Origin of the sequence: Halobacillus alkaliphilus (genome assembly GCF_900113125.1) — a bacterium.
Classification (GTDB): Bacteria; Bacillota; Bacilli; order Bacillales; family Halobacillaceae; genus Halobacillus; species Halobacillus alkaliphilus.
The window spans coordinates 1-57,671 of record NZ_FOOG01000006.1 but is presented as its reverse complement, the minus strand read 5'-3'; the positions used below and the strand labels follow the sequence as shown (position 1 = coordinate 57,671).

Annotated in this window: 58 protein-coding genes and 1 pseudogene (1 of these 59 running past the window's edge); 3 read left to right on the top strand and 56 right to left on the bottom strand. The window is 41.1% G+C overall.

Going from position 1 to position 57,671, the window contains the following annotated elements; translation table 11 throughout:
• The 40 genes from fliY to smc form a co-directional block, all read right to left on the bottom strand.
• On the bottom strand, positions 1 to 717 hold the 5' portion of the coding sequence (fliY, locus tag BMZ06_RS05495) for a flagellar motor switch phosphatase FliY (RefSeq protein ID WP_089750910.1). Its footprint begins 465 nt before the window's first position; the window shows 717 of its 1,182 coding nt (coding positions 1-717); it begins with the start codon at positions 715 to 717; its stop codon lies off the left edge, out of view.
• Positions 710 to 1,711 carry a flagellar motor switch protein FliM gene (fliM, locus tag BMZ06_RS05490; protein ID WP_089750908.1) on the bottom strand — a complete coding sequence of 334 codons (1,002 nt, stop codon included), beginning with the start codon at positions 1,709 to 1,711 and terminating at the stop codon, positions 710 to 712. Before fliM ends, fliY begins: the two co-directional genes overlap by 8 nt.
• Before the next feature lie 28 nt (positions 1,712 to 1,739).
• Positions 1,740 to 2,168 carry a flagellar basal body-associated protein FliL gene (fliL, locus tag BMZ06_RS05485; protein ID WP_089750906.1) on the bottom strand — a complete coding sequence of 143 codons (429 nt, stop codon included), beginning with the start codon at positions 2,166 to 2,168 and terminating at the stop codon, positions 1,740 to 1,742.
• Positions 2,158 to 2,400, bottom strand: a complete 243-nt coding sequence (locus BMZ06_RS05480) for a flagellar FlbD family protein (protein WP_342708529.1) — start codon at positions 2,398 to 2,400, stop codon at positions 2,158 to 2,160. Before BMZ06_RS05480 ends, fliL begins: the two co-directional genes overlap by 11 nt.
• A gap of 20 nt (positions 2,401 to 2,420) precedes the next feature.
• Positions 2,421 to 3,332, bottom strand: coding sequence for a flagellar basal body rod protein FlgG (flgG, locus tag BMZ06_RS05475; RefSeq protein WP_089750904.1), 912 nt, complete (start codon positions 3,330 to 3,332; stop codon positions 2,421 to 2,423).
• A gap of 81 nt (positions 3,333 to 3,413) precedes the next feature.
• Positions 3,414 to 3,779 carry a TIGR02530 family flagellar biosynthesis protein gene (locus BMZ06_RS05470; RefSeq protein ID WP_089751058.1) on the bottom strand — a complete coding sequence of 122 codons (366 nt, stop codon included), beginning with the start codon at positions 3,777 to 3,779 and terminating at the stop codon, positions 3,414 to 3,416.
• Between the two features lies 1 nt (position 3,780).
• Positions 3,781 to 4,236, bottom strand: coding sequence for a flagellar hook assembly protein FlgD (gene flgD, locus BMZ06_RS05465; RefSeq protein ID WP_089750903.1), 456 nt, complete (start codon positions 4,234 to 4,236; stop codon positions 3,781 to 3,783).
• A gap of 8 nt (positions 4,237 to 4,244) precedes the next feature.
• The gene (locus BMZ06_RS05460) at positions 4,245 to 5,747 is read right to left on the bottom strand and encodes a flagellar hook-length control protein FliK (RefSeq protein ID WP_089750901.1); all 1,503 of its coding nucleotides are present in this window, start codon (positions 5,745 to 5,747) and stop codon (positions 4,245 to 4,247) included.
• Between the two features lie 30 nt (positions 5,748 to 5,777).
• Positions 5,778 to 6,365 carry a MotE family protein gene (locus BMZ06_RS05455; RefSeq protein ID WP_089750898.1) on the bottom strand — a complete coding sequence of 196 codons (588 nt, stop codon included), beginning with the start codon at positions 6,363 to 6,365 and terminating at the stop codon, positions 5,778 to 5,780.
• 4 nt (positions 6,366 to 6,369) lie between these two features.
• Positions 6,370 to 6,819 carry a flagellar export protein FliJ gene (gene fliJ, locus BMZ06_RS05450; protein ID WP_089750896.1) on the bottom strand — a complete coding sequence of 150 codons (450 nt, stop codon included), beginning with the start codon at positions 6,817 to 6,819 and terminating at the stop codon, positions 6,370 to 6,372.
• A 13-nt stretch (positions 6,820 to 6,832) separates the two neighbouring features.
• Complete coding sequence (gene fliI, locus BMZ06_RS05445; protein WP_089750895.1) at positions 6,833 to 8,140, bottom strand: flagellar protein export ATPase FliI; 1,308 nt, start codon at positions 8,138 to 8,140, stop codon at positions 6,833 to 6,835.
• Positions 8,133 to 8,873 (bottom strand): flagellar assembly protein FliH, encoded by a 741-nt coding sequence (gene fliH / locus BMZ06_RS05440; RefSeq protein WP_175477804.1) that lies wholly within the window; start codon positions 8,871 to 8,873, stop codon positions 8,133 to 8,135. Before fliH ends, fliI begins: the two co-directional genes overlap by 8 nt.
• Positions 8,866 to 9,879, bottom strand: a complete 1,014-nt coding sequence (fliG, locus tag BMZ06_RS05435; protein ID WP_089750891.1) for a flagellar motor switch protein FliG — start codon at positions 9,877 to 9,879, stop codon at positions 8,866 to 8,868. The genes fliH and fliG overlap by 8 nt, the downstream gene beginning before the upstream one ends.
• Before the next feature lie 14 nt (positions 9,880 to 9,893).
• On the bottom strand, positions 9,894 to 11,489 hold the full coding sequence (gene fliF, locus BMZ06_RS05430; protein ID WP_089750889.1) for a flagellar basal-body MS-ring/collar protein FliF: 1,596 nt from the start codon (positions 11,487 to 11,489) through the stop codon (positions 9,894 to 9,896).
• 59 nt (positions 11,490 to 11,548) lie between these two features.
• Entirely contained in the window at positions 11,549 to 11,863 is a 315-nt protein-coding gene (gene fliE / locus BMZ06_RS05425) for a flagellar hook-basal body complex protein FliE (RefSeq protein WP_089750887.1), read from the bottom strand.
• Positions 11,864 to 11,880: 17 nt separating this feature from the next.
• Positions 11,881 to 12,342 carry a flagellar basal body rod protein FlgC gene (flgC, locus tag BMZ06_RS05420; RefSeq protein WP_089750885.1) on the bottom strand — a complete coding sequence of 154 codons (462 nt, stop codon included), beginning with the start codon at positions 12,340 to 12,342 and terminating at the stop codon, positions 11,881 to 11,883.
• Between the two features lie 2 nt (positions 12,343 to 12,344).
• Positions 12,345 to 12,737, bottom strand: a complete 393-nt coding sequence (flgB, locus tag BMZ06_RS05415) for a flagellar basal body rod protein FlgB (protein WP_089751056.1) — start codon at positions 12,735 to 12,737, stop codon at positions 12,345 to 12,347.
• Between the two features lie 330 nt (positions 12,738 to 13,067).
• The gene (gene codY / locus BMZ06_RS05410; protein ID WP_014643267.1) at positions 13,068 to 13,847 is read right to left on the bottom strand and encodes a GTP-sensing pleiotropic transcriptional regulator CodY; all 780 of its coding nucleotides are present in this window, start codon (positions 13,845 to 13,847) and stop codon (positions 13,068 to 13,070) included.
• Positions 13,848 to 13,871: 24 nt separating this feature from the next.
• Entirely contained in the window at positions 13,872 to 15,272 is a 1,401-nt protein-coding gene (hslU, locus tag BMZ06_RS05405) for an ATP-dependent protease ATPase subunit HslU (RefSeq protein ID WP_089750883.1), read from the bottom strand.
• Between the two features lie 14 nt (positions 15,273 to 15,286).
• Complete coding sequence (gene hslV, locus BMZ06_RS05400) at positions 15,287 to 15,832, bottom strand: ATP-dependent protease subunit HslV (protein WP_014643265.1); 546 nt, start codon at positions 15,830 to 15,832, stop codon at positions 15,287 to 15,289.
• A gap of 9 nt (positions 15,833 to 15,841) precedes the next feature.
• Positions 15,842 to 16,747 (bottom strand): tyrosine recombinase XerC, encoded by a 906-nt coding sequence (xerC, locus tag BMZ06_RS05395; RefSeq protein ID WP_089750882.1) that lies wholly within the window; start codon positions 16,745 to 16,747, stop codon positions 15,842 to 15,844.
• Positions 16,748 to 17,805: 1,058 nt separating this feature from the next.
• A complete protein-coding gene (topA, locus tag BMZ06_RS05390) occupies positions 17,806 to 19,881 on the bottom strand; it encodes a type I DNA topoisomerase (RefSeq protein ID WP_089750880.1) in 2,076 nt (691 codons plus the stop codon).
• Positions 19,882 to 20,042: 161 nt separating this feature from the next.
• Positions 20,043 to 20,921 (bottom strand): DNA-processing protein DprA, encoded by an 879-nt coding sequence (gene dprA, locus BMZ06_RS05385; protein ID WP_089750878.1) that lies wholly within the window; start codon positions 20,919 to 20,921, stop codon positions 20,043 to 20,045.
• Between the two features lie 160 nt (positions 20,922 to 21,081).
• Positions 21,082 to 21,984, bottom strand: a complete 903-nt coding sequence (sucD, locus tag BMZ06_RS05380) for a succinate--CoA ligase subunit alpha (RefSeq protein WP_089750876.1) — start codon at positions 21,982 to 21,984, stop codon at positions 21,082 to 21,084.
• A gap of 19 nt (positions 21,985 to 22,003) precedes the next feature.
• Positions 22,004 to 23,164, bottom strand: coding sequence for an ADP-forming succinate--CoA ligase subunit beta (gene sucC, locus BMZ06_RS05375; RefSeq protein WP_089750874.1), 1,161 nt, complete (start codon positions 23,162 to 23,164; stop codon positions 22,004 to 22,006).
• A gap of 166 nt (positions 23,165 to 23,330) precedes the next feature.
• Positions 23,331 to 23,600, bottom strand: coding sequence for an EscU/YscU/HrcU family type III secretion system export apparatus switch protein (locus BMZ06_RS05370; protein ID WP_089750872.1), 270 nt, complete (start codon positions 23,598 to 23,600; stop codon positions 23,331 to 23,333).
• Positions 23,597 to 25,522: a hypothetical protein gene (locus BMZ06_RS05365; protein WP_089750870.1), complete on the bottom strand. Its 1,926-nt coding sequence runs from the start codon at positions 25,520 to 25,522 to the stop codon at positions 23,597 to 23,599. The genes BMZ06_RS05370 and BMZ06_RS05365 overlap by 4 nt, the downstream gene beginning before the upstream one ends.
• A gap of 24 nt (positions 25,523 to 25,546) precedes the next feature.
• Positions 25,547 to 26,311, bottom strand: coding sequence for a ribonuclease HII (locus BMZ06_RS05360; protein ID WP_089750869.1), 765 nt, complete (start codon positions 26,309 to 26,311; stop codon positions 25,547 to 25,549).
• 101 nt (positions 26,312 to 26,412) lie between these two features.
• Complete coding sequence (gene ylqF, locus BMZ06_RS05355) at positions 26,413 to 27,255, bottom strand: ribosome biogenesis GTPase YlqF (protein WP_089750867.1); 843 nt, start codon at positions 27,253 to 27,255, stop codon at positions 26,413 to 26,415.
• 10 nt (positions 27,256 to 27,265) lie between these two features.
• Positions 27,266 to 27,814 carry a signal peptidase I gene (gene lepB, locus BMZ06_RS05350; protein WP_089750865.1) on the bottom strand — a complete coding sequence of 183 codons (549 nt, stop codon included), beginning with the start codon at positions 27,812 to 27,814 and terminating at the stop codon, positions 27,266 to 27,268.
• A 68-nt stretch (positions 27,815 to 27,882) separates the two neighbouring features.
• On the bottom strand, positions 27,883 to 28,227 hold the full coding sequence (rplS, locus tag BMZ06_RS05345; protein ID WP_014643254.1) for a 50S ribosomal protein L19: 345 nt from the start codon (positions 28,225 to 28,227) through the stop codon (positions 27,883 to 27,885).
• Positions 28,228 to 28,355: 128 nt separating this feature from the next.
• Complete coding sequence (gene trmD, locus BMZ06_RS05340) at positions 28,356 to 29,087, bottom strand: tRNA (guanosine(37)-N1)-methyltransferase TrmD (RefSeq protein ID WP_089750863.1); 732 nt, start codon at positions 29,085 to 29,087, stop codon at positions 28,356 to 28,358.
• On the bottom strand, positions 29,087 to 29,602 hold the full coding sequence (gene rimM / locus BMZ06_RS05335) for a ribosome maturation factor RimM (RefSeq protein ID WP_089750861.1): 516 nt from the start codon (positions 29,600 to 29,602) through the stop codon (positions 29,087 to 29,089). Before rimM ends, trmD begins: the two co-directional genes overlap by 1 nt.
• 8 nt (positions 29,603 to 29,610) lie before the next feature.
• Positions 29,611 to 29,997 (bottom strand): YlqD family protein, encoded by a 387-nt coding sequence (locus BMZ06_RS05330; protein WP_089750859.1) that lies wholly within the window; start codon positions 29,995 to 29,997, stop codon positions 29,611 to 29,613.
• 130 nt (positions 29,998 to 30,127) lie between these two features.
• Positions 30,128 to 30,355 carry a KH domain-containing protein gene (locus BMZ06_RS05325; protein WP_014643250.1) on the bottom strand — a complete coding sequence of 76 codons (228 nt, stop codon included), beginning with the start codon at positions 30,353 to 30,355 and terminating at the stop codon, positions 30,128 to 30,130.
• Between the two features lie 15 nt (positions 30,356 to 30,370).
• Complete coding sequence (gene rpsP / locus BMZ06_RS05320) at positions 30,371 to 30,643, bottom strand: 30S ribosomal protein S16 (protein ID WP_089750856.1); 273 nt, start codon at positions 30,641 to 30,643, stop codon at positions 30,371 to 30,373.
• A gap of 85 nt (positions 30,644 to 30,728) precedes the next feature.
• Complete coding sequence (gene ffh, locus BMZ06_RS05315) at positions 30,729 to 32,069, bottom strand: signal recognition particle protein (RefSeq protein WP_089750854.1); 1,341 nt, start codon at positions 32,067 to 32,069, stop codon at positions 30,729 to 30,731.
• A 13-nt stretch (positions 32,070 to 32,082) separates the two neighbouring features.
• The gene (locus BMZ06_RS05310) at positions 32,083 to 32,412 is read right to left on the bottom strand and encodes a putative DNA-binding protein (protein ID WP_089750852.1); all 330 of its coding nucleotides are present in this window, start codon (positions 32,410 to 32,412) and stop codon (positions 32,083 to 32,085) included.
• A 75-nt stretch (positions 32,413 to 32,487) separates the two neighbouring features.
• Positions 32,488 to 33,750: a signal recognition particle-docking protein FtsY gene (ftsY, locus tag BMZ06_RS05305; protein ID WP_089750851.1), complete on the bottom strand. Its 1,263-nt coding sequence runs from the start codon at positions 33,748 to 33,750 to the stop codon at positions 32,488 to 32,490.
• 13 nt (positions 33,751 to 33,763) lie between these two features.
• Complete coding sequence (smc, locus tag BMZ06_RS05300) at positions 33,764 to 37,330, bottom strand: chromosome segregation protein SMC (RefSeq protein ID WP_089750849.1); 3,567 nt, start codon at positions 37,328 to 37,330, stop codon at positions 33,764 to 33,766.
• Positions 37,331 to 37,522: 192 nt separating this feature from the next.
• Between smc and BMZ06_RS05295 the strand changes: the two genes are divergently transcribed.
• On the top strand, positions 37,523 to 37,750 hold the full coding sequence (locus tag BMZ06_RS05295; RefSeq protein WP_089750847.1) for a DUF1128 domain-containing protein: 228 nt from the start codon (positions 37,523 to 37,525) through the stop codon (positions 37,748 to 37,750).
• Positions 37,751 to 37,811: 61 nt separating this feature from the next.
• Here the strand turns inward: BMZ06_RS05295 and rnc are convergent, their stop codons facing one another.
• From rnc to sdaAB, 10 genes are all read right to left on the bottom strand, one after another.
• Positions 37,812 to 38,504, bottom strand: a complete 693-nt coding sequence (rnc, locus tag BMZ06_RS05290) for a ribonuclease III (RefSeq protein ID WP_089750845.1) — start codon at positions 38,502 to 38,504, stop codon at positions 37,812 to 37,814.
• 80 nt (positions 38,505 to 38,584) lie between these two features.
• Positions 38,585 to 38,818, bottom strand: coding sequence for an acyl carrier protein (gene acpP / locus BMZ06_RS05285; RefSeq protein WP_089750844.1), 234 nt, complete (start codon positions 38,816 to 38,818; stop codon positions 38,585 to 38,587).
• A gap of 59 nt (positions 38,819 to 38,877) precedes the next feature.
• Positions 38,878 to 39,618 (bottom strand): 3-oxoacyl-[acyl-carrier-protein] reductase, encoded by a 741-nt coding sequence (gene fabG, locus BMZ06_RS05280; protein WP_089750842.1) that lies wholly within the window; start codon positions 39,616 to 39,618, stop codon positions 38,878 to 38,880.
• Entirely contained in the window at positions 39,618 to 40,559 is a 942-nt protein-coding gene (gene fabD / locus BMZ06_RS05275; protein WP_089750840.1) for an ACP S-malonyltransferase, read from the bottom strand. The genes fabG and fabD overlap by 1 nt, the downstream gene beginning before the upstream one ends.
• The gene (plsX, locus tag BMZ06_RS05270) at positions 40,556 to 41,560 is read right to left on the bottom strand and encodes a phosphate acyltransferase PlsX (protein WP_089750837.1); all 1,005 of its coding nucleotides are present in this window, start codon (positions 41,558 to 41,560) and stop codon (positions 40,556 to 40,558) included. Before plsX ends, fabD begins: the two co-directional genes overlap by 4 nt.
• A gap of 15 nt (positions 41,561 to 41,575) precedes the next feature.
• On the bottom strand, positions 41,576 to 42,136 hold the full coding sequence (gene fapR, locus BMZ06_RS05265; protein WP_089750835.1) for a transcription factor FapR: 561 nt from the start codon (positions 42,134 to 42,136) through the stop codon (positions 41,576 to 41,578).
• Positions 42,137 to 42,248: 112 nt separating this feature from the next.
• Positions 42,249 to 43,166, bottom strand: coding sequence for a S66 peptidase family protein (locus BMZ06_RS05260; RefSeq protein ID WP_089750833.1), 918 nt, complete (start codon positions 43,164 to 43,166; stop codon positions 42,249 to 42,251).
• 86 nt (positions 43,167 to 43,252) lie between these two features.
• Positions 43,253 to 45,289: an ATP-dependent DNA helicase RecG gene (gene recG / locus BMZ06_RS05255; RefSeq protein ID WP_089750831.1), complete on the bottom strand. Its 2,037-nt coding sequence runs from the start codon at positions 45,287 to 45,289 to the stop codon at positions 43,253 to 43,255.
• 5 nt (positions 45,290 to 45,294) lie between these two features.
• On the bottom strand, positions 45,295 to 46,179 hold the full coding sequence (gene sdaAA / locus BMZ06_RS05250) for an L-serine ammonia-lyase, iron-sulfur-dependent, subunit alpha (RefSeq protein ID WP_089750829.1): 885 nt from the start codon (positions 46,177 to 46,179) through the stop codon (positions 45,295 to 45,297).
• 25 nt (positions 46,180 to 46,204) lie between these two features.
• Positions 46,205 to 46,867, bottom strand: coding sequence for an L-serine ammonia-lyase, iron-sulfur-dependent subunit beta (gene sdaAB, locus BMZ06_RS05245; protein WP_089751054.1), 663 nt, complete (start codon positions 46,865 to 46,867; stop codon positions 46,205 to 46,207).
• A gap of 222 nt (positions 46,868 to 47,089) precedes the next feature.
• On the opposite strand from sdaAB, the gene BMZ06_RS05240 reads away from it, so the two are divergent.
• A complete protein-coding gene (locus BMZ06_RS05240) occupies positions 47,090 to 48,358 on the top strand; it encodes an NCS2 family permease (RefSeq protein WP_089750827.1) in 1,269 nt (422 codons plus the stop codon).
• A gap of 97 nt (positions 48,359 to 48,455) precedes the next feature.
• On the opposite strand, the gene BMZ06_RS05235 is transcribed toward BMZ06_RS05240, so the two are convergent.
• The 3 genes from BMZ06_RS05235 to BMZ06_RS05225 form a co-directional block, all read right to left on the bottom strand.
• Positions 48,456 to 48,839: a YuzC family spore coat inner layer protein gene (locus BMZ06_RS05235; protein ID WP_089750825.1), complete on the bottom strand. Its 384-nt coding sequence runs from the start codon at positions 48,837 to 48,839 to the stop codon at positions 48,456 to 48,458.
• Between the two features lie 287 nt (positions 48,840 to 49,126).
• Positions 49,127 to 51,649 (bottom strand): bifunctional 2',3'-cyclic-nucleotide 2'-phosphodiesterase/3'-nucleotidase, encoded by a 2,523-nt coding sequence (locus tag BMZ06_RS05230; RefSeq protein WP_089750823.1) that lies wholly within the window; start codon positions 51,647 to 51,649, stop codon positions 49,127 to 49,129.
• Between the two features lie 258 nt (positions 51,650 to 51,907).
• Positions 51,908 to 53,419, bottom strand: a complete 1,512-nt coding sequence (locus tag BMZ06_RS05225; protein WP_089750821.1) for a UDP-N-acetylmuramoyl-L-alanyl-D-glutamate--2,6-diaminopimelate ligase — start codon at positions 53,417 to 53,419, stop codon at positions 51,908 to 51,910.
• A 417-nt stretch (positions 53,420 to 53,836) separates the two neighbouring features.
• On the opposite strand from BMZ06_RS05225, the gene BMZ06_RS20590 reads away from it, so the two are divergent.
• Positions 53,837 to 53,992, top strand: a complete 156-nt coding sequence (locus BMZ06_RS20590; protein WP_175477803.1) for a hypothetical protein — start codon at positions 53,837 to 53,839, stop codon at positions 53,990 to 53,992.
• 542 nt (positions 53,993 to 54,534) lie between these two features.
• Here BMZ06_RS20590 and BMZ06_RS05220 read toward each other — a convergent pair.
• The 3 genes and pseudogenes from BMZ06_RS05220 to BMZ06_RS05210 form a co-directional block, all read right to left on the bottom strand.
• Positions 54,535 to 54,885, bottom strand: coding sequence for a carboxymuconolactone decarboxylase family protein (locus BMZ06_RS05220; protein WP_089750820.1), 351 nt, complete (start codon positions 54,883 to 54,885; stop codon positions 54,535 to 54,537).
• A 174-nt stretch (positions 54,886 to 55,059) separates the two neighbouring features.
• Entirely contained in the window at positions 55,060 to 55,803 is a 744-nt protein-coding gene (locus BMZ06_RS05215) for an SDR family oxidoreductase (protein ID WP_089750818.1), read from the bottom strand.
• 146 nt (positions 55,804 to 55,949) lie between these two features.
• Positions 55,950 to 57,542, bottom strand: a pseudogene (locus BMZ06_RS05210) (solute:sodium symporter family transporter); the annotation flags it as partial.
• Between the last annotated feature and the right edge of the window lie 129 nt (positions 57,543 to 57,671).

Here is a 57,671-nt window from a genome sequence, read left to right as displayed (position 1 = left end):
TCTTTCGGTTGATTTGCGAGACGGATCTTTGTCCTCAGGATTCATTAACTGGTCCACTAACTCTCTAGCAAAATCTACTGGAAGCAGCTGCATAATACTAGAATCGATCAATGTCCCCACTTTAAGCTGGAAAGAAACTTTCACAAGAGTTTCATCATTTGGAATCTGATCCGTACCCCTGTCTTCCTCAAGGTTTAGCACATCAATAGTGGGTGGAGAGATATCCACTTTTTTATTAAATATAGTTGACATGCTGGTCGCTGCTGACCCCATCATTTGGTTCATAGCTTCCTGAACAGCGCTTAAAGAAATTTCATTTAATTGATCATCAGGAGATCTGCCATCTCCACCCAGCATAAGATCTGCTATAATAGCCGCATCTTTAGTATTAATAACTAGAACATTTTCACCTGAAAATCCATCCGTGTAAGTAACACCGACTGCAACATAAGGTTTCGGAAATTCATCAGGCAGACGATTACGTTTTACCATTGTGATTTTCGGTGTTGTAATTTGTACTTTTTGGTTTAACAAGGAAGACAAAGCTGTAGCAGAACTTCCAAAAGATATATTGCCGATTTCGCCAAGTGCATCTTCTTCAAGTGTTGATAACTCTTCTGCCGAACTTTGATCAGAAGATGAACGATTAAGATCTTCACCGGTACTTCCGTTCAGAAGGGCATCTATTTCATCCTGGGATAACATATCGTCACTCATTGCTTTCGGCCTCCCCTCGATATTCTTCTAGTACTTGCACAGCGAGATGATTTTTAAAGGTACCCGGCTGTACATGAAACTTTTGTTCGTTATCTACTTTTAAAGTCATAGGTCTGTCAATTTGCTGACTTAGTCGAATCACATCATTTTCCTTCAACCCTAAAAACTGCTGAATCGACATCTTGGACTCTCCGAGCAGAGCTTTCATATCTACTTCTGCCCCTTTGATGGTTTTCGTTAAAGCTTCATATTCTTTAGGATCTCTATCTTTTGGCTGTTGCTTTTGCATCCAATAATGTACGGAGAGCTTTGGAATGATGGGTTCTAACACTACGTGAGGAATGCATATATTTATCATACCGCTCGATTCTCCAATAGTTGTATTTAAGGAAACAACTACCACCGTCTCATTAGGCGATACCATTTGGAGGAATTGAGGATTCACTTCAAATTCTTCCAGTATTGGATCAATCTCCACTATAGAACCCCAGGCTTCCTGATAGTTATCGAGGGCTTTCTCAAATAAGTGAGACATAATAGTAGTTTCAATTTCTGTTAAGTTGTCCACTTTGCTTACACCGCTTCCTCTGCCTCCCAGGACTCGGTCCATCATGGCATATGCCACATTAGGATTGGTTTCAAGCAGAATTCTTCCCTCTAATGGGGATACACTAAATATATTCAGTATGGTCATCGTAGGAATAGATCTAATAAATTCTTCATAAGGCAGCTGATCTACTGAAGCGACTTCAATATTTACATATGTTCGCAGATGTGCTGAAAAATAAGTAGTAAGTAGTCTGGAGAAATTTTCATGTATTCTTGAAAGACTTCTTATTTGATCTTTTGAGAATCGAAGTGCTCTTTTAAAATCGTAGGATCGAACTTTTCTCTCTTTTTCTTCATTCTTTAATTCTTCGGCATCCATTTCACCCGTGGATAAAGCGGATAGCAAGGAATCTATTTCATTCTGAGAAAGGACCTCTTCTGCCACACTCTCACCCCCTCATCCGGATTGTTACTTATTGTAGAACCTTGTCTACTGTATAAACATCAGTAACGGTCCCCTGGCTCATTACCTCATTCAATTTTGTTTTTAACTGATCCTCAAGGTCACCCAGACCCGATTGAAACGATTCCGAATCCATAACCGCAAGTTCTTTAATCAATATGTTCTGCATCTGGAAATCTCTCTTTTGTAATTCTTCTAAAGATTTCTTGCTGTCTGTTACAACACGAAAGCGGATGCGGACAAAGTCCCCATTTTTTAGATCCGTTGTAATATCCTCAGTCAGCATGGAAGACTCACGAATTTCATCAATGGACCTTTTTCCACTTACTTCATCTGTACCATTCAGATTTATGACGATAATAAGGGCGGCTGCACCGAGAAGAGTAAGTGCACTTAGAATAATAATCATCGTCTTAAAGACACGATTTTTAATCGTCATCACCTGCCTGCCCAGCTATTCTAAAAAGCCCTACTTCTCTATAAAACCTTTTTATTTTCTTTACAACAATTTCTTCCTGTTCTTTAACCAGAAGCTTTTTTCCTTGAGTTGTAGTTATCATAGTGTCCGGATTGGATTGAATTTGCTCTATGTAGATTGCATTTAAGGTAAACGAATCTCCGTTTAATTTCGTTAAAGCTATCATAATGTTAAGGGAGGCTTTATAGTGCACCTCCCCGCCCTCCTCTCCGGTTATCGTTTCAAGTTGACTAGTTCCTGAAGAATTTCATCTGAAGTAGTAATAATCCTCGTATTAGCCTGAAATCCCCTTTGTGCTGTAATCATTTCAGTAAATGATTCAGCTAAATCTACATTGGACATCTCAAGAGCCCCTGCGACCATTTGCCCTGTTCCATCGCTTCCTGCAATCGACAGATCGCCTAATCCCTCAATCTGTTCTCCAGCGTTAGCGGTGTACCGATAGGAATTGCCGCCAAGCTTTTCAAGACCGCTCGGGTTAGCAAAGTTGGCCAGCCTGATTTGCCCTGCTACTTTAGGTGTACCATCAACATCTACATAACTTACAGCACCGTCCGGCTGGATACTAAAACTCTGGGCGTCTTCAGGAATGGTAATAATTCCAACATTGTTTTGTGCGGTATTAGAACCGTTCTGGTTTATGGTATAAGGTTCACCAACTAAGTATTTTCCTTCATTGTTCACGATTGCCCCTTCAGAATCCAAATAGAAATTTCCTGCTCTGGTAAAGCTCGTATTCACGTTGTCAAGGTTGAATGCTTTCCCGTCAGTATCAATGTCCCCCGTTCCACCCTCGGCAAGCATAAACATCCCGTCTCCTTCAAGAGACAAATCCAAGGGGCGATTCGTGGTCTGGCGATTGCCTTGAGTATGGATTGTATCAATGGATCCTGTTTGAGAGCCCAGCCCTACTTGAGAAGGGTTCAAACCTCCTCGCGTGTTGCCATTTGCTCCCTCAGTAGGCCCCTGAGCTCCTGTCATCGTTTGACTCATCATATCCTGAAATGTAACGCGCCCTTTTTTGTATCCGTACGTATTTACATTGGCAATGTTATTTCCAATCGTATCTAACTGTGTTTGAAAGCCTTTCATTCCGGAAATACCCGCATACATTGAACGTAGCATGTTGCAACATTCCTCTCATTTTTAATTTGATCAGCCGCTTCCATCAGTCAGCGGTCATACGGCCTCCCTTGAGGGTCCAGCCTAATCTTCTAAAACAATGGTGCCATTAATGTTTGTAAATATTTGAGACGCAGCTTCTTCTCTTCCAAGAGCTGTAACTACGGTGTTATTTTTAGTACTTACTACAAAAGCTGCCTGGTTAGTAATGACTAAACTGTCCGTTACGCCTTTAGATTTGGCTTCCGCCATCTTATTTGAAATCTCATTCCATTTGGTCTCATCAATTTCTATATTCCGTTGTTTTAACCGCTTTTCTGCATGTTTACTTATTTTTAATGTTTGAGCCTCATGAAAGACCTTTTGAAAGGAGGTATCAGTTTTTGTCTTCGCTTTATTCTTTTGAGGCGTCTGCAGTGGTTGGTGAAATTGATGAATGCGGGGATCCAATCTATTCACCGGAACTCTCTTCACCTGTTTCACTAACAGATGTAATTTGGTTGACGGGCAGTTTAAGGCCTGAATTCAACTCAAGGGAGGTATTTCCGTCTTTTTGAACGACGGATGTAACTACTCCTTTTTCCTGACGCTCCTCAATCCCCGTTTCTTCATTAATCAACGGATAGGTGACCTCCTTACCTATCAAGCTGCTATATTGGATCAGGGGCGGTAGACTTTGAGTTTCTAAAAATTGCTCCATAGACTGAGACATATTCGTCATTTGTTCCAAGTTAGAAAACTGGGTCATCTGGGATATAAACTCTTTATCTTTCATCGGGTCAAGAGGATTTTGATTTTGAATTTGCGCCATTAAAATCTTTAAAAAATCATCTTTTCCGAGTGAGGAATTTGTGCTCCCAGCAGCTGGCTGATTTTTTAAATAGTAGGACGGATCAATCGTATTCATGTCATCACCTAAACTTTCTCATTCATTAAAATATCGTAAAAAGACATTTCATCCTCAGACTTATCTTCACTATTCGAATTTACCTGATTTGATTGTTTATCTTTTTGTTCTTCGTGTCCGTCTTGCTCCTCATCAAAGGAATAGAATGATTGCTGATCAGATAATCCTTCATTCTTTTCAACTACGACCTGCTGAGGAGAGAACATATGACGCAACTGCCCCATATTACTTTCCAGCATTTCTTTCGCTGCTTGACTGCTAGCAATAATCTTTACGGTTAGTTCACCATTTATCTGTGCAAATTTCACCATCATCTCCCCAAGATTGTTAGGCTTAAGTCTTAACTGCATTTCCATGCTGCCCGGCTTGCTGGTAAACCACCGACTGGACTGGAGAATACGTTCCAGTTCTTTCATAAACTGGTTTGGGACAGAAGAAGACGACTGGTTCTGATGGACCTGAATGACATGTTGCTCTACTCTCGAAATCGGCATGGTCTGAAGAGAAGATATCGATGTTCCAGAATGGTCCGTATGCTTTTCTATATACTGCGAAATCCACTTCCCCATTTCCTTTCCATTAATAGGCGACAACCTTTGATAACCAGGCGGAACAGTTTGTCTATTCTGATAGGTATGCCATAAACCTCTAAACAGCTTGTTTTCAAATTCAGTTCCTTGCTCTGTTAGCTTGCTCAGCATGGATGTCCATTTTTCCTCAGGTACTTGATTGGATATTTGGGAGATCGATTGAATGACATCTTTAATAACTAATACTCTGGTTGAATAACCATTAGCTCGAGAGTGAGCACCCCTATTATAGTTTTCCAGACTATGAATGTTTTGCCGGAACTTAATCCATAATTTTTGGAGATCAATTTCCTTTTGCTCAAAGTTATTAAATAATCGGCTTTTTTCCAATTGTGTCATGTTCGAAGAAATAGGGGTGGCAAAAAATTGGGTGTTATTCGACATTTTCTTTTTTTGCTCCTCAGTGCCTTTAAGTACTTTCTGAATCAAGTTTATGGTTTGATTGATGGTTTGAAAGAGATCTAAAACCTTTTGGTCTTCCACCATACTAGTCTCTTCTTTCGAATTATCTCCTTCTGCTTCACCCGTTTTAATGACTCCTTGAAGCATTTTAAGGGCGGACTCGAAACTCGTTAATATGTTCAAATCTGAAGGCATAATCACATCAGTTTCAAATTGAATTTGGAGCTCAGCCAGCTGTTCTAGTTGTTTTAACTCCTGTCCATTTCCTTGATCTCTTTCTTGTTGATAGGACTTCAGTTCGGTAAACAGTTCGTTCAATTGATTGCGAAGCTTCTGAATCATTTCATCAATTGGACCTATATCTGTCTTGTCCGCACCATTTAAACTCTCCCTATTTTCTTGAAGGGTGGATAATAAGTTTTGAAATGATCCCTTGGTATTCTTACCTTCTGTTGACGAGTTAAATAGAAGCAGCGGACGGGACCCTGCAGTGCTAAACAACTGATGGACAAGATTCATTGTATTCACCTCCTTTCAAGTAAACGGCCCTTAATCTTCAGTTGAGTCAATCATTTCACCAGCGATTCCTGCGGCTGCTTCTGGACTCATTTGACCAAAGATCAGCCCCCTTTCTTCACTTGACACATTTTCAAGAACCTGGATAGCAAGCTCTTGACTCATGTTCTCCACAATAGGCGCCGCTTCTTCAGGGTCCATTTGTTGAAAGGAAGAAGCCATGTTCATCACTTTCTCATTCTCAGGTTTTTCTTCTTTTTCTTCCTGGGCCGTTTCTAAATCAGCCTCTAATTTAACTACCTTTTGTTCAAGTTCATCAATCTCTGTCTGTTTCGCACTGAGTTCTTCTTCAAGAAGCTCAATCTCTTCATTCCTGGCGTCAAGAGAAGATTGAAGTTCCTTGTTGTTTGATTTGATATTTTCTTGCTCTGGAGTAGAAGCACTTTGAGATATCCCTGGCACTTTACTTACATACTTGCCAGCTTCTTCTGTAACATTCACACCGAGAAGAGTTAAGACAATCCAAGCTAAGGTGATGGCAAACACTATGGGAATGATAATTACAAAAAAGAACCATTGAAGTTTACTGCCTTGCTGCTTATCAGTTATTTTCTTTGCCATGACCTCACCTACTTTGGAAATTTAAAAATTGTCTCATGGACATATCATCCATTTGTTTATTTTCTTCATCTTTAACCCATTTTTGGTGCTTTTTCTGCTTTTGTTCGATGAGCTTTTCAAATTTCTTCACTTCTACATAAGCGTCTGTTAATTTTTCCTGGGAGTTGTACATGGCCTGGCGGGCGTTTTGAACTTCAGGCTGCAGCAAATCAATACGTTCTTCTAAGCGCTCTATGTATTGCTGGTGCTGAATAAAAGTCATAGCCTGAATAGTTCTTTTGGAAAGGGTCTGATGGAATGAGTGCTCGGCTTCTTCTTTTTGCTTCAATACCTCATACAGTTGGGTTGCTTTCTGTTCGAATGCCTCGACTTGAGATTGATGATGTTTCTCTTGCTCTGTTCTCTCCCGGTCCCTTAAATCCTTAATTTTATGATAAGAACGCAAATGAGCCATACAATTTCCACTCCTATGTAAATAACTGTTTTAGCAAATCCTGGGATCCTTCAAAACTTGAAGGTTCTTGTACACCTTGCTTCAGAAAATTAATGATGGAAGGATGATAATGAATCGCCTGATCAATATCTTTACTGCTGCCTTTTTTATAAGCTCCTATTTGAATCAGTTCACTATTTTCCTCGTACCTCGCAAGCAAAGCACGAAGGCGTTCGGCTGATTGTTTATGTTCATCTGATGTAATCTGCTTCATTACTCGGCTGATTGATCTTAATATGTTTATTGCTGGAAATTGGCCCTGTTCTGCAAGGTTTCGATCCAGTACAAAGTGTCCATCAAGTATCCCTCGCACCGTGTCTGATACCGGTTCATTCAAATCGTCTCCATCAACCAGTACTGTGTAAAAAGCTGTAATCGTTCCTTTACTGCTCGTGCCGGTTCTCTCAAGTAGCTTGGGTAAGAGAGCAAATACGGAAGGTGTGTAACCTTTGGTGGTGGGAGGCTCCCCTGTCGCAAGTCCGATTTCACGCTGAGCCATGGCAAAGCGGGTTACGGAATCCATCATCAAATTGACGTTGTAGCCAAGATCTCTAAAGTACTCGCTTATCGCAGTAGCAGTATAGGCTCCTTTAGTTCTCATAAGAGCTGGCTGATCAGATGTAGCTACGATAACAATGGAACGTTTTAGCCCTTCTTCTCCTAGATCGTTTTCAATGAATTCTCTCACTTCTCTTCCACGCTCACCTATGAGGGCTATAACATTTAAATCGGCGGAACTGTTTCTTGAAATCATTCCCATAAGAGTACTTTTACCCACACCGCTTCCTGCAAATATACCTACCCGTTGTCCTTTTCCAACAGTTAACAAAGAATCAATTGCACGAACTCCTACTTGAATCGGCTCTTTAATAGTGGGCCTTGATAACGGATTAGGAGGGGACTGATCTGTAGGGTACATGGTTAAGCCTTTGGGTAGTGAACGACCGTCCAGCGGCTGCCCTGTCGCATCCAGGATCTTCCCTATCAATCCTGTTCCAGTTTTAACTTTCATAGGTTCGCCTGTTGCTTCAACTAAACTCCCAGGACTGATATCTCGCATTTCTTTATAAGGCATAAGGAGAATATTTTCTCGGTTGAAACCAACCACTTCCGCAGCAATGGACTGGTTCCGGTCAGAATGTGAATGGATATAGCATAAATCTCCGATCGAAGCTTCTGGTCCCTTTGACTCCACCATCAAGCCTACCACTCGGTGAATTCGGCCGTAACGCTTAAAGGTGTCTGATTGATCAATGACTTGTAAATAAGTGTCTTTATTCATAAGGAGCCACCTCTTGAACCACACGGAAAACTTTTTCTCTCAATTCTTTCAGCTGACTGTCAATCCCAGCATCAATGCGTCCGAAAGGGGTTTCAAGCACACATGAAAAAGGCTCCATCTCATCTTTTACATAGATAGATAAGTTGGTTTTCAAACTCGTCATTCTCTGTAATTCTTCTGCCTGGGACTGTAGATAGCCATATTGATCAGGATGAACATAAATGGCTATTTCAGGCTGCTCCTGAACTTCTTTAACTACTTTTTTAACAAGGTTCGAAAAAGACTCCGGATGGTCTTCCAAATGGCAGTTTAATATTTTTTCAGCTGCACGCAGAGCAATTTCAACAATGGTTTCTTCACTCGACCCTACAATCGAATGATAAGATTGGTTCGCTTTCGCAATAATATGATTTGCTTCTTCCAACTTTTCCGTGTAATCCTGATAACCTTGAGTTACACCAGCTTGGTAGCCTTCTTTTTCTGCGGCCTGAACCAATTGAATTCTTTCTTCCTCCCAGGCTTTCTTATCTGCATCTATTTTATGTTCTGCTGCTTGCAGCAATTGTGAAGCCTCTTCCCGTGCCTCTTCTAAAACTTTTTCAGCTTGCTGCCTCTTTTGCTCCGCAAGCTCTTGTTCACTGCTAAGACTTTCTTCCATGGATACAGCTGGCGTTAGCTTTTCAACAGGCTTAATCTGAATAATACGTTGTGAACCTTGATTGAAACTAGACAATAATGTCGTCACCTCCGCCGCGAGCTACCACGATTTCACCCACATCTTCTAAGCGTCTAATGGTAGCTACAACTCTTGTTTGAGCCTCTTCTACATCACGTAAGCGTACAGGCCCCATAACTTCCATCTCTTCTTCAAACGTTTCAGCCATTCGCTGGGACATATTGGAAAACACTAGATTTTTAACTTCATCACTCGAAATTTTCAATGATAAGCGAAGATCTTCATTTTCAACCTCGCGAATGACCCTTTGAATTGCTCGATTATCCAGTGAGACAATATCCTCGAAAACGAACATGCGTTTTTTAATTTCCTCGGCTAGTTCTGGATCCTGAATTTCTAATGAGTCCAATATTGTTCGTTCCGTACTTCGATCGACTCCATTGAGCACTTCTACCACGGCTTGAATGCCCCCTGTTTCTGTATAGTCATGGGTTACTGTGGCTGAAAGTTTTTTTTCAAGTATCTGCTCCACCTGATTGATAATCTCAGGAGAAGTGGATTCCATCGTAGCAATTCTGCGTGCAACATCAGCTTGCAGCTCCTGAGGAAGTTCAGAAAGAATCTGGCCGGACTGGGCTGCATCCAAATAAGATAAAACGAGAGCAATCGTTTGAGGGTGTTCATTTTGAATAAAATTCAAAATCTGAGCAGGTTCAGCTTTCCTTGCAAAATCAAAAGGCTTCACTTGAAGAGAAGATGTCAAGCGTCCGATAATGTTGGATGCTTCGTCTTCCCCCAAAGCTTTTTCGAGGATGGTTTTGGCATAGCCAACCCCTCCTTGAGAGACATAATCCTGCGCCAAAGCAATCTGATAGAATTGTTCTAATATTTCTTCTTTCTGTTTTGAATTTACTTTTTGAACTGAAGATATTTCGAGTGTTAATTGTTCTATTTCTTCTTCGTTTAAGTGTTTGTATACCTGTGCGGCTACATCCGGTCCTAAAGAGATTAAGAGGACAGCTGCTTTCTGCTTTCCAGATAACTCTGACTTTTTCAAGGCCATTGAAGAACCCTCCCTTATTCTTCCGCGATCCATGATCGCAATAATTCAGCAAATTCTTCCGGTTTTTCTTTTGCCATTTTTTCTAACTGTTCTCTCTGTTGAGTGGAAGCGGTCACCTTTTCTTCAATGCCTGGGACAAAGGGAGGTATTTCCTCTTCTACAGTTTCTTCATAAATTTCCTCTTCTTCTTCTTGCCTTCTTCTTCTCATTAGCAAAACGATTAGCACTACAATAACAATTACAAGAACGGCTCCTATTGCGTACATCCACATCGGAATTCCATGAGTTGGCTGAGAAGGGGAAGGCTGTTCACTGAATTCTTGAAAAACGATTGATATTTTTTCCTCCGGGTTCACTTCTCCATAACTTTCATTAATGGATGTTGTAATCATTGAGTTAAGGATTGACTGTACGCTTTCCTCAACGGTTTGCTGCTCTTCTGCAGATAAGAGTTCAACAGATCCTTGGTCATCAGCACCTTTTGTACTATCAATAGCTACCTGAATCCCAAGATCTCTTACTTTAAAAGGGCTTTCCTCAATATTTCTCTTAATACGGTTAAATTCATTATTGATCGTTTCACGGTTCATTTCATAATCTCCGTTAGATCCTTCAGCATCTGCAGGGTAATTCGCTACATCTTCCTCTCCTGCCCCCGGGACCCCTCCCTCAGGTATTCCTCCTTCATAGGTTTCTTCGATCCGTTCTATACTGACCGGCAGTCCTTCCATAGTTTCAGGGTCAACAGGCTCTACCAGCTCTTCCACACGATTTTCTTTTGTAAAATCAATGTCTGTTGTGACTGTTGCTATCACTTTCTGCTGACCAATCATCCTGCCAAGCATACGCTGGACATCTTGTTTAATGTCACGCTCAATATTTTTTTTCACATTCTGCTGATATGTATAAGCGTCTTGGCTTTCAGGTGAATTTGAATTATTTAAATCAAAATACTTAAAGTTTTGATCCATGATTACGATATTATCTTTAGACAAGTTAGGAACGGATTTAGAAGCAAGGTTATAAAGAGCTTCTATTTGATTGTTCTCCATCTGATATCCAGGTTGAACAGTCAGTACGATCGAGGCGGAGGCTGTTTGCTCAGTCTCGGATGCAAATACTTCTTCTTCTGGAATGTTAATCATAACTTTTGCATCCTGAATTCCACCGATTCCCATCATCATGTTGGCAAGCTCGCTTTGCATCGCGTCCAGCTTAATCATATTAAACTCATTATCCGTCATTCCCCATGACGTATTATCACTGAAAAATCCATAATCAATGGAACCGCTGCTCGGAAGTCCTGCCGCAGCTAAATCCACAAGCAACGTCTCTGCCTGAGGTTCTGGAACAAGTATTGAAGTGCCATTTTCTTCCAATTCGTATGAAACTCCTCTGGTGTCCAGTTCTGTTTTAACCTGTCCAATTTCCTGGATCGTTAAATCCTTGTAGAGAGGAACCATTTTTGTATTGGATGCAAAAATGCTCACTATGGCTACTAATAAAAGGATAGCTCCGGCACCGCCAATCATGGCGGTTTTTTGACCTTTGCTTCTTTCTCTCCAAAACGAAATAATACGATTTTTGTACTGTACTAGTTTTTCTTTCATAACTGCCCCCAAAAAAAGCACACTCTCAACGAATCTTTTAATAATTTGTGTAAGGTGTATTACACTTGCATTCGCATAATTTCTTTATATGCTTCTACCACTTTATTTCTCACTTCTACCGATGTTTGCATAGTAATACTGGCTTTCTTTGAAGTAATCATCACTTCATGCAGGTTATCAATCTCACCACTTGCCAGGGCTTTTGTTTTCTGATCTGATTCGACCTGGGTTTGATTCACTTGATCGATTGCATTTTTCAATTGATCAGCAAACTTGACTTGAGCCTCTGCAGGGGAGCTGCCCGGGTTTATTCGAGGTGAAAGAGTATTTGATTGGACCGACGGTAATCCCGTTATAGTATTTAAATCTGGCATTTAATCTCTCCTTCTCGTTATCTTCCTATTTCCAGAGCTTTCATCAGCATACTTTTGGAGGCATTAAGAGAAGTTACATTAGCTTCGTAAGAACGTGTAGCACTCATCATATCTACCATTTCCTGTAAAGGATCTACGTTAGGAGTCTGGACATACCCTTCTGAATTAGCATCGGGGTGGTCCGGGTTAAACACCTGTTTGAAAGGTTTCTCATCCTCCACAATCTTTGAAGCTTTTACACCCTGAGTGCTTCCGGATTGAGTTGAAAGTCGGGAGGCATTTTCAAGGTAAGACTTAAAGCTTTGAGCTTTTGGTTCAAATACGACCATTTTTCTGCGATAAGGTTCCCATTCTCCCTCTTCATTAAGTTCAGCTCTTGTGGAGTTTGCATTTGCCACATTAGAGGAAGCCACATCCATTCTCAGCCGCTGGGCTGTCAATCCACTGGCACTTGTATTCAATGCATCAAAAATCCCCACGGTTAATTTCCTCCTTTAATAACGGATTCCATACTTCTGAACTTACCACTCATGCGATCAGCCAGAGCTTGATAATAAATCTGGTTCTGAGCCAAGCTGCTCATCTCTTTATCAATGTCGACGTTATTTCCATTGTGGTTATATGTAGTACTATTGTTTGTGGTTGTATTGTAGGAGACGGATTCTCTATTCTGAAAATCGATATGTTTTTGACTGGTTTTTTTGGCTGAAAGAGAAGCCTCAGCGCGGTTTAAGTGATCTTTAAAAACAACATCTTTAGCTTTATAGCCAGGAGTATCCACGTTGGATATATTGTTAGATATGGCACGGTTCTTTTCTAAAGCATAGTTTAAGGATTTTTCTAGTGTATTAAAGGTATCATTAAATAAGTTCAGCATAATCACCTCGTTCGGCATGTTTTTAGGTTCACAAACCTAATTGTAAAAAAGTTTGTATACCTCTGTCTATGTAGTACATCAGTATTTTTTTACTCACTCTATAAATAGAACTAAATAATCAGGGACTTTAAACCTAAAGTAATGGTTTATAATGGTTTTTGTCGAAAATACTATTATAATGAACATTATTACATAGTTTGTTCGGTAAATAAATTAGATTTACACAAATTTTATAAAAATGTACTTTAGATGGATTTATAACCTTGTTTTTCCAATTTTCGAATATAAAAAACCGCTGCTTTCTTAAAAGCAGCGGTTTTTCTGTATTTAACTTGTGCGAAGTTTTTGAAGCTCCACTAGGAAGTTATTGTTCAAGACTTTAATATACGTTCCTTTCATACCTAATGAACGAGACTCAATAACTCCAGCACTCTCTAACTTACGTAAAGCATTGACAATTACCGAACGGGTAATTCCTACGCGATCCGCTATTTTGCTGGCAACAAGCAGCCCTTCGTTTCCTTCAAGTTCTTCAAAAATATGCTCAATAGCTTCCAACTCGCTATAGGATAAAGAACTAATCGCCATTTGAACAACAGCTTTACTACGAGCTTCCTGTTCAATCTCCTCCGTTTTCTCATGGAGGATTTCCATTCCAACTACTGTTGCACCGTATTCAGCAAGCAGAAGGTCATCGTCGTTAAAGCTTCTGTTAATTCGACTTAGAATTAGAGTACCTAATCGCTGACCTCCTCCGATGATCGGAACAATGGTAGTTAAACCCTGCTCAAACAATTCCCGGTTTTCAACAGGGAAAGCCGTATATTCACTATCGATATCAATATCAGGAGTTGTTTCCTGGATATTAAATAAGTTCTGAGTATATTCTTGTGGAAATTGGCGTTCAGTCAGCATCGTCTTCATTCGCTCATTTTCAATTTCCTGATTAATAGCAAATCCAAGAAGTTTACCTCGGCGGCTCAATACAAATGTATTTGCTTCGATCACATCTCTCATTGTTGCGGACATATCATTAAAATCCACCGATTTCCCTGTAGTTTTCTGCAGCATAGCATTGATTCTTCTGGCACGATCTAATAATTTCATGTGTTATTCCTCCTTATGGTTTGTCTATAAAATAAAACGACTAAGATCTTTATTTTTTACAATAGAGGACAGTTTGCTGTCAACATATTGTGGCGTAATTTCAATGGTTTCCATCATTACATCCGGTGCTTCAAATGACAAGTCCTCTAATAACTTTTCCAAAATGGTATGAAGTCGTCTCGCACCAATATTGTCCGTTTCCTGATTCACTTCATGAGCAATCTCTGCGAGTCTAGTAATAGCATCGTCAGAAAATTCAACCTTTATACCTTCAATTTCTAATAGTGCCTTATATTGTTTTAACAAAGCATTGGAAGGTTCCACTAAGATGTTTCGGAAGTCCTGTACGTTAAGCTTATTAAGTTCCACACGAATCGGGAATCTTCCCTGCAGCTCAGGAATTAGATCAGAAGGTTTGGCCATATGAAAGGCACCTGCGGCAATAAACAAAATGTGATCAGTTGAAACGGCACCGTATTTAGTCACAATTGTCGAGCCTTCTACAATGGGAAGAATATCACGCTGAACACCTTCTCGGGAAACATTAGCTTGATTGTCCCCTTTTGCGGCTACCTTATCGATTTCATCAATAAAAATCATACCTGACTGTTCAACTTTGTTTACAGCTTCCTGTCCTACTTCATCCATATCTACTAATTTACTTGCTTCTTCCTGAGTAAGGACTTTACGAGCTTCAGAAACGGGCAGCTTTCTCTTTTTGGTTTTTTTAGGCATGAACTGGCTAAATGCATCTTGCATGTTCATCCCCATTTGTTCCATTCCTGATCCTTGCATCATATCAAACATAGAGGATTGCGATTCTTCCACTTCAATCGTAACCATACGGTCTTCAAGCTCCCCCATATCCAACTGCTGACGAATACGGCTTCGCTTAGTTTCGATTTCTTTTTCTTCCTGCGTCGGCTGTGGTTCACTTTCCTGCTGATCTCCCTGATTAAAAAACATTTCGAGCGGGTTTTTAAAATTATTCTGCTGCTGCTTCTTCTTGGAGGGAACAAGGAGTTTTACAAGCCGCTTATTAGCCTGTTCTTCTGCCCTTTCCTTGACTTCTTCCATTTTTTCTTCTTTTACCATTCGTACAGCCATTTCCACAAGATCTCGAACCATAGATTCGACATCACGGCCCACATAGCCAACTTCAGTGAACTTAGTGGCTTCAACTTTAACAAATGGCGCACCTACCAATTTCGCTAGTCTGCGGGCAATTTCTGTTTTTCCTACACCGGTCGGCCCCATCATAAGAATATTTTTAGGTACAATTTCGTCGCGGATATCACCGGTTAACTGCATACGGCGATATCGATTTCTAAGAGCTATAGCAACGGATTTCTTTGCACTATTCTGTCCTATAATATATTGATCGAGTTTTTCTACAATTTGTTTAGGTGTTAAATTCAACGACATTGCAAAGGTCCCCCTTATTTGAGAACTTCCAGGATAATTTGATCATTTGTAAACACACAGATTTCTCCTGCTATTTCTAATGCGGCTTGAGCGATTTGTTCAGCGGACTGATCAGGTGAGTAACGTTTAAGAGCACGACCTGCACTTAAAGCGAAATTACCACCTGAGCCTATAGCCAAAATTCCATCATCCGGTTCTATAACTTCCCCAGTACCGGATACTAGAAACATGTGATTACGATCCATCACAATAAGCATGGCTTCAAGCTTTCTCAATACACGATCACTGCGCCACTCCTTGGCTAACTCAACGGAAGCTCTTGCTAAATTGCCATCAAAACTTTCGAGCTTTCCTTCAAACTTTTCAAACAAAGTAAAGGCATCTGCTACAGATCCCGCAAAGCCTGCCAAAACTTGATCATTGTAGAGTCGGCGTACTTTTCGTGCTTTATGCTTCATAACCACCTGGTTCCCAAGCGTCACCTGCCCATCACCACTCATCGCACACTGACCATTGTGCTGGACAGCAAATATCGTTGTTGCGTGGAATTGTTGTTCCATATTCTCACCTCATTTATTTGCTCTTGGATGGCTGTTCATATAAACATGCCGTAATCGATCTTTAGTTACATGGGTATAAATCTGGGTTGAAGATAAATGCTCATGACCTAGTAATTCCTGCACGGAACGAAGATCTGCTCCTTCATTAAGCATATGAGTAGCGAATGAATGTCTCAGTTTATGAGGATGTATATCTACGGTTAACGCAGCCTTCTCTACCATTTTATTGAGAATCATTCGAATGCCACGGGACGTTAAAGGTGCTCCTTTAGAATTTAAAAATAGTACAGGGGTAGGATTAGAATTCTTTTGCTGAAGTACTCTTCTTCCATCTTCTATATAGGATTGCATGGCCTGACTGGCAAATTGTCCAAAAGGCACATATCTTTCCTTTCTGCCTTTCCCGTGCACGAGTAAAGTAGAAAGAGAAAAATCAATATCGTGCAGTTCGATCCGGGTCGCTTCACTTACCCTAATACCAGTGCCATATAATAATTCAATCAATGCTTGATTTCGTTGACCCAGAGGATTTTTTTTATCGCTGACCGTAAACAAATGCTTCAGTTCCTCCTGATAGAAAAAATCAGGGATAGGATTGGCTTCCTTAGGGAGTGAAACATTTAGAAAAGGGTTTTTTGTGACAATTTGTTCCCGCTCAAGAAAACGAAAAAAACTTCTCAAGCTGGATATCTTTCTGGATACCGTTCTTCTAGAAAGTAGATTCGCATGTAGTTGTGATAAATAAACACGTATGGATGAATAGTCACAATCCACAAGTTTCAATTGTTCCGCTTGTAAAAACTTTGCAAATTCATTCATATCGATAGAATAATTTTCCACTGTAAGTGGCGATGCATTTTTTTCTATTTGTAAGTACTCAAGATACATCTGCTTATAAGTTTGAAACTCTCCCATAGTTCACCTCACAAAGGCGTTTAAATTTTATCACACTTGTAATCGTAATCACAATGATATTAATGAAAATGTAACAAAATTCTGAATTGTTTCCAAATGAATTGAAAAAAATAACTCATTATGGAAATAAACAGGGATGAGGTGGAATCATTTACCTGTCAAGTATTTATTCTTACCAAACCGCAATTATAGCTTTCCATAAGTAGTGTGTCAATTCAAGACTGAATAATCATAGAAATGCTCATCGTTTTCAAAGCACCATAACTTCTTAATAGTATCTCAAGCCGGCTCTACATAATCGAGAGCTTATTTTTAGGTTTGGCTCAGTTAAACTTCCGTGTTGATTTTAAGGTATAGATCCTGATACTGAAAGACTCAGCTTAAGGATAATTAACGACCTTTACATTAGATTGAAAAGGATTGCTGGAGAAATATCTCGCTTTCCTTCACTCCCTGTGTGGTCTCCCCTAGATCTTTCTCCCACAGGAATCTCCTCATTTCTCTAACCAACCCTCCTATACTATTCTAAACGGACCCCTCTGATGGGGGATCAGCGTCCTGAATCAACCTCAAATTCAGCTATTGAGTGATTTATTCACCTGGACATGGTAGAAGTTTAGAGCTGATCATAGGCTGATTTTTTTGGAGCAAGTTCATAATCACGTACTCCGAGAGCTATATAACGCGAGGTCTGGAGAGGGATGATGAAGACTCCTACGGGATACACATGATCGGTAAGACCTTGGAAGTCTTAGACTGAGGCAGCTCAGCCCAAGGGATGTTCGCCTAAGGCCGCCACGTCCTGTGGCAACGTCAAACACCCCTGCGTCATAAAGGATCGGAAAGTGAATCACTCCCCTCAAAACCTTCCCTATGAACCATTATCTCGAATCTAAGTCTTACAGTACACGGCCCTATTGCGTAATAACTTCTTGTGTAAAACACAATAAACTTTAACAGAGCTTTAGATTTAAGCATCAAAGCTTAATTGAGCAAAAAAATGAAAAGAGTCTATAACTATTATAATAGTCATAGACTCTCCCTTTTATAACCACAGGCTATGATTGTGGTTCTTCTTTATAGTCACAATTGGTACATGTAATTTGAGTGCCTTTTTTAGCTCGCTTCTCCACAAGCAAGGCCTCACATTTAGGACATGGCCGACTGATTGGTTTATCCCAGGATATGAACTCACACTCCGGATATCGGTCACAGCCGTAGAACTTACGGTTCTTCTTGCTCTTCCTTTCGACAACGTCCCCTTTTTGACACTTCGGACATGTGACTCCGATCTTTTTAAGAATCGGTTTCGTATTGCGGCATTCAGGGAAGTTCGAACAGGCTAGAAATTTTCCATAACGGCCCATCTTATAAACCATCTCATGGCCGCAATTCTCACAGTCAATTCCTGCCGGTTCATCTTTAATTTCTATCTCTTCCATTTCTTTTTCCGCTTTTTCCAAGCGGGGTTGGAAATCTTTGTAAAAGTCACCGATGATGGATACCCAGTCTTCTTTGCCAACTTCAATTGCATCTAAGTCATCTTCCATTTCTTTGGTGAAATCGAGGTCAATGATCTCAGGAAAGTATTCAATTAGCTGTTCAAGAACAATTTCTCCTAATTCGGTGGGCACGAAACGTTTGTTATCCAAAGCCACATATCCACGACGCTGGATGGTATCGAGTGTTGGCGCGTAGGTTGATGGACGCCCAATCCCTAGTTCTTCCAGGGTTTTAACCAGTCGAGCTTCCGTGTACCTCGGAGGTGGTTGAGTAAAGTGCTGATTGGGCGTGATCTCTTCAGCTTTTACGGTCATTCCTTCTTCTAAATGAGGAAGCAGCTTATCTTTTTCTTTTTTATTATCATCTCTGCCTTCAATATACACTTTCATAAACCCTTTAAATTTCACTTCAGAACCTGTAGCACGGAACTCGACTCCTTGGTTATACAAGTGAACGGTCATGGTATCCAGCACAGCTGGTGCCATTTGACTTGAAACAAAGCGGTCCCACACCAATTTATACAAGCGGTACTGATCCCTTGAAAGAATACTCTTCATGGCCTTCGGGTCTCGATCAGCTCCTGTAGGACGAATGGCTTCATGGGCATCTTGTGCACCTTCTTGTTTCTTGGCATTCTTACTATTACCCAGGTACTCACTTCCGAAGTTATTTTCAATATATTGTTTGGCATCATCTTTTGCGGAATTGGATAAGCGTGTTGAATCGGTACGCATATAAGTGATTAGACCAGTGGTACCTTGCTTCCCACCTAGATCGATTCCCTCGTAGAGCTGTTGCGCAATCATCATCGTCTTTTTCGCCCGGAAATTCAGCTTACGGGCTGCTTCCTGTTGGAGGGATGAAGTGGTGAATGGTAAAGAAGGATTACGCTTTCTCTCTCTTTTATTTACCTTTTCTACAGAGAAATCTTTCCCTGTCAAGCGCTGTTGAATGGTTTTGACGTCCTCTTCATTTTTCAAATCCTGTTTCTTACCGTCGACACCATAAAATGAACCTTCGAATTTCTCTTTATCCTTTAAGAAATCCGCTTCAATCGTCCAATATTCTTCAGGGACGAATTTCTTTATTTCATTTTCACGATCAACGATAATTTTAAGCGCTACTGATTGAACACGGCCGGCACTTAAGCCCTTTTTTACTTTTTTCCATAAAATAGGACTGATGTTATACCCCACAAGACGATCTAATATCCGTCGGGCTTGCTGGGCGTCTACTAGATGAGAATCAATAGTCCTAGGCTGTTTGAAAGAATCTTTAATAGCTTCCTTCGTAATTTCGTTAAATACCACTCTGCATTCAGACGATTCATCTATATCCAGACTATGAGCTAAATGCCAGGCAATTGCCTCTCCTTCTCTATCAGGGTCGGCAGCGAGATATACTTTCTTTGCTTTCTTGGCTGCAGTTTTTAAATCTTTTAACACAGGTCCTTTCCCGCGTATGGTTATATATTTGGGTTCAAATTCATTGTCAACATCTACACCCATCTGACTTTTGGGCAAATCGCGCACATGCCCGAGGGATGCTTTGACTTTATATTTCTTTCCTAAGTATCGTTCGATCGTTTTTGCTTTCGCAGGTGATTCGACGATTACAAGATAATCTGCCATATCGGTTCCTCCCATAGAGGTGTTTTCTCTATCTTCATTACTTAACTTAAATCTTCCCTATTATTAAATACAATGAAACCGTTTGTCAAACATACCTTTCCCTCGTATTAGAAAAATCATTATCAACTGACCTTGAATGTAACACCTTTAATTCCTATTTTTCAAATTTTTTCTAACCAGTCTTCAAGAATATCTTTGTAACTGTGTACAAGCTTAGCCCCTTGATTAATCATTTTATGGCAGCCCTCACTTGTAGCCTTACCCGCAAGACCTGGCATAGCGTATACGTCTCTTCCTTGCTCCAAAGCCTGATCTACAGTAATAAGGGAGCCACTTCTTAAGCGTGCTTCTACTACAAATGTTGCCCCTGTCAACCCTGATATAATCCGGTTGCGTTCTGGGAAATGGTATTTTTCAGCCTTTCGATCTGGAGGGTATTCACTAATTACCAGTTGCTTTTCAGATAAGTATTGATACAAAGCTATGTCGTTAGTAGGGTAGATATGATCAAAACCAGAACCAAGAACGGCAATTGTCGTTCCATTATTACGGTTGGCAAGATGGTGAGCATATTGATCAATTCCTTTGGCCATCCCACTAACTAATGTAAAACCAAAATGAATCAAGGGAATAAGAATCGATTTCATAGCTGGTAGAGAGTAAGAAGAAGGGGTACGTGTCCCTACCACGCTCAGAGCTAATGAATTGGTTAAAAGTTGGGTATTTCCTGTCATATAAAGGACGAACGGGGAGTCTGGAATAGCCTTTAACAAAGGCGGATACAAGTCATCCATGAATGTAACACATTTATACTTTTGTAAATGATTGTCGAGTTTCCTCATTATATTAGTGTCATGAATATGATGGAGAATAGACGTCGCTCTAGGCAGTGGAATTGATAATAGTCGGGAAATTTGTTCGGGTGTAGATGTAAAAGGGAATTGAAGCTGAGGATCGATTTGAAACATCTTTCTAAGGAGAGGCCTTGTTACTTGAGGGGCGTGATGGAGACAAATTAAGTTTTCTTTTACTGATTGCATACCAAACCTCTTTTCATATAATAGAACCGTGCCTTTAGAGACACGGTTCTTAGTAATATTCTACTTCGATTATGGTTTGTCCGTTGATAAAAGGGCACACGAGCAGAATTTTTAAATACTTCCGTGTTACCGCATTTATTCTATAAAGAAACCAATCTGTTTAAACGGTTTTACACTTCTCCAGTAAACCTTGATCTTTAAGAACATTAATCAAAGTATCTCCCATAACGGAAGGTGTTTCTGCAACTTGAATACCACATTCATTCATCACGCGGATCTTCTCGTCAGCTGTTCCTTTTCCACCAGAAATAATAGCACCGGCATGGCCCATACGTTTTCCTGGAGGAGCAGTGCGTCCACCGATAAAGCCAACCACTGGTTTGTTCATATTTTCTTTAACCCATTCAGCTGCTTCTTCTTCTGCAGTGCCTCCGATTTCACCGATCATGATAACCGCTTCTGTATCATCATCTTCATTGAAAGCTTTCAGTACATCGATAAAATCTGTTCCGTTTACAGGGTCTCCACCGATTCCAACCGCTGTAGACTGTCCGATTCCAGCTTCAGAAAGTTGGTGGACTGCTTCGTAGGTAAGCGTTCCTGAACGAGAAACAACACCCACATGACCTTTATTATGAATATAACCAGGCATAATACCGATTTTACACTCATCAGGAGTAATTACTCCTGGGCAGTTAGGTCCTACAAGACGCGTTTTCTTGCCTTCCATAAACCGTTTCACTTTAATCATATCTAAGACCGGAATGTGTTCTGTAATGCAGATAGCCAAATCCATTTCTGCGTCGGTTGCTTCCATGATCGCATCAGCGGCAAATGGAGCTGGTACATAAATAACAGAAGCATTAGCTCCTGTTTTTTCTACAGCTTCAGTCACTGTATTAAAAACAGGAATCCCTTCAACTTCTGTCCCACCTTTACCAGGTGTAACCCCACCGACGATCTGGGTTCCATACTCCACCATCTGTTTTGTATGGAACAAAGCGGTAGAGCCTGTAATCCCTTGTACAATAACTTTTGTATCTTTGTTAATATATACACTCATCTGATTTCCCCGCCTTTCTTTACTTTACTAATTCTACGATTTTTTGAGCGCCTTCCGCCATAGAGTCTGCAGAAGTAATATTCAATCCGGATTCATCCAGAATTTTCTTGCCTTGTTCAACGTTCGTACCTTCCAGGCGGACTACAAGAGGAAGAGTCAACCCGATTTGTTTGGTGGCTTCAACAACACCTTCAGCAATAACATCGCACTTCATAATGCCCCCAAAAATGTTCACGTAAATACCTTTTACATTCTCATCAGACAAGATGATTTTAAATGCTTCCGTCACTTTTTCAGTGGTGGCACCGCCCCCAACGTCAAGGAAGTTAGCTGGATCGCCTTTATAATGCTTAATCGTATCCATCGTTGCCATGGCAAGGCCTGCTCCGTTAACCATACAGCCGATATTTCCATCAAGAGCAATATAGCTCAAGTCATACTTGGAAGCTTCTACTTCTTTTGGATCTTCTTCTTCAAGATCACGTAGCTCGGCCACATCTTTTTGACGGAATAATGCATTGTCATCAAAATTCAGTTTAGAATCAAGCGCCAGCACTTCACCTTCACCGGTAGTAACGAGCGGGTTAATTTCGGCAACTGAGCAATCTTTTTTAACAAAAACATCGTAAAGGCCAAGCATAAATTTAACTGCTTTGCCTAATGCTTCTTTAGGAATGTTAATATTAAATGCTAATCTGCGAGCCTGGAAAGGTGTTAGTCCTGTCACAGGGTCAATAACTTCTTTAAAGATTTTTTCAGGTGTTTTTTCTGCCACTTCTTCGATTTCTGTACCGCCTTCTTCAGACGCCATCATCGTAATTTTGCTTGTGGCACGGTCAAGTACTAAGCCTACATAATATTCGCTTTGAATATCGCAGCCTTCTTCAATCAGTAAGCGCTTTACTTCTTTTCCTTCCGGCCCAGTCTGATGGGTCACAAGCGTCTTACCAAGAATTTCTTCAGCGTATGTACGCACATCATCGAGGTTTTTAGCAATTTTAACTCCACCGGCTTTACCTCTGCCGCCTGCATGGATTTGTGCTTTTACAACGGTTACATCGCTGCCTAGTTTCTGAGCTGCTTCAACAGCCTCATCTACGGTATAAGCTACATGGCCATTTGGCACAGAAACGCCAAAATCGCGCATTATTTCTTTACCTTGATACTCGTGAATGTTCATGTTTCATCCTCCCATCAAATTTCACTGCATGTACATTGTATAAAAAAACGCTATCAATTGTCCACACAAAGGCAGATATCTGTCGAAAAATTCACCAAATTAACAAACAAATTGTTATGTAAACTAATTGAAGAGATATCCATCTATTTTGATATAGTCTGTTTTTTTAAGCTTTATAATCTTTATCTGATTTATAGATAAAAGCAAAAACCTCTGCTACGACGTGATATAATTCTTCTGGTATCTGTTCATTAATATTTAATTCTGATAGCAGTTCAACTAACGTTGAGTCCTCCTGAATGGGTACTTGTTTGTCTTTCGCTTTCTCCATTATATTTTCTGCTATATAGCCTGCACCTTTTGCTACAACCTTTGGAGCCGCTTCGTTATCTGATTGATAACTGAGAGCAATCGCTTCTTTTCTCTTACCTTTCATATTCGAAGATCAATTCCTTCCTTGTATTCGGCTAGAGAGTTGTCTTTACTGGACGTGTGTGCCGCACTGTTCATTTCCTTAATATTGAGAGAAATCAATTCATACCCCATATCCTCAAGCCCACTTTTTAAGGCTGCTTTATGCGTTTCCATGGGTAGTTCTATGAATGAATCGTGATTAAATACTGTTACTCCTACCCGTCTGGAGACTATATTTAAGTTAATTATTGTTTCTTTAAAGTTATCCAAGTCTAAAAAGAACACAATGTGACAATAATCAGGATCAATGTTACCTTCCTTCGTTTTTCTACCTTCCATATCTAAATAAACATCGTTTTCTGAGCCGATTACGTTTCCTGGAAACTGTAGCGAAAATTGCAAACTCTGGCTCGTTTCCTGCTGCGCTGTCAGTTGCAACCCATTTAATATTTGAATCATTTTTTTAGCCGTTTCCGGACGAATGGTGCTGTTTGAATCCTGCAGACTAGAGAGCAGCAAGGATTTCAGCGAACTTTCTTGAGTGCTCGCTTTTTCCTGGGCTGATGTAGCTTTTGACTGTGACTCTTCCTGCAATCCTGTAAGATCTAGCATGGTTTTCATTTTAACAAAAATAGCTTCTTTCTCTGATAGGGTTGAAAGTTCAGCAGCCGCTCTCCCCATCCATTCAGTCAATGTTTGGCGAAGAATCGGATCCAGCTGCCTGGACTGCCATTCCTTTAGAACAGACAAACCTTCCCTAATGGGCTGCTTCTCCGTTGACTCCCCTTCAGTGAACAATGTAGGTGCGGCGCGCAAAAAATCTTGTAAAAGTTTTTGGTTTTTTTCCTCTGTGTGAAGGGCGCTTATTTTTGTTAGAACTTCGCGTTCTTTTAAAAATTGAAAATCTTCAATTACGGACTGTTTGATTCCGATCGCATTTTGCTTAACATGGAGATAATCACTTCCAGAAGAGATATCCTTTACTAAGACTTTTTCAACTTGATTCATAGCACGATGCAAAGACTGTTGTTCAGGGGCTTCCAGCTGAAGTTGCTGATGGAAAATCTGCTTCAGCCTGCCAGCCATTTTTTCCATAGCCATAGGAAATGGAGGGGCTGGCTTTTTAGAAAGGCTCGCTAAATAAGTAGAAGAGTGATTTATGTTACCTTTACTATGAGCTCCTGCCCATTCTGTCCACGTGGCTTGAAAAGAGTTGTAAGAGACCTTGGAATCAAGAATCCCGGCTTTCTTAAATAATAGAAAAGAGTTCTGGCTGTTTATGTTGATTTCTGTCATCAGTTTTACTACAGATGACTCCCTCAAAGACACAGAAGCACGCTCTCCCTTTAAAGATGTTATAAGAGACACTGCGGCCCTGTCGGCAGCTGTTTCACTATTAGAAGCCTCTATACGCACCTGATTCATGAGTTCAGATAAACTATCCATTCTTTTAGTATGTAAAGCCTCATAAACAGAATTTTTAACCGGAAGCTGTTTTTGAAGCATCTGTAATAAAATTTCACGGGTAACTTTTTTGTCATCTTCACGCTGATACAAAGCAACCGCCTGCTTAAGGTCAGCCGCCTGGAAAGGTATGCTTTTCTGTATAAGCTGAGAAGTAAGCAGACGGTTTTCTTTCGTAGGTTTAATTCCAAGTTCGTTTAACAGCTGCTTTACCGTCGATTTCCCTTGGCTTTCGTCTGACTGAGTAATTACTTTCAACTGAATTTTGTGATCTGTTGAGCCTACCTGAAATAAATAAGATTTTCCTTTTGTAAGCGAAGCTTCCAATTGAGCTTTCACTTGTTGAGAACCTAATTGCACAACCGCACGATTCTGAGGGAGGAGTTCAAGAATCTTTCCATTTATTACCTGGCCGGTTTTGGGCGAAGCCTGCACCTCCTGTTGTTGAACTAATTTACTCAGGCTTGAAATCAAATTCATTGATTTTTCCGTCCTTCCTTATATTCAACTGTTCTCTTTGACCGGGGCAAAGCTTCGTCGATGCAGTGGAGACACTCCGTACGTTTTTAAAGCTTCTAAATGCTCTTTGGTGCCATACCCCTGGTTGGATCGAAAATGATACATAGGATAGTTGTCGTGCCACTCAGACATAATCCGGTCTCGCGTTACTTTTGCGATTATACTTGCTGCTGCGATCGATACACTCCGTTGGTCACCTTTAACTAAATAAGTCTGAGGAACTTCTGTTTCTTCTAAATGCATCGCATCAATGAGGAGATGTTCAGGTACTTGGTTAAGATCTATAACCGCCCTCTTCATAGCTAATTTTGTAGCTTGATAGATATTATACTGATCAATTTCTTCGTTAGAGACAATTCCTATTCCACAATCTGCATGTGCTTTTATGCACCGAAAAAACTCTTCTCGTTTAGCAAGCGGGATTTTTTTGGAGTCATATAGTCCCTCCAAATAGTAATCCTCTGGAAGAATAACGGCAGCTGCCACTACTGGGCCCGCCAGCGGACCTCGGCCAGCTTCATCAATCCCTGCTATAATATGGGTTCCTTTCTCTCTACAGGAGTACTCAAAAGATTTCATCTGCTCAAATTGATGCTTATATTCTCGTTTCTGAGCCTGTCTCCTATCATATTGTTCAATTAATTTTTGTACACCTTTGCGCTTGTCGCTGCGCAGCAAATCCAGATATTCTTCCTCTACACTTTCGTCTACTAATTCTTTTTTGATTTGGGCAATCGTCTTGATTGTCATCGTATGTAAAACCTCCGCTATTTTCTTTATCGGACAAGTTCGTTCGCTTTGTAATGAAAAAAACGCAAGGTGAGTCTTCTCACGTTGCGTTTACGTTCCGTTTATTCTGGACGTTCAAAACTGATAAGACCCAGTTTACCATTTCGTAAATCCTGTAGAATAACATCTGAAACTTTATCAAAATTAATACGGCCCCCGCTCTCAAGACAGCCTCTTTTCTTACCTATCAATTCAAATGCTGTCATAATGTCATCATAACTCTCAAAGCCATAACGTTCTTCAAGCATAGAAGGGTAATAGGCTTGTAAATAATCCAGAACATACGCCGCCACATCTTCTGTTGGCAAAATTTGGTCTTTGATCGTTCCAATCGAAGCAAGTCGGTAACCTACTTCTTCTTCTTCAAATTTAGGCCACAAAATACCAGGCGTGTCCAACAGATCAAATTCATTTTTTACTTTAATCCATTGTTGTTTCTTAGTCACCCCAGGTTTATCCCCGGTTTTTGCAATACTTTTGTTGGCAAGTCGATTGATCAAAGTTGATTTTCCAACGTTGGGTATCCCGAGGATCATGGCTCTGGAAGCCCTCGGCCGAACACCCTTCGCTTTTAATTTTTCAATTTTTTCATTGCCTATAGTTTTCCCAAGGTTGATAACTGCTTGGATATCCTGCTTATTGTTTGCTTCAATCGCAATTGAAGGAAACCCATTTTCTTTGAAATGGTCCAGCCACTCTTTTGTTACCTTAGGATCCGCCAAGTCTTTTTTCATAAGAACCATCATTTTGGGCTTGTCTTGCAATATTCCATGAAGCATGGGGTTTTGTGAGGAAAGTGGAGCACGAGCATCAACCAGTTCGATCACAAAATCAACTAATTTTAAATTCTCTGATGCTTCCCTTTTTGCTTTAGCCATGTGTCCCGGGTACCATTGTATCGTCACGCTATCACTCCTAATTAACGAATTTGATACGATTCAAGGGCCAGTATAAGAAGACGGCTTCGCCTACTACCTGCTCTTCAGGAATCGTACCAAGCATCCGACTGTCTGTTGAATTGTTTCGGTTATCACCAAGTACTAACAGTTCACCCTCTGGAACTTCTTCATTACTGCCTGGTAATTGATCAATCGTAAAATCGTTTGTCAAATCTTTTCCTTCTGGCAGGTCGCTTTTAAGCTCCTCTAAATAAGGTTCTTCGAATGCTTCTCCATTTATGTATAACTGATCATCATTATAACTAATCGTGTCTCCAGGAAGACCAATGACTCTTTTGATGTAGTCTTTTCTTTCCGTGGCGTGGAAGACTACTACATCAAACCTTTCAGGGTTTCCCAGGGTATAATTAATCTTACTTACGATCAAATGGTCACCGCTATGAAGAGTATTCAGCATGGATGGTCCTTCAACCACAACTGGAGCCAGTAGAAAGACACGCACAATTACTGCTAAAACTGCTGCTATCGCAAAGGCTTTAACCCACTCTAACCATTGCTTTTTCATCCAACCCCGCTCCCTTAGAAAGATTAGAAAAAAGGAGCTTGGCAGATGCAAGCTCCTTTCTACTAAAATTAAATAATTTCTTTAATACGAGCTGCTTTTCCGCGCAGGTTACGTAGATAGTAAAGACGTGCTTGACGTACTTTACCACGACGAGAACGCTCAATCTTAGCAACTCGTGGAGAATGTACTGGGAATGTACGCTCAACACCTACGCCGTAAGTAATCTTACGAACGGTAAATGTTTCGCTTATTCCGCCATTCTGACGTTTAATTACAACACCTTCGAATACCTGGATACGTTCACGGCTGCCCTCTACTACCTTCACGTGCACTTTAACTGTGTCACCTGGACGGAAGTTTGGGTGATCCGTACGAAGCTGTTCTTTTGTAATGTCATGAATAAGTTGTTGCATCGTATTTCACTCCTTTTTAACTAATGCTCTTGCCCTCTAAGAGACAGCGGAACATCGTTTTCCACTTAAACCGAACGTTTAAGCACAACGTATAATATACCATACAAGTTGTTAAACTTCAACAATCATCAACGATTTTTCCATTCATTAATCCACTTTTGTTCTTTTTCGGATAGTTCCCTGTTTGTTAACAAATCAGGACGTCTTTCATACGTTCTTCTGAGCGATTGGTAGTGGCGCCACTCATCAATTTTAGCATGGTTTCCTGATAGTAGTACTTCCGGAACCTTTTCACCTCTAAAATCAGCCGGCCGTGTATAGTGAGGATGTTCCAGTAATCCGTTCGAAAAAGAATCCTCCGGAGCTGACTGCTCATTTCCAAGCACCCCTGGAAGCAAGCGGACTACAGAATCCATTACGACCATTGCTCCAAGTTCTCCCCCGGTTAATACGTAGTCTCCAATAGATATCTCATCCGTTACAAGCTCTTTGCGAATCCGCTCATCATACCCCTCATAATGACCACATATGAATACCAGATGTTCTTCTTCTGATAATTCTTCCGCCTTTTTTTGCGAAAAAGGTTCACCTTGAGGGCACATTAGAATAACACGCGGTTTATTAGAGACATTGGCTTTAATATGGTTTACCGCATCGAAAATTGGCTGGGGAGTTAAAACCAGACCCGCTCCGCCTCCATAAGGATAATCATCGACTTTATTATGCTTGTTAACTGTAAATTCACGAAAATTAACATATTGGTAGGAAAAGGCTTCTCGATCCTGTGCCCGTTTCATAATCGATGTATTTAGTACACCATCGAACATTTCAGGAAACAAAGTTAGTATATCAATATGCATCAGTCCAGCAGCCCCTCTATTGGATTAATGATGATTTGTTGGTGGGACGGATCCACTCGTTTGACGACGGGCTCAATATATGGAAGAAGGAGATCGGAATTGTTGGCCCTTTCAACTACCCACACATCATTAGCTCCGGGAGTAAGTATTTCTTTCACACGTCCGATCTCTTCACCAGATTCGAGATAAACCTTGCACCCGATTATTTCACGAAAATAGAACTCGTGCTCCTCAAGTTCTGTCTGCTCCTCTTTAGTTACCATCAGCATACCATTCTTATAACCCTCTACATCATTGATGGATGTATGGTCTTCAAAAGCAATCAGGTCATACCCCTTATGAATACGGTGGGAACGTACTACAAGAGAAACAGGCTCACTCGTATCATTTACCCAATACAAAAGCTGACCAGGCTGGAAGCGTTCATCGAAATCTGTGATACGATGCACCTTCACTTCACCTTTAATGCCGTGTGTATTTATTATTTTCCCTACATTAAACATTTGTTTTTCCATGAATTTAATTACCTCGCTCGTATAACTTTTCCATCTTTAATGATAATTTGCTGCTCCGTCACGGCCGTTTTCCAGTCATCGCCTTCTTCTACTGTAAGTATAGCTTCCACTTCATCTGTTTCCAATTCACTATGATCAGGAAGAATGGAAAGCTGCGAAAGCTGGCCGGTAATCCACCGCATTTGATCTTTCCTACGGCTAATCTCCTTAGAAAAGCGTTTTTCTACTTCTTGTTTTGACATTCCAGGCTTTCGCTCAAGCTTTTTTTGTTCAAAAGCTAATTGGCGGCATTCCTGATCCAATTGACTGGTCTGCTTTTCAAAACGCTCTCTTAAGAGTTCACGGCTGGATTCAGTTAAGACTTGCTTCACAGGAATTTTCCGGATAATCTGCATCCACGAACCGCCTTTCTCTTTTCTCTCTAAATGGTAAAAAAGGGAAAGGTTAGCCCTCTCCCTTTTACATGAAAAGAATGTGAGTGCGGTCGACGAAGTTTTACTTCGCCCCCATTACACTGGTTTATTCTTACATGATATCCAGATAGATTCTTTTTTCAGAATCGGAACCGGCCGCATAAACGACCGTTCGAATCGCTTTTGCAATCCGCCCGTTTTTTCCGATCACTTTTCCAACGTCATCAGGGTGAACGGAAAGATGATAAACAATTTTATGTTCTTCTTCCTTCACATCCACTTTTACTGCGTCTGGCTGATCGACAAGCGGAGTAACAATCGTTTCGATCAAGGCTTGCATGATATCACCACTACTTTATTTTTGGTTTTTCTTTTCGTGGAACTGCTTCATGATGCCTTCTTTAGAGAATAAGTTACGTACCGTATCACTTGGCTGAGCACCATTAGACATCCAGTCCATTGCTTTCTCAGCATCAAGTTTAACCTCGATCGGGTTAGCTACTGGGTTATATGTGCCGATTTGTTCAATGATACGGCCATCACGTGGAGCACGTGAATCTGCAACTACTACACGGTAAAATGGGTTACGTTTAGATCCCATACGTTTAAGGCGAATTTTTACTGCCATTTTTAACAACCTCCATATTTCTATAAATGTTTCACACAGATAAAGATTTTAGCAGATCTTCAATTGTGTGTAAAGGACTTTTCCATTACATAAAAGGAAAATTCATTCCTTTTCCTTTTTTGCCTTTAGTATTACTCATTTGTTTCATCATTTTCTTCATTTCTTCAAACTGTTTCAATAGGCGGTTAATTTCTGAAACCGAGGTGCCAGATCCTTTGGCAATCCGTTTCTTCCGGCTCGCGTTCATAACCGACGGGTCCTGGCGTTCTTTTTTGGTCATAGACTGGATTATTGCTTCGACGTGAACGATTTGTTTATCATCAAACGAAGCATTCTTCAGTCCTTTCATTTTGTTAGCGCCAGGAATCATATTTATGATCTCATCAAGCGGCCCCATATTCTTAACTTGCTCCATTTGGTCCAGGAAGTCTTCGAACGTAAACGATGCGGTACGCATTTTCGATTCGAGTTCTTTCGCTTGTTTTTCATCTACTTGCGTCTGTGCTTTCTCAATCAGAGTAAGCATGTCACCCATTCCAAGAATACGTGAAGCCATCCTTTCCGGATGGAATGGTTCGAGCTGATCCAGCTTTTCCCCCATACCCGCATACTTAATCGGTTTTCCTGTTACAGCTTTGATCGATAGTGCGGCACCACCGCGGGTATCGCCATCTAGTTTCGTCAGAAGAACTCCTGTAATATCGAGCTGATCATCAAAGCTTTGTGCTACATTAACAGCATCCTGACCTGTCATGGCATCGACCACAAGGAAAATTTCATCTGGGTTAACAGCTTCTTTTATCCGCTGAAGTTCCCCCATCAACTCTCCATCAACATGTAATCGGCCGGCTGTATCCACGATTACGTAATCATGATTGTCTTCCTTCGCTTTTTCAATTGCATTCTTTGCAATGTCAACCGGGTCTGCCTCAGTGCCTTCGGAATGAACTGGCATTGTCAACTGCTTACCGATGGTTTCCAACTGTTGAATAGCTGCTGGCCGATAAACGTCGGCAGCTGCCAGAAGCGGTTTTCGATTATGATTTTTACGCAGTACGTTGGCAAGTTTACCGGTCGTGGTCGTTTTACCTGCACCCTGGAGTCCCACCATCATAATCACAGTAGGTGGACGCTTTGCAACGGCAATTTTGCTTTCATCACCGCCCATTAGATCGGTCAATTCTTCCTTAACTACTTTAATAACCTGCTGACCTGGTGTCAGACTTTCCATGACCTCTTGCCCAACGGCACGTTCACGAACGCGCTTAACAAAGTCCTTAACTACTTTAAAGTTAACGTCGGCCTCGAGGAGGGCTAGACGAACTTCACGAGTCATCTCTTTTACGTCTTGCTCGTCTACCTTCCCTTTGCCTTTGATTTTCTTAATCGTTTCCTGCAAACGGTCGGATAATCCTTCAAATGCCATCGAAGAGACCCCCCTATTCTAAATCTTGTAGTTGCGCCAGCCAATCCTGGAAACGGGGAGGAAGGTTGCTTTGGTTAACTTCTGCTTCCATTTCCTTAAGGACCTGCTGCCGCTTGCTGAATTTCTCGTATAATAGTAGCTTTTTTTCGTATTCTTCTAACATTGCTTCTGTTCGGCGAATATTATCGTAAACCGCTTGACGGGAAACGTCGAAGGTTTCTGATATCTCACCTAATGAGTAGTCTTCTAAAAAATATAATTCCATATAGTTTCTTTGTTTCGGAGTCAACAATGATTGATAAAAATCAAACAGATAGTTAACACGTGTCGTTTTTTCAAGCACCCTTGAAGCACTCCTTGTTAAGTGAAATACCTTTACATAAAAATACTAACGGAGGCACTCAGTACCTGTCAAGGTTTAAGCTTGATTTTCTTCTGCTTCCTCATCGAATTCTTCCACCATATCAGCGAATAATCCATAAACAAATGCATGAGCATCAAATGGTTCCAAATCTGTTACTTTTTCACCCAGTCCCACCAGTTTAACAGGGATTGAAAGTTCTTTTCGTATCGCTAAAACAATGCCGCCTTTTGCTGTACCGTCCAGTTTAGTAAGGACGATGCCTGAAACGTCGGTTGCTTCCGAGAACGTCTTCGCCTGACTCATAGCATTTTGTCCTGTAGTAGCGTCGAGCACAAGAAGAACTTCATGGGGAGCATTTGGAATTTCACGTTCAATAACGCGTTTAACTTTGGATAGTTCGTTCATTAAGTTTACTTTATTTTGAAGACGCCCAGCCGTATCACATATTAACACATCAGCATTTCGCGACTTAGCCGATTGGATCCCATCATAAATGACGGCAGCAGGATCACTCCCTGCACTGTGCTTAATTACATTGACTCCTGCCCGCTCTCCCCAGGCATCTAATTGCTCAATAGCACCCGCCCGAAAGGTATCACCTGCAGCTAAGGTAACTTTCTTGCCTTCAGATTTAAGGCGGTGAGCAAGCTTACCAATTGTAGTAGTTTTACCCACACCATTCACCCCGACAAACAAGTAAACAGTAGGTCCATCCGGATTTTCATTCAAACCTTCTACCTCTTCTGCTTCATCGTTTCCGTAATAGATTTCTACCAGTTTTTCAGAAATAACTTCTTTTACCTGGCTTGTATCTTTAATATTTCTTCGTTTGACTTCCATTTCCAGTTCATCAATCATTTCCATAACCGTGTTGACCCCAACATCGGCTGAGATCAGGATTTCTTCTAATTCCTCGAAGAAATCTTCATCTACGGTACGGTATTTTGCTACTAAATCATTAATTTTAGTTGAGAATGAGGTCCTGGTTTTCTCTAATCCTTTTTTAAACTTGGAAGCTATTGAAGCTTCCTCCGTAGGTTCTGCAGGTACGGAAAGTCTATCAAGTTTGTCCTCATAATCCTCTGTTTCTTTCTCCGCGGATTTCTCTTCAGACTCCAAAGCTTCCTTTCGCAGTCTTTCCTCTTCTTCTGCTTTCGAGTAAACTACTTCTCCACCTTTATAGGCTTCTCCAGTGTAAGGGTTAAATGAATCAGCTTCTTCTAGTGATTCATTTATTGGTTCGTTCTGGGAAGTACTTTCCTGCTGTTCTTCTTCTCCTTTTACAAATCGATCTTTCAATTTCTTAAAAAAACTCATCAACTCATCCTTTCTACGCTTCTAATAATTCAGGAGTTTCTTCCAGGCGGACAGATACTAGTTTGGAAACCCCTGATTCCTGCATAGTAACCCCGTATAAGACGTCTGACTCTTCCATAGTACCTTTGCGGTGGGTAATAACGATAAACTGTGTATCCGCGCTGAATTCTTTCAAGAAGCGAGCAAACCGATCCACGTTGGCTTCATCTAATGCCGCTTCTACTTCATCGAGCACACAGAATGGTACCGGACGTACACGCAAGATGGAAAATAAAAGAGCTATGGCAGTAAGGGCGCGCTCTCCACCAGAAAGCAAACTTAAATTCTGAAGTTTTTTTCCTGGTGGCTGGGCAACAATATCCACACCCGTTTCGAGCATATTATCAGGATCTGTTAATTTAAGATCCGCACGTCCTCCTCCAAACAATTCCCGGAAAACTTCTTCAAATTCTGCACGAATTTTTGTGAAAGTATCTTCAAAACGTCGCTGCATTTCTCCGTCCATTTCACCGATAACACTATGAAGAGTCTGTTTAGCTTCCAGCAAGTCATCCTGCTGTCCCTTCAGAAATTCATACCTTTCCAAAATACGATCATACTCTTCAATCGCTCCAAGATTGACGGTACCAAGTTCTTCAATTGACCTTTTAATCAGTTTGACATCTGTGGATGCCTGGTCAACATCCTCTACAGGAGGGTAGTCATTCTTAGCTTTTTCGAATGTTATAACATATTCCTCCTGCAGATAGTTCAGCAGATTTTCAAGTTCTACATCCAGCCGGTTTGCTTTCACTTCTTTTTGCTGAATATCCTGCGTGAAGTTTTGCTGACGTCTTTTTTGTTCTTTCAACAATTGTTCAGCCTTCTGAATTTCCTGTCCGTGCTGATTTCTCTCTTTTCTTCTGTCCTGTATGAGAGAAGAAGTAGCTTCCTTTCTCTGTTTTGTTTCCTCAATGGAAGCCAGGACTTCTTCTTCGGTCTGATTAGAATCAAAAACTTCCATTAAACGTTTATGTTCCTCTCGGTTCTCTTTCAGTTCTGCTTTAACGGAAGCTAGTTCCTGGTTATAACGATCAGCTTTTTCCTGTTGATTTTGAACAGATGATTCCTGCTCAGCCAGTTGAATCTGGAGCTCTTGTCGTCGGCTCTGTAAATTAGCTTCATCCACTTTTTGCCGGTCCTTTGCAGCTGTTAAATCGTCAATTTCTTTTTGAATATTCTCCACTTTCTGCGTTATTGCTTTTAGATCTTTATCAAGCTCACTCATTTGATTATCAGCCTGATGCTTGTCTTGATCAAACTGAGCCTGATCCTGATCAAACAGTTGAAGCTGACTATTTAAATGATCCATTTTCACTTGCTGTTCACGCTTATCAGACTGTTTCTCATATTCTTCATTTTTAAGTTTTGCTACTTCCTGGCTGACTCGCTCTATTTCTTGCTGCTGGTTATTGGTCTCATTTTTTAAATTTTTAACTTTTTCTTCCACTTGTTCCGTTTTGGTTTGAAATTCGTTAATTTTTTCTCTTAGTTCCAGCAGTTCTTTTTCCCGAGTAAAAAGCGACTGACCTGATCTTTTTTGAGCTCCGCCTGACATTGAGCCTCCAGGGTTCACCACGTCTCCTTCAAGCGTCACGATCCGGTATTTGCGATTTAGGAATTGAGCAATCGCATTGGCGTGCTGTAAGTCTTCGGCGATAACAATATGTCCTAGAAGGTGTTGAATCGCTTTTTTAAAACGGCTGTCATACGTTACAAGGTCAGCGGCGACTCCGACAAAGCCTTCCTGCCCTGGTAGTTTTGAAGCCGCTTGGTTGTGTACGGAACGCGGCTGTATAGAAGTTAAAGGTAAGAAAGTGGCACGGCCTTTATTATTTTTCTTCAACCAGTGAATCGCCTTTCTGCCAGCTTGATCATCTTTAACAACAATATGCTGAGCCTGAGCTCCAAGAGCCGTCTCAATAGCTGTTAAATAATCTCCCGGAATGTCAATCAGTTCTAGCACAGCACCTTCAATATTCATAAGCTGCTGGTTTTGTCTTGCTTTTAATACTTCACGAACACCCTGATAATAGCCTGAGAAATCTTCCTTCATATCTTCCAGCATTTCTTTTTTCGATCGCAGCTTTTCTAAGTATTGATAACCTTTATATAATTTCTCCTGCCAATCCTGATAGGACTGTTGATTTTCTTCCAGTTCTTCTTGAAGGCCGGCTAGGTGTTTTTCCTTCTTCTCGCGCAGATCGGATATATTCTTAAGATTCTCTGCAGCTTCCGATAAGCTGGTTTCCAAGACTTCTCGTTCGTCCCTTAAATCACTAAAACGCGTCTGTTGATGGCCTTTTTTATAATTGATCTGGGATACCTGCTTTTCCAGCGACTGCTTTTCATTTCTCTTGGCTGCCTGTTCATTGAGAAGATCAATATAATCACTTTTAAGGTCTTCAATCTGCTCTTCAATAACTTCTATATCTTCACTAAGCGCCTGGTTCGTCTGTTCAAGATCATCCTTGGTCTGCTTTCGTTGTTTCTTGAACTCCATTAATTGATTTGTTTCCTTTTTAGCTGTGTTTTGAAGTTCCTCCAATTTACTGGAAAGCTCTTCATAATCTTGTTCGACTTTTGTTTTATTCTCTTCGAAGTGCTTATGACGCTCTTTCATAAGTTCTCGTTTGCCTTCAAGATTTTCCAGCTCTTTAGTTAGTACAAGCAGGGTTTCCTGTAGATCCTCAATTGATTCATCAAGGGCCTGCATCGTATCCCGCTGCTTTACAACGGCAGTTTCTTTTTCTTCTATATGTGACCGCAGTTCAGATTCCTGTTCTTTAACCGCAGCCAATTCTTTAAGGAGTTCCTGCCAGTCTCCATGAAGGTTTTCTATTTGTGTAATTAATAAGGAAACCTCTATTTGTTTTAAGTCTTCCTTTTTCTCTAAATAGTCTTTTGCCACAGCAGCCTGTTCTTTTAGTGGTTCAAGCTGTCCATCAATTTCATGAATAATATCTTCTACCCGATTTAAATTTTCTTGAGTTTCTGCGAGTTTATATTCCGCTTTCTTTTTCCTCTGTTTGTATTTCAAAACTCCAGCTGCTTCTTCGAAAATGGAGCGCCGCTCTTCCGCTTTCGAGCTTAAAATTTCTTCCACTTTCCCTTGACTAATAATGGAAAAAGCCTCACGTCCGAGGCCTGAGTCCATAAATAAATCAACAATATCTTTTAATCGGCATGTTTGATTATTAATATAAAATTCACTTTCTCCAGAACGGAACACTCTTCTTGTTACACTAACTTCCTGATAATCAAGAGGAAGGGTCTGATCTGAATTATCCAGTGTTAAAGTGACTTCAGCCATATTCAGCGCTTTTCTTGTGTCACTGCCTGCGAAAATGATATCTTCCATTTTCGATCCTCTGAGTGATCTGGCTGACTGCTCACCCAACACCCAGCGTATAGCATCAGTAATATTACTTTTGCCGCTTCCGTTCGGTCCGACAACTGACGTGACGCCCGGTACGAAATCGACCGTTACTCTTTCAGCAAATGATTTAAACCCTACGGTATCTAACTGTTTGAGGAACATATTCATCCTCCTGTATATTCGCAATCTTTCACTCAACTAATTTATTTTATCATAAACATCCGCCCTACGGTAGGAAGTGATGACGAGCCATAAGAACTTTAATTTTTACAAACAGACAAGGGTTTTAAAAAGTAGAAAAGTATTTTATTATATGTATTAGCCCATAATAGGAGCTTTGAAGGAGGATTTGTCTTGAATTTAGAAGAACCTACGCGCGAGAATCTTGAATTCATTATTAACGATATGGCGGATCGGTTACAAGTTGTGAACCGCACCATCATGGATCCTGATGATTACGATTTAGAAAAGTATGACGAGATTAAGGAATTACACGATATTGTTCAAATGAAAGGACAGTTGAGTGTGTCTGAGATCCAAACGTTTGTTCAAGAATTGGGAAGGTTTCGGAAACCTCAATAGAAAAGATCAATAATAAAAAGGACAGGCCAGAACTTCATCCAAGTTCTAGCCTGTCCTTTTTTCAGGAAAGGGCTCCGTGGTTTTCTAATGCTTTTTGTGCAGCCCGCTGCTCTGCCTCTTTCTTCGTTCTGCCGACACCGATTCCACCCACTTCTCCCTGGATCCGAACATGAGCAATAAATTCTCTGCTGTGCGCAGGTCCTCTTTCTTCTACAATTTCATATTCAATCTTACTATTTTTATCCCGCTGAATAAATTCCTGGAGTTGACTTTTAAAATCCATCGCATGAGAAAAAGCACCTTTTTTAACCTTAGGGTATACATACTTCTCTAAGAATGTAACCACCTCTTCAAAGCCTTGATCCAAATACAAAGCACCAATGAAGGCTTCAAATACATCAGCGAGCAAGGCCGGCCGGTTGCGTCCACCGGTTAATTCCTCTCCTTTGCCCAATAAAATAAGCTCGTGAAAGTTAAGGTCTTTAGCGAAATCTACAAGAGAAGCCTCACAGACTATAGAAGCCCGGAACTTGGTAAGCTCTCCTTCTGCCATATCAGGAAACTCCCGGTACAGGTATTGGGAGACACCTAATTCCAAAACAGCATCACCTAAAAATTCCAGACGCTCATTATCCTTGCGCTCCGTTTTACGATGCTCATTCACATAAGATGAATGTGTGAAAGCTTGTTCCAGTAACGAGACATCCTGGAAGTGGATATTAACTCTCTTCTGGAAACTGGAAAAATCATCCATAAATCACCTTGTCCTTTGCTATAAATTTCTCATCAATAGGAAAGGCTGCCTGCTTTTACACAGACAGCATGTTTGAAGGGTTATAGTACACTGTTTATGTAATTCACAGCGTCCCCAACTGTATTGATTTTTTCAGCTTCTTCGTCTGAGATTTCCATATCAAACTCATCTTCAAGCTCCATTACAAGCTCTACTACGTCTAAAGAGTCTGCTTCTAAATCTTCTTTGAAGGAAGCCTCCATTGTTACTTTAGATTCTTCAACGTCTAAACGATCAACGATGATTTGTTTTACACGATCAAATGTATCTGCCATTGGACTTCACCTCCCTTCAGTCATTATAGTAAATTTTCAAGCGAAAAACCATATCATTTTTACATGACCATTCCGCCATCCACATGTAAGGTCTGACCAGTCATATAAGCAGCGTCTTCTGAAGCTAGAAAACGTACGACGCGAGCAACGTCTGCCGCTTCACCAAGACGGTTCAGAGGAATTAAGGATAACATCTGTTCTCTTTGTTCGAAAGTAAGCGACTCTGTCATATCTGTAGTAATATAACCCGGAGCAACGGCATTAACCTGAATATTCCTTGAAGCAAGTTCTTTGGCATTGGACTTAGTCATGCCGATCACCCCTGCTTTTGCGGCTACATAGTTAGCCTGGCCAGCATTTCCTGAAACCCCTACGATAGAAGCTACATTGATGATCCGACCGTACTTTTGTTTCATCATCTGACGCGTTACACCTTTGGTACAAAGAAACACGCCTTTAAGGTTTGTATCAATAACGGAATCGAATTCTTCTTCTTTCATCCTCATAAGTAAGTTGTCTTTAGTAATACCTGCATTATTAACAAGAATGTCAAGGCGGCCGAATTCATCTACGACTGTTTTAATCATTCGTTTAACATCGTCCTCACTCGTTACATCAGCCTGGATTTTGACAGCTTCTCCACCCTGATTAATAATCTCCTGCACTACTTCTTCTGCTTTATCTTCACTGCCAGCATAGTTAACGGCGACTTTAGCCCCTTTAGAAGCGAGTTCCATAGCAATGGCTCGTCCAATTCCACGGGAAGCCCCAGTAACGAGGGCTGCTTGTTCTTGTAACATTAAGAGTCCTCCTTATACCATTGGGTAAATTGCTCTACTGTTTCAGGATCTTGAACATTAAATGTCTTCATTCTACGCTTGACCTTACGTACAAGTCCGCTCAAGACTTTTCCATGACCGATTTCTACGATGGCATCAACATCTTCTTCTACAAATGCTTCAAGTATTTGCTGAAAACGGACCGGGGAATATAACTGCTTAACAAGAAGCTTTTCAATTTCATCCGCTTCTGTAACAGGACCTGCAGTAACATTTGCATATACAGGTACAGACGCTTCCGAAATCGAGTTCTTCGACAAATGGTCTGCAAAGTCATCACTTGCGGGTTTCATGAGACGAGAGTGGAAAGGTCCGCTCACATTCAAAGGAAGTACACGCTTAGCCCCCGCTTCGGACAGCTGTTCTGATGCCTGTGCTACTCCGTCTTTTGTTCCAGAGATTACAATTTGCCCAGGGCAATTAATATTGGCCAGATCAACAGGCTCCTCCTCATTAAAACCTTCCAGCACTTTCTCGATTTCCTCATGAGAAAGTCCCAGCACGGCCGCCATTGAACCTTTTCCAGTTGGGTAAGCTTCTTCCATGAGCTTCCCTCGAGTGTGTACAAGCTGAACAGCCTCCATTGGGTCAAGTGAACCGGAAGCTACAAGAGCACTATATTCGCCTAAACTATGGCCCGCTGTCATAGAAGGTTTGATACCTTCTTCTTTTAAGACATGGTTAATAGCCACACTATTCAGCAATAGAGCTGGCTGTGCGTTCTCCGTTTTAGTTAGTTCTTCCTGGGGACCTTCGAACATAAGTGTGGTCAATGAATAACCGAGTACATCATCGGCATCATCAAACATTTTTTTCACAGAAGGATAGAAGTCATACATTGCTTTACCCATTCCTACTTCTTGCGATCCCTGTCCCGGAAAAATAAAAGCTGTTTTTTTCACTTTTTTTCCTCCTCTGATTGAATGGTCTTCAGTGTATTCGAGATGGTTTGAGTGACATCAAGTTCGATCATCTCACAAGCCTGCCGGATAGCGTTATAAGCGGCCCGTTCGTTAGAGGAGCCATGCGCTTTAATTACAGGCGCTGCCAGTCCAAACAGCCCTGCCCCTCCGTACTCTGAATAATCCAGCTGACCTTTAAGTTTTCTCAAGTCATTTTTAGCTAATCCTGCAGCAATTTTTGTCTTAATATTGCTCATAAACGTTTTCTTCATCATGGAAAACATGGTCATTGCGGTTCCTTCTATGGTCTTAAGTGCTATATTACCGGTGAACCCATCTGTTACAACGACATCCGCCGCACCATCTAGAAGGTCACGAGCTTCAACATTTCCAATGAAATTAATTGGGGCCTCTTTCAAAAGCTGGAAAGTTTTTTTAGTAAGGTCTGTACCTTTTCCATCTTCAGTCCCTACATTGAGCAATCCTACACGCGGCTTGGAAATTTTCCGTACGTTTTCTGCATAAATGGAACCGATAACTGCGTATTGAAGCAAGTGCTCAGGTTTTGCATCTACATTGGCACCCACATCAAGCATTAAGAATCCCTGACCGTCCTGGGTAGGTAATGTTGGGCTGAGAGCTGGTCGCTCCACGCCTTCCATGCGTCCCACTACAAAAAGACCGGCGCTCATTAATGCTCCCGTGTTACCCGCAGATACACAGCCGTCTGCTCTTCCTTCCTTTACCTCCTTAGCCATTAAAACCATGGAAGCGTTTTTTTTCCTTCGTACAGCCCTGACAGGCTCATCTTCCGAAGTAATCACTTCTGTTGTATGTACCACTTTAATATTAGTCTGTCCTTTTAGAAAAGGGTTAATCTGTTCTTGATCTCCGACCAAAGTAATTTCGACACCTTCAATCGTTTCAGCCGCATGAACAGCCCCTTTCACGATGGCTTCTGGTGCGTGATCCCCGCCCATAGCATCAATAGCTAGTTTCATAAATTGATCCTCCTTCTATTGATTCGAACGGAACATCTCAAATGTACCCGCAAACACTTCTTCATTTCCAACGTAACTCTGAACACTCACAATGGTGTGACCTCTGGAATCTTTCCCTTCTACATTGGCTTTTGAAACGACACGCTCACCAAGTTTCACTTGTCTACGAAAATGGATATCCGAGCGAGCGGTTAAAGCAAGTTCATCATTGATCACGGCCACTGCTAATGAATTTGCCTGAGCAAAGAGGTGATGACCTCTCGCTATATTGTTTCTGGAAAATACGTGCTCCGGCCTAATGTCTAAAATAGAAATGGCTCGTTTATCCAGCTCTAAGTCCACAACTTCACCAATGACTTCTTCGATCGGCAAGGCTTTCACAGTCTCATTCCACTCCTGGGTAGCTACTGATTTAATTCTTTCTCTCAATTCTGGAATGGACATTTCCATCCGGTCCAGCCGAATGGTTTGGATGCTGACTCCAAAGCGGCGAGCGAGTTCCTCGTCCGTGGTAAATGGTGAAACCTCAAGTGTCTCCTTCAACTCTTTTTGCCTCAAATTTTTAGACTTCTTCATCGTAATTCCACCGTCCAATTAATCAAAAGCAGTCGCTTTATGACTAGGTACTAATAGTAATATATAATACCACATTCATTTTCGCAAGGATCATGTATTGCCCAATGGAATCTTACTTTACACCTGCTTCGATTTGTAAGAAACGAGCGGTTGCATCTAAGTAAACTCTGGTCCCTAAAGGAATTCCATAATTAGGCGCGCAGTGTCCGGCAGGGAACCCTTGAAGGACAGGGAATTTATAAGGATTAAAAAATTGGCGGAGCACGTTTTGGCTCTCATCACGCTCAGACGCCTTGAGATTGAAGTCGCCAAGAATCACACCTTTGACATGCTCAAACTTACCTGCGAACTGCAGTTGCAGCAGCATTGCATCAATTCTGTAAGCGGGCTCATCTATTTCTTCAAGAAATAAAATTCTGCCATCTGTATTCAGTTCAAAATCGGTGCCCATTCCATCAGCAAGTACAGTTAGGTTTCCTCCTACAAGTACCCCCTCAGCTTTACCGTCCTGAATAGAAATAAAAGGAAATTCAGGATAGCGGCAGATTATATTTTCAGGTATAAACAATTGTCTTAAGGATAAGGTGGTTTCATTATTAATGGGAGTTCTCCCAAGGTCAGAAGCAACCATAGGCCCATGGAAAGTAACTAAATTACTGTATTTATGAATGGCAGTGTGTAGATAGGTAATATCACTGTATCCCCAAAACACCTTAGGGTTGCATCTGAGTATTGAATAATCAAGATTAGGAGCAAGCCTTGCCGTACCATATCCCCCGCGCGCGCAAAATACTGCCTTAATGCAGGGGTCCAGAAACATACAATGCAAATCTTCTAATCTTGCCTCGTCAGAAGCAGCTAAATATGAAAAAGTAAGGTTTTGATTAAACACATGGGCGCCTAGGACAGGATTGAGTCCTATAGAGCGTAAGACGCCCAAACCTCTTTTCAGCTCCTCTTCTACTGGAGGTCCAGCAGGGGCTATGACCCCGACTCGATCCCCGTAGTTAAGCCGTTGCGGTTTCACCATTCTACCACCAGCTTTCATTAAGTCTTCGAAACATATCTAATGCTTCATATATGAGGAACAGAGGTAGAATATGTGAGAGAAACGGATTAATCGAGAACTTCACCCATTATTTGTTTATCCTGATAAATAAGATCTCTTAAAGAACGGTAATGACGATCCTTGTCTAACCGCTCCTCTGTGATGATTTCAGCTGCATCACGGCGGGCAGTTTCAAGGGCACGGTAGTCATGAACCATATCCCCCACTTTAAATTCTGGCATACCACTCTGCTTTCTTCCGAAGAAATCACCTGGCCCTCTTAGCTTCAGGTCCTGTTCAGAAAGTTCAAACCCATCCGTCGTTTCAGTCATGATTCTCATCCGCTCTTTTCCTACATCACCTTTTGGATCAGCAAGTAAAATGCAATAACTCTGATCAGAGCCACGTCCTACTCTTCCCCGCAACTGATGCAGCTGGGATAGACCGAAACGTTCCGCATCATAAATTACCATTACGGTAGCATTGGGGACGTTAACTCCAACTTCCACTACAGTAGTAGAAACCAGTACTTTCAATTGGTTTTCAGCAAATTCCTGCATGACTTCCTCTTTTTCTTCGTTGTGCAATCGTCCATGCATCAGTCCAACCGGTATATTCGGTTCAAATACAGAAGAGAGCTGATTATAAAGGTCAACTGCATTTTGGATATCCAGCTGGTCCGATTCTTCAATAAGTGGACAAATCACATACGCCTGATGTCCTTGATCAATTTCTTTCTGAATAAACGCCAATACCCGATCTGTCATTTCGCCTTTTACCCAGTAAGTTTCTACCGGCTTCCTTCCTGCCGGCATTTCATCAATGACAGACACATCCATGTCCCCAAATGCCGTAATTGCAAGTGTTCTCGGTATTGGAGTAGCCGTCATAAAAAGCACGTCCGGATGCAGACCTTTATCTCTCAATGTTCTGCGTTGTCGAACTCCAAAACGGTGCTGTTCATCAACAATGACAAAACCCAAGTCATGAAACCCTACTTCATCCTGAATAAGGGCGTGGGTTCCAATCAAAATATCAATATGCCCTGTCCCGACAGCTTCTAAGATCTCACGGCGCTTTTTGCCTTTAATGGAACCTGTCAGGAGAGCTACTGAAGCACGGCCTTCAAACATTTCCGTAAGCGACTGATAATGCTGTTCTGCTAGTATTTCAGTCGGAACCATAAGTGCGCCCTGCTTCCCTGCCGTAATAGAAGCATAAAGGGCAATAGCAGCCACTGCTGTTTTACCCGATCCGACATCACCCTGAAGGAGACGATTCATTCGGTGAGGATTTTTCATATCTTTCAGAATCTCAGCAAGTGAACGCTTTTGAGCATTAGTCAATTCAAATGGCAGCTCCTGCACAAAGGAGGTTAGTTTACCGTTATCATAGGCTTGGGCATTCCCTGTAGTTGACTCACGATGATGTTTTCTTAACAGCTGCATTTTAAGCTGAAAAATAAGAAATTCCTCATAAATGAACCTGCGTTTGGCATGTTTTAGCATAATTCTATTATCAGGGTAGTGCATCTGCCTGATAGCTTGCTGGCGTTCGGGCAACTTGTACGCCCGCTGTAAATCCTCAGGCAGAATTTCAGGTATCTCGTGTTCATAGGCATCAATCGAAGCCTTAATAAACTTTCGCAGAGTAGTAAGGGGCACTCCTTCTTTCAAGGTATAGACAGGCTGAATAGGGGCCTGACTTTTGGATTCACCTTTCTTAAACTGGCTGACAGTGATCTGCAGCCTCTGTTGGTCCCACTTCCCTGTTACAGTTACCGTATCTCCTGCATGAAGCTGTTTTTTTGCGAAAGCCCGGTTAAACATAACAGCTTTTACAGCAAATTGCTCCACTTGGAGCGTAAACGTTAACCTAGATTTTTTTCGACCATAAAAGCTAAGGGAAGGTTCAGAAACAACCTCCCCTTCGATCGTAGCTTTTTCATTATGGGTCAATTCAGTTAATGGTTTGACTTCATAAGAATCGTATCGAAACGGAAAATAAAACAGAAGATCCTCGATCGTAAACAGACCAAGTTCATTCAACTGCTCCTCCAGTTTCTCCCCGACTCCTTTTAGTTCACTAATCGGATGGCTTAACACTATATTCACTCTTTCTTCAACGAAATTCCATACACTTTTGCTTCCAGTTCTCTTCCTGTAGGAGTGGCAGCAAGTCCGCCTTGAGCAGTTTCACGAAAAGCTGAAGGCATACGCTGACCAACTTTATACATCGCATCGATTACTTCATCGCAAGGAATACGACTGGTCACCCCTGCCAGAGCCATGTCTGCTGCCACAACGGCATTTGAAGCTCCCATAGCATTTCTTTTCACACAAGGAACCTCCACTAAACCCGCAACGGGGTCACATATTAAACCTAGCATATTCTTCAGGGTAATGGCCATCGCTTCTGCTGACTGAGAGGGCGTACCTCCCGCCATTTCCACAATAGCAGCAGCCGCCATCCCCGCTGCTGAGCCTACTTCAGCCTGACAACCTCCGGCAGCTCCAGATATCGATGCATTATTCGCAACTACAAAACCGAAGGCACCTGAAGTAAACAGATAACGAACCATTTGATCCCTCGTTGGGTTCAGCTGATTTTTTACTGCAAATAAGGTACCCGGTACACACCCGGCGCTCCCCGCCGTAGGGGTTGCACATATGGTCCCCATCGCTGCATTGACTTCATTGGTAGCCACTGCTTTACTGACCGCATCCATAAGTAAGTTACCGGAAAGCGGTGTATGATTTTTCATATAATTTTGTATAAGGACAGCATCGCCACCCGTTAGTCCGCTGTGGGACTTCACACCTTTCAATCCATCTTCTATCGCTTTTTCCATAACCTCGAGGTTCTTTTCCATGTGATCATAAACTTGTTCTCTCGTAAGTTCTTTAACTTCCATTTCCTGCCTGATCATAACTTCTGAGATTTGAATATTTTCACTTTCAGCGAGCTCAACCAGCTCTGCAACATTTCGAAACATAAATAATGCTCCCCTTCTCCTGACGTTAGTCTGATATTTTCGCCACCTGCGTAATATGGTCAGCACGTTCAAGCTCACTTAATACCGAATCACCAATGTTCTGATCTACTTCTATAACCATAAGAGCTTGTTCGCCCTGGGCTTTTCTGGACACTTCCATTCGTCCGATATTAATCTCGTGTTTAGCTAAAATGGCGGTAGAGGATGCTATGGCACCATATCGATCATTGTGAATCAAAAGAATAGCTGGATGACTGCCGGACAAACGCAGTTCGAATCCATTTAGTTCCGTAATTTCCGCTTTACCTCCGCCAATCGAGATTCCGACAAGCTCAAGTTCGCCGTCATCATCCCCAATTTTTAAACGTGCCGTATTTGGATGGTCAGTATGTGCTTCTTCTTCGTAAAAACGGACCTTCATGCCATTTTTCCGAGCTGTTTTTAAAGCATCCCTTATTCGTTCGTCGTATGTGTCATAATCCAGCAACCCGCCAATAATGGCTACATCCGTTCCGTGACCTTTATAGGTTTTCGCAAATGATCCATATAAGTGGACATTCGCATACTTTGGCTCTCTACCAAATAGATGACGGGCGGCTCTTCCAATCCGAGCTGCTCCAGCCGTATGTGAACTAGATGGTCCAATCATTACCGGACCGATAATATCGAATACTGATCTATATTTCATTTCTTTCACCATCCCTATTCTCTCTCTTGGTTTCCACTGAGAAAACGCTTTCTTTCACAACCAGATCCTTCTATATTTTATCATAATCCTAATCTAACAGCTCACTATTTACAAAAAAGGAACAGATAAACTTGATAGAAAGGTTGGAGAAGAGTAGAATAAAAATTTGTGGGTTACTCGGTAACCGGGCGGGAGAGGGATAATTTCATAGAGGAGATTGAAATGTTCAAGCACCAGACTCAACACGTCAGCTGGAAGAAAGAATGGACAGCCGGACTGATCGGGTACTTTACAACTGTTTATATCGTAGCAGTTAACAGTCAGATACTCGAGAGTGCCGGACTTCCGCTTGAGAGCGGAATGGTGGCCACTATTCTTGCCAGTGCGATTGGCTGTTTGATCATGGCCATATACGCTAATGCGCCTATGGTTCTCATTCCAGGTATGGGTGTTAACGCCTTATTTGCCTACTCGATTGTCGAAGGGAGCGGTCTTAGCTTTCAAGAAGGACTGGCCGTCGTATGTATCGCTTCCCTGCTGTTTTTAGTAACAGCTTTTACTAGACTTGGAGACTGGCTTAAGCACGCAATTCCCGAATCTTTAAAACACGCAATCACTGTAGGGCTTGGTCTGTTCCTGACTCTGATTGGCCTGGAAAAGGGCGGCCTCGTTGTTCGCGGGGAACATTCCTTGATTAGTTTAGGAAACCCATCTTCAGCCGTGGTGATCACGAGCTTGATCACCCTGTTTATCGGGATTTTTCTTTTTACTCGGAACGTTCCAGGGAATTTTCTTGTAACCATGGTTATAGGAACGATCATTGCCCATTTTACGGGAATTCTTGAGGCCCCAGGCTCCATGATTTCTCTCGATGAACAATCCTGGGTATTTATCCCTGATTTTTCGGGTATTAGTGATTTCGGATTTTGGATGGCCGTATTTCCACTCGCCATTGTGCTTATCTTCGAGAATATGGGGTTGATTCATGGTCAGCTTGGAATGCTTGAACAGAAAGGAAAGTTTAAACGATCCTTTCAAGCCGCTTCTTTTTCTGCGTTGAGCAGTGGGTTTTTAGGAACGTCGCCTACGGTCTCATCTGCTGAAAGCGCAGCAGTTATTGCTTCCGGCGGAAAAACAGGGAAAGCCTCCTTAACGATGGCTGTCCTGTTTATAGGAACCCTATTTTTAATACCTTGGATATCAATGGTCCCTTCAACAGCTATCAGCCCGATTTTAATCATAGTTGGGGCTTTGATGGTTCAAAATATTAAAGAGATCCCACTGGACGAATTGTCAGAAGCCATGCCTGCTTTCCTGATTATTGTTATGATTCCTTTCACCTATTCCATCGCTGATGGAATGGCGTTTGGATTTATTGCCTACCCGATTGTTAAATTCGCCATTGGGAAGCAGCGAGAACTCTCAACGCCTGTCGTACTCATCGCCATGGTCTTTCTCATTGAATTTATCATGCGCTCGCTTGGACACTAAGAAAATATAAAAGCGCATTTTTTAGGTATTTACTCTCAACAAAACCCATGAAGCCAGAGGCTGGCTTCATGGGTTTTTATATGTTCTACCGTTTAAATTATCTCCACCGAATCGATATCTTCAAGTGACCACAATCTAAGTCTCCAACTGAGGTACATAACATAATGTTGAGTCCATCTGGAGTATAACTCGTGTCCAGCTTTGACTGAATACCCGAAGCCTTGAGTAATTGGATTAGTTTACTTTTATTCGATTGTTGAGCTGCATTCATAAGTTCTGCGGCCAGGTCCGGGGAACTTGTTATGTGATCCATTAATACTTCTGCTTCTTTTAACAAAACCTTCATTTGCTCAGCCGATTTTATAAGTAGTTTAGTATTTACTTCGGGGTAGGTTCTGTAAGCGAAAGCTTGACTTTGGTAACTAGGGGCTACATAAAAAGTAGGCCAATACGCCGTGGGATAGTAATAAGGATAAAACAACCGCGCCCCTCCTTTTTGTCATGTGCAATCTACAACAGTATATGGATAAGATCTCAAAAAGAAAGTTGTCCACTAGGAAAGCCATTTTCTGCAAGGTTTAAAAATGACTGATTATAAATAGAGACTATTGCTCCTGTTAGTCTGTTGAGAAAGGCATGATTTCAAAAAATGAAACAGTACTGGTTTATCCGCATGTGACTCTTGTTATTCACCAAAAAACTCGCCCCTTTCTGCGAAGGAGCGAGTTTCCATTTACCTATGAATAGCTAAAGAAGCGTGTTGCTTTCTCACTCATTGTTTCTCAAATTATAAATCACGCGAGCAGCTTCTGCACGAATAGAAGAGTCCTTAGGCAAAAATTTATTGCCTGGTACACCGACCATCAATTTAAGCTCGTAAGCGGCTTTAACATCTTCGGTAAACACACTGCGAATTTCATCCGCATCTTTATAGGTGTGATCGCCTTCAGCGTTGTACTCTCCATTTTTATATTCGTAGGCACGCACGACCATGGCAGCCATTTGCTCCCGTGTAATGGAAGCAGATGGATCAAATTCTGTTTCGCCGACACCATATACAATTCCATTTTCGTAAGCGGCTGTGATCTCTTCCTGATACTTATCAGGCACATCCTTAAAGGGGCTTTCTCCTTTGGCGGTCAGTCCAAGTTCCCTTGTAAGCAGCATCGCAAATTCAGAACGAAGCAGCGGATCTTTTGGACCAAAGTTGCCATTTGGATAACCTTTAATAACCCCATCTTCAGCTAAAGCATATATTTCTTCTGCCGCCCAGTAACCCTCTGGTACGTCCGGAAAGACAGTCGTTTTATCGGGCGTTTGAAGATCGATCCTATAGTCCGCGTATCCATCATTCCTTTTTTCAAGAAAAGAGATTTTCTGCTCATCGTCTGCATACTTTTGAGCATCAGGGGACGAACGGAAGGTTAACAAAGGGTCTCCATTTATCGGTTCAAAAGACCAATTACCATCCGCTTCCGGATTAATGGTTTCATTCTGACGAATATAGTTTACAAGAACTTGTCGGTTTTCATCCGGAGATTTAACCACAATGTTATCACCATCAGGGTTGGCAAATTTGGAAGCCGCCCGATAATTGTTAGTGGCTACTAAAAATTCCTGAGACGCATCGATGGCTTCTCCTTTGTATTTAACATTCTTTATACGATGACTATCATTGATCTTTTCTCCGTCGTTATTATAGCGAGGGGGTTCAGTTACATCAATTTCGTAGGTTAAACCATCGATCACGTCAAAGTTATAACTGCGAAAACCATTATTCACCAGTTCCTGCTGCTTATCTGAGTCTGCATTTATTTCGTTAAACTGGCCCGCACTCCATTCAAGCCATTCTACTACTTGCTCTCCAGTTATCTTAGAGGCTTGGAGGTTATTCGGATACTTATAAAGTGAAGTGGTATCTTTGATCGCAAGCTCTCCCGCTGGAATATCCGTAAAATCACTGACTCCGTCTCTTCCTGCTTTGAAAGGGGCGGCAGCGGATAATACAGGTAGTCCATCCAACTCAGTACCTTGAATATATTTCTCAAGGTAAGTCTTCTGTGCATCATTTACAATTTGGACCGTTGGGTCATCTAATACCTGGGCAAAATAACTGTAAAGAGGAACTTCAGTTTCGCCTACAGGTGTAGCCACATACTCCCTGGTCGCCTCATGATCATGTTGAACTTGACTGACAATTTCCTCGTTCGCTTCAACCAAAGGTTCTCCATTTTTAGAATCATAAATAGGTATTGCATTAGCACTTCCTTGCGTCACATCCCATTCACCTTCTGTATATTCGAGCTCCAAATCAATAATCCCAAGATCTGAGCCCCAAAAACCAGCTTGTGTTGTTGCTACGCCATTGATTGTTCCCTGCTCAAGGTTGATATTATATCGACCATCTAATGAAGTATAATCCTCACTAGGGAAAGTCTGATGGGAATGACCAAACATAAGCGCGTCGAAACCTTCAACTGTCGATAGTTGATAGGTCTGATTTTCAGCACCTTTCTCATATTCTTCCTTTGAGCCAAGCCCAGAGTGAGCAATGCCTATGATAACGTCCGCACCTTCTTCTCTCATGTAAGGAATGAATTTTTCTGCGGTTTGTTTTAAATCACGCGTGGTTACCTTCCCTTCTAAGTTGTCTTTATCCCACGTCATAATTTGAGGCGGTGTGAATCCAATAACTCCCACTTGAATCGTATGTACGTCACCATTTTGATCTGTAACTTCGCGATCCAGAATCACATATGGATCGAAGTAGTTCTCGTCGTTATCTGGATTGTCGTCACCGTCGTCCTTATACACATTGGCATTTACATATGGGAAATCAGAACCTGCGACAGCTTTATCCAAAAATTCCAGACCATAATTGAATTCGTGGTTGCCATAATTACCAGCATCATAGTCCAGGAGATTCATAGCTTGATAGACAGGATGCTTATGACCTTGTTCATCTAATACCTTTTGATCAACGATATAATCAGCCATGGGATTGCCCTGAATTAAATCTCCATTATCGAAAAGCATGGAATTCTCTACTTTGCCTCTTTCCTGATTAATTAGCGTTGCAGTATTAACAAGTCCGACTGTGTCATCCTGCTTATCCGTAAAATAATCATAATTCATCACATGACTGTGCAAATCCGCCGTTTCCATTAATCTTAAATCCACTACGTCACCCTCATCCGTCTGAGCGTTTACGTTAGTCGTCCAAGTTGAAGCAGCTAAAACCCCAAGAAACATAGCCGAACGGAACAACCATTTCTTCTGATTTTGTTTCAAGTCGCCACCTTACCTTTCATTAAAGTATAATATTGTAATCATTTATATATTTTAACATTTAAAATAGAAATTGAGCAGTTTTTTAGACAGACCGAAATAAAAACAGCGATCATCTTTCAACCGCTTTTCCATAAAAAAGACTTGAAGAGAATAAAAGCCTCTTCAAGTCTTTTTCAATTTGACAGGGTGCTGAATGATTACAAGCTACAAAAAGTTACCTGTCCATTTCTGTTTTATTATATTTCCTCTACCTAACTCTCAACTTTCACATAAAGCTTGTTTATTACAAAAAAAGTTCTCAAAATAGTCTTCAATCACTTTTATCTCTGAATAAGGCACCTTCTCATCCCCGATAACCTGGTACCCCCCAAACCCGATTCCTGTTAATAAAACCAGATCACCAGGTTCAGCTAAATCAAATGCATAGTGAATGGCTTCTTCTCGATGTAATACTGAATGAATGTGAGAAGCTGAGGGGTCTTTGAATCCTTTTAATACATCGTCTACGACTTCCTGACGATCAGCGTGCCCTGGCTGATCAACACTGACCACAATTTTATTTGCCATTCCCTCAGCCACTTCTGCCATCAAGGGACGTTTTTTTGGATCCCTGAGACCCACTCCTGTGATCATAACAATTAAGTTGCGGTAAGGAATGTGTTGGACAGCATTCAATATATTGAAAAGAGCGTCAGGAGTATGAGCATAGTCTAAAACAATTTGAAAAGGGGCTTCGTTTTCTACGATTTGAAAACGCCCTTCCGGACTTTGAATTGTTGAAACCACCGATAATATCTGTTCTGCAGAGTAGCCCATTTGGCAGCAAACCGCTACAGCAGCGAGGAAATTAGATACATTATAGGTTCCATAAATAGGTGCATGGATGTGGTACTCCTCGTTAAACAAACGTAATGTAAACGAAGTTCCCTCCATCGTTGTACGGATTTCTTTAGCGGAGATATCAGCCGGTTCTTCAATCCCGTATGTGATTAAGGTTCCCTTGAAACCTCTTATTAGTTCTTCCGCCATTTGTGGATCATCTGTGTTAACAATTGCACTTTTGGACTGATCAAACAGCTTCATTTTCGCTTGTTTATAAGCTTCCATAGTACCGTGAAACTCTAAATGTTCTGGCGTCAAATTGGTATGGACGGCTACGTCAAAATTGATTGTTGCTAAGCGTTTCTGCTCAATCGCTATGGAAGTGGATTCAATTATTGCAGCATTCATCTCTCTTTTTCGAAAATAGTGCAATACTCGGTGAATATCAGGAGCTTCAGGAGTCGTAGGTACTGTCTGCTTAAACTCTGTCTTTTTCTCATCATCCCATATTCCAGCTGTACCTAAGCTGCCTGTTGGCACGCGAAGGTCATTTAAAAGCGAATAAAGGAAAGACGAAACGGTTGTTTTCCCATTGGTTCCTGTGACGCCAATGGTGTAGAGGGAGTTCGATGGGGAATCATAAATGGTGGAAGCTAACTGGGCTAGAGCAATTCTAGTTTCGGGCACGCATATAAAACTTTTATCGTTATAAAAGGTCGAGTACATGTGTAACTTTTCACTCTTGGTACCTATAATGGTGTTTGCACCATTCTGAATAGCCTGCTCAATAAAAAGATGTCCATCATGCTTTTCACCAGCAATGCACACAAAAGCAGAGCCTTCTTCAGCCTCACGAGAATCATATACTACTGAGGAAACGTATTGACTTCCAGGACCATATGCGGTCCCTTGAAATAGGTTTGCAAAAATCAATTCTTTTTTAGTCATTATATGATATCATCCTTTGTTCACACTTTATGATACTAAAGCACCTTTGTTAGTTGTAAGTTCCCATTGGTTTATGCCTATAAACTTCCACAAGCTTCTCGATAGGTTTTCAATATGTTTGCAAAAAACCACGACTTTTATCCTATTTTTTAATAGCAGAAACTTTGAATTAAAATTGGAAATTTGGAAGCTTACTAAAGTCGTATCGCTATAGTAATCATGCGTATTCTGTTATTATTTTCCTTTTCTATAAATTGGAAAAAAGATAGTTGGAAAATAACCAAAAATTTGTCGAAAAAAAAGTTAAAAAAACTATTGCGTTACCCCCTTACTAGAGAGTAAAATTTTCAGTAATTCATCACTTAAGAAAACTAAAGCTGATTGAATGATACCAATGATTAAAAGGAGGTCATTAAAATGACCATGCTTTATTCCAAGGCTCGCGAGCTATTCGAAGAGGACTACAAAAACAGCCCAGAAGCCAAAGGACCTCAACTGTCTGCTTCCACAAAAGTGAAGCGAACTAAAAGCGGCAAACTTCTTATGCCTTTTCGTAAAAACAAAAGAAAATAAGAGAATGAAGTGGTGACATTTAGCTATGAGAAGAAAGCAAATAAAGGATAACGGTACTCAAGCCGTTCCATGGAATCAACGTCTGCATGACTCAAGTAGTCAAAAGACGTTGATTTTTTAATGTAAAGAAAAATAGTTAAACCATAATGGGGAATGTCTAATGAACAATCCTTTTCGGATCATAGAATTTGCAGCCCCATACATCTACCTCCAGATCATGCTTATCATTTTAGTTTTATAGTATACTAGTTCCTTTTTAAGTATCTTTCTTTATTCCCACCTAAAAGAAAAAACGACGAAAGTAAAATAATTCTATTTAATTGCTTTCTCAAATAGACTTTAAAAAGCCTTTTAGTTTATATTCTATATAACCTCTGTCCTTTGCTTCACACGTAACCCATAGCTTTTTTTACTAACACTGCAATCCCTTACTTAGCTATCCCATTTTCAGCTGAAGCATCATAACATTTAGAACGGATTCTTAGAAAAATAAAACTGCCGCACCCTTCGTCTAGGAGGAATACGGCAGCCAGCCGAATAGCTTAAGATTGGTTTCGCAGTTGCTTTAAGATTTCGAATCCTTTTGTAACGGATTGGCTCATAGCTGCACCGCCACCGTATGCAGCAGCTACACCCATAGCTTCATAAATCTCCTGATCCGAGCAGTCCATTGCTACACATTGATCCATATGGTAAGCGATGCTGGGTTCATCCCCTTCTTTCAAACTAATTGCCAGCGCCATTAAGTGTTTATTTACTTTCGTAACTTCTCCATCATTGAATGCTTCGCCAGTGAATCGATTGTACTCCTGTATGGTTTTTGGAAGATGCTCCGATAGTTGTTCAATTCCATTACGGTATTCCTCTAGTATAGTATGGGCTTTTCTTTCCATGAAATCACTCCTTAATATGTTCTATAATGCCATTCCTTTTTATACCAATACTAAACTATTGGATGTGCCACTTATAAATTACTATGGATCTCCTTTTCTCATCCATAATCTGGATGACCTGAGGTGCCAGGTTTTGGAACAAAAAAAGCAGCCTGTGGCAGGCTGCTTTTTTGGTTATGTGGTTTGGTCTGTTGGTCGTACTACAATTTCATTGATTGTAACTTCTGCCGGTTCTTCCAGAGCATAACGTATTGTTCTGGCAATGCTGTCCGGTGTGATCGCCTGTTCGTAGAGTTCGTCCACTCCACCTTTTACATCTTCATCCGTAATCGTAGATGTCAGTTCGGTAGAAACCGCCCCAGGCGAAATAATGGTTGCTCTAATCTTACTCTCTGCAGACTCTTCCATTCTCAGCCCGTCCGTAATCGCACGCACAGCAAATTTTGTACCGCTGTATACAGCACTTCCTGGAAAGACTACATGTCCAGCCACGGAAGAAATATTAATAATGTGTCCTTGTTTGCGTTCACGCATATGAGGTAGCACGGCAGATATTCCATAAAGAACACCTTTAATATTTACATCGATCATTTGGTCCCATTCTTTAACCTTTTGTTTATTTAGTAAAGAAAGCGGCATCAAGCCCGCGTTGTTTACAATGGCGTCTATTTGGCCCAGTTCGTTTTGAGCGAATTCAGCAAGCTCTTCCATTTCATCATAATTAGTTACGTCAGTTGCCTTATAGATTGCGTGTCCGCCATCATCGTTTACTTTATTCGCTAATTCTTGCAGCCGATCTTCCCGTCTTGCTGCCAATACTAGTTTAGCTCCTTTAGAGGAAAGTTCTTTTGCCGTTTCCTCACCGATTCCACTGGATGCTCCTGTGATAATAACTACTTGATCTTGTAAATTTGTCAATGACTAGCCTCCTAAATATATTCTAACTCTTCCAATTTTATTTCGATTTCAAAATGTATGTTACCGAAATAAACTTGTGTTAAACATTACCTTTCTAAGCCATGTTTTTTTCCACTTAAAAAGCTCCCTTAATAGGGAGCTTCTGATTACTGAACATTTTCTATTGGTCTTTCATCCTTATTCTCACTATAGCCTAATACCTCTGCATACTTTTTCTGCCACTTTTTAATGGAAAGTATGACTAACCCAATAGTTGCCAGTACAAGACCGATTAGTACCGGCCAGAAATAAGGAGAGACCATCCCTTCCGAATAGGCTACACCAATAGGAGAAAAAACTATATAAGTTGCACCTATACTTGCAATTAATATAACTGAAGTAGCTACACTGTACTTCCAGGGCGTCATGTTAATTTTCGGGCTATTATAAAACTTAAATGCCTTGGATCTCGGCTTAAAGTAAGCGAAAGTAAGCATCATTATAACTTCTATCGCAAAAAGTATGCCGTAAATATGAATAAAATGAATATTAACGGCAATTCCAAATAACTGATTGAATCCCCACACCATTAAGTAATAAGCAAAAACATGAAATATTATTGCCACTTTAGCTGCCTGCGCAGGAACTTTTCTAGAGAGTACACCTACTAGCACTACAACAATAATAGGAATATTAAAGAAGCCGGTAAACTTTCTTATTAAATCCCATAAACCGTTCGGCGCATTCATAAGCAGCGGAGAGATAAAGAATGTTACGAGCGCAATAATACTTCCGAATTGTTTACTCACCTTAATCAATTTCTGTTCTGAGGCGTCCTTATTAAACGCAGGCTTGTAAACATCGAGCGCAAACATGGTGGCTGCACTATTTAATAGAGAATTGTATGAACTAAGCACTGCTCCGAGGAGAACAGCTAAGAAGAAACCAGAAAGGTATGGTGGAAAAACATTTGTCACAAGGGTTGGATAAGCCAGATCCACCGATTTCAAATCTCCTCCGTATTGGTGAAATGCAATTACTCCGGGAATCATCATAAAAAGAGGAACTAGTAATTTATAAAAACCTGAAAAAATCACCCCTTTTTGACCTTCTTTCATGCTGTTCGCGCCAAGAGTACGCTGAATGACATATTGATTAGATGCCCAGTAAAACATATTCGCAAAGATAAGACCTGTAAATATAGTTCCAAAAGGAACCGAATCTTCCGGGCCTCCTATTGCATTTAGCTTCTCTGGATGATTGGTTGTTATTGTTTTCACACCATTTAAAAGTTCTCCGTCTCCTAAAGTGATCAACCCTAATATTGGTACGAGCGCTCCTATAATCAATAAACCAATTCCATTAATCGTATCGGAAACAGCGACGGCTTTAAGTCCTCCAAAGATAGCATACACTGCCCCTATAATACCTATAGCCCAAATAACCACCCATACGGAATGGGTATATGAAATATCAAGTAGCTCTGGTACATTAAATAGTTTCAAGACAGCAAGCGCACCAGAGTATAGCATGGACGGAATTGTTACAAGCACGTATCCAACCATAAATAGTATAACAGTATAACGTCTGACTCCCTCGTCAAATCGCTTACTTAAAAATTCAGGTAGTGTAGTAATGGATAAATTCATGTATTTAGGAAGCAAATACAACCCCATTAACACAATAGCCAATCCAGCCGTGACTTCCCAGGCCATGTTCGAAAGATTTGTGCGGTAGGACTGACCATTTAATCCAACTAATTGCTCAGCAGTTGAACTACCCCCACTTACTCGCTGACGCTCCTTGAAGTTGGGGGATTCCTAAGAGCACGAACCTAACGGTTCGTTCAAATGATTAGGCTAGCCCCGTCGCACCGACGGTTGGAAGGA

Excerpts from the sequence above, each read along its gene's own strand:
- fliL (WP_089750906.1), bottom strand. The coding sequence starts at position 2,168 with ATGACGATTAAAAATCGTGTCTTTAAGACGATGATTATTATTCTAAGT.
- flgG (WP_089750904.1), bottom strand. The coding sequence starts at position 3,332 with ATGCTACGTTCAATGTATGCGGGTATTTCCGGAATGAAAGGCTTTCAA.
- flgD (WP_089750903.1), bottom strand. The coding sequence starts at position 4,236 with ATGAATACGATTGATCCGTCCTACTATTTAAAAAATCAGCCAGCTGCT.
- BMZ06_RS05460 (WP_089750901.1), bottom strand. The coding sequence starts at position 5,747 with ATGAATCTTGTCCATCAGTTGTTTAGCACTGCAGGGTCCCGTCCGCTG.
- BMZ06_RS05455 (WP_089750898.1), bottom strand. The coding sequence starts at position 6,365 with ATGGCAAAGAAAATAACTGATAAGCAGCAAGGCAGTAAACTTCAATGG.
- fliJ (WP_089750896.1), bottom strand. The coding sequence starts at position 6,819 with ATGGCTCATTTGCGTTCTTATCATAAAATTAAGGATTTAAGGGACCGG.
- fliI (WP_089750895.1), bottom strand. The coding sequence starts at position 8,140 with ATGAATAAAGACACTTATTTACAAGTCATTGATCAATCAGACACCTTT.
- fliG (WP_089750891.1), bottom strand. The coding sequence starts at position 9,879 with ATGGCCTTGAAAAAGTCAGAGTTATCTGGAAAGCAGAAAGCAGCTGTC.
- fliF (WP_089750889.1), bottom strand. The coding sequence starts at position 11,489 with ATGAAAGAAAAACTAGTACAGTACAAAAATCGTATTATTTCGTTTTGG.
- fliE (WP_089750887.1), bottom strand. The coding sequence starts at position 11,863 with ATGCCAGATTTAAATACTATAACGGGATTACCGTCGGTCCAATCAAAT.
- codY (WP_014643267.1), bottom strand. The coding sequence starts at position 13,847 with ATGAAATTATTAGATCGTGCCAGAAGAATCAATGCTATGCTGCAGAAA.
- hslU (WP_089750883.1), bottom strand. The coding sequence starts at position 15,272 with ATGTCGTTGAATTTAACACCTAAACAAATTGTAGAAAAACTCGATCAA.
- hslV (WP_014643265.1), bottom strand. The coding sequence starts at position 15,832 with ATGGAACAACAATTCCACGCAACAACGATATTTGCTGTCCAGCACAAT.
- xerC (WP_089750882.1), bottom strand. The coding sequence starts at position 16,747 with ATGGGAGAGTTTCAAACTTATAAGCAGATGTATCTTGAGTACTTACAA.
- topA (WP_089750880.1), bottom strand. The coding sequence starts at position 19,881 with ATGGCAGATTATCTTGTAATCGTCGAATCACCTGCGAAAGCAAAAACG.
- dprA (WP_089750878.1), bottom strand. The coding sequence starts at position 20,921 with ATGCAATCAGTAAAAGAAAACTTAATTTGTCTCCATCACGCCCCTCAA.
- sucD (WP_089750876.1), bottom strand. The coding sequence starts at position 21,984 with ATGAGTGTATATATTAACAAAGATACAAAAGTTATTGTACAAGGGATT.
- sucC (WP_089750874.1), bottom strand. The coding sequence starts at position 23,164 with ATGAACATTCACGAGTATCAAGGTAAAGAAATAATGCGCGATTTTGGC.
- BMZ06_RS05370 (WP_089750872.1), bottom strand. The coding sequence starts at position 23,600 with ATGAAAGGTAAGAGAAAAGAAGCGATTGCTCTCAGTTATCAATCAGAT.
- BMZ06_RS05365 (WP_089750870.1), bottom strand. The coding sequence starts at position 25,522 with ATGAATTTGATTTCAAGCCTGAGTAAATTAGTTCAACAACAGGAGGTG.
- BMZ06_RS05360 (WP_089750869.1), bottom strand. The coding sequence starts at position 26,311 with ATGACAATCAAGACGATTGCCCAAATCAAAAAAGAATTAGTAGACGAA.
- lepB (WP_089750865.1), bottom strand. The coding sequence starts at position 27,814 with ATGAAAAAGCAATGGTTAGAGTGGGTTAAAGCCTTTGCGATAGCAGCA.
- rplS (WP_014643254.1), bottom strand. The coding sequence starts at position 28,227 with ATGCAACAACTTATTCATGACATTACAAAAGAACAGCTTCGTACGGAT.
- trmD (WP_089750863.1), bottom strand. The coding sequence starts at position 29,087 with ATGCATATTGATATACTAACTTTGTTTCCTGAAATGTTCGATGGTGTA.
- rimM (WP_089750861.1), bottom strand. The coding sequence starts at position 29,602 with ATGGAAAAACAAATGTTTAATGTAGGGAAAATAATAAATACACACGGC.
- BMZ06_RS05330 (WP_089750859.1), bottom strand. The coding sequence starts at position 29,997 with ATGCAGATTATCCGGAAAATTCCTGTGAAGCAAGTCTTAACTGAATCC.
- BMZ06_RS05325 (WP_014643250.1), bottom strand. The coding sequence starts at position 30,355 with ATGCAAGCCTTGATCGAAACGATTGTTACTCCGCTTGTCGATCAGCCA.
- rpsP (WP_089750856.1), bottom strand. The coding sequence starts at position 30,643 with ATGGCAGTAAAAATTCGCCTTAAACGTATGGGATCTAAACGTAACCCA.
- ffh (WP_089750854.1), bottom strand. The coding sequence starts at position 32,069 with ATGGCATTTGAAGGATTATCCGACCGTTTGCAGGAAACGATTAAGAAA.
- ftsY (WP_089750851.1), bottom strand. The coding sequence starts at position 33,750 with ATGAGTTTTTTTAAGAAATTGAAAGATCGATTTGTAAAAGGAGAAGAA.
- smc (WP_089750849.1), bottom strand. The coding sequence starts at position 37,330 with ATGTTCCTCAAACAGTTAGATACCGTAGGGTTTAAATCATTTGCTGAA.
- rnc (WP_089750845.1), bottom strand. The coding sequence starts at position 38,504 with ATGGATGATTTTTCCAGTTTCCAGAAGAGAGTTAATATCCACTTCCAG.
- acpP (WP_089750844.1), bottom strand. The coding sequence starts at position 38,818 with ATGGCAGATACATTTGATCGTGTAAAACAAATCATCGTTGATCGTTTA.
- fabG (WP_089750842.1), bottom strand. The coding sequence starts at position 39,618 with ATGTTACAAGAACAAGCAGCCCTCGTTACTGGGGCTTCCCGTGGAATT.
- plsX (WP_089750837.1), bottom strand. The coding sequence starts at position 41,560 with ATGAAACTAGCTATTGATGCTATGGGCGGGGATCACGCACCAGAAGCC.
- fapR (WP_089750835.1), bottom strand. The coding sequence starts at position 42,136 with ATGAAGAAGTCTAAAAATTTGAGGCAAAAAGAGTTGAAGGAGACACTT.
- BMZ06_RS05260 (WP_089750833.1), bottom strand. The coding sequence starts at position 43,166 with ATGGTGAAACCGCAACGGCTTAACTACGGGGATCGAGTCGGGGTCATA.
- sdaAA (WP_089750829.1), bottom strand. The coding sequence starts at position 46,179 with ATGTTTCGAAATGTTGCAGAGCTGGTTGAGCTCGCTGAAAGTGAAAAT.
- sdaAB (WP_089751054.1), bottom strand. The coding sequence starts at position 46,867 with ATGAAATATAGATCAGTATTCGATATTATCGGTCCGGTAATGATTGGA.
- BMZ06_RS05240 (WP_089750827.1), top strand. The coding sequence starts at position 47,090 with ATGTTCAAGCACCAGACTCAACACGTCAGCTGGAAGAAAGAATGGACA.
- BMZ06_RS05225 (WP_089750821.1), bottom strand. The coding sequence starts at position 53,419 with ATGACTAAAAAAGAATTGATTTTTGCAAACCTATTTCAAGGGACCGCA.
- BMZ06_RS20590 (WP_175477803.1), top strand. The coding sequence starts at position 53,837 with ATGACCATGCTTTATTCCAAGGCTCGCGAGCTATTCGAAGAGGACTAC.
- BMZ06_RS05220 (WP_089750820.1), bottom strand. The coding sequence starts at position 54,885 with ATGGAAAGAAAAGCCCATACTATACTAGAGGAATACCGTAATGGAATT.